We start from the raw sequence: 57,671 nt of genomic DNA on the forward strand, positions 1-57,671 counted from the left end.
CGACCGGCCAGCCGACCCTCGGGCAGATCTCGCTGCTCGGACAAGACAGCAACATCCTTCATGAAGGCCCCGAAAGGTGCAGCAGTGCAGCCGTACTGAGCGATGAGGTGCTGGCGAGCATCTCGAGCGACGGCGTCGTGCTCGTCGAACTTTCGACGCTCGTCGGGGGTGAACTCCACCGCGACCGTCATGACCCGCACCGGGGCCAGGACATTGTCCCGCCGCCCCCGCGCGAAGTCGCACCCGGCGATCGTCGTCTCGAAATACGGCCGGATGTAGGTATCGACGCCCTCGTCCTGACGTTCCAGGGTTGCGGTCAACCCCAACCGGTGATCGAAGCGATCGCTGAAGACTCGCGCGAACCCGTCGGTGCCGTATCGGTGCACCTCGTCCGCAACGAGCAGCGCTCCGGGCCGTGGCTGCGGGGCACCCCTCATGATCGCCGACTGGATGGTGCTGATCAGGATGCTGCTGTGCCGGAAGTCGTCCTTGTGGCCGTTCCCGCGCCTGCCCACGGAGACCGACGGGAGCAAATTCTTCACCTCGGTGAACCACTGCTCGAGAAGGTCGATCGTCGGAACCACCACGAGAACCTGCTGGTTCAAGCTCCGCGCGGCCAGCATCGCCGCAACTCCGACACGTGTCTTTCCAGTCCCGGTGACCGCTTCGACAATGCCTCGGGACCCTGCAGCACGCCACGCCTCGAACGCCTCCTTCTGCCAGGCACGCAACTCGGTCATGCGGCGTCCTCCGGTCGAACCCACTCGGCGACGCCGTCCCGTCGTTGACGGCGCACCAACTTCCCAGTCCGTTCGAGGTCTCCCAACATCTCCGTGGCAACGACGGGTGACAGTCCAGTGACCAGAGAGCACCGCCGGACCGTCAGAGGTTCGCCGGGGCGAGCCGCAGCAACCGCGACCACGCGGCCCGTTGCCAACGACGCCGGGGGCAGCGCGGCCAACTTTGCCTGCACGTCACGCGGAAGAGACTCGATTCCGGACGTAGGCACGGGTGTCACCGCCGGCGGTGACCCGGGCTTCTGCACTCGCTTGGGCATCGCGGCAGGCGAGGGCCGCAACGCCACGGGGGCTGATGCGGCCTTGGGCGGCGAGTACCGAGACGTGCCGTACCGCGAGTCGACTCGAATGGGCGCGGAGCCGTCGAAACGCGGCGGCCGCGTCTCGCCGGGTTCCATCTCGGCAGGCGGCATCGTGTCCGGCGCAGCTCGGGTGGTCACCGTCGGGGGCAGTGGGGCAACCTCGATGACTGCGGGGGTAGACGGCTCGATGACCGGCGGCGCCTCCGGTTCCTCGTCGTCCTCGACCGCCGTGAGCGCGACCGGATGCCAATCGCCTACCCGTCGCTCCTGGTCGATGCTGACCTCACCGGGGAGGATCCCCAGCGAATCGAGAGCCTCGACGACCGGCCCCAGCGCCGTGGCCGGGTCGGCCATGAGGTCGGACGCACGAACGCGCACGATGTTCCACCCGGCGCGGCGAAGGTCTGCCTCGCGATCGAAACGGAAAGCGATCGCATCAGCGGCCTGGTCTCGATCGTCGTCGCACTGCACGGCCAACCGCGTGCCCGCACCGGTGACCACCAGATCCAGTTCCAGGTCGTTGATCGCGACGGACGGATTGACGTGATACCCGAGGTCCCTCAACATGACGAACAACCGCTGGGCGGTCATCGAGACGAAGGCCGGGTGCGGCGAGCGCACTCGGGGAACATCGGGCATGGGCGGTACGGGGACGGCCGGCAACGCCTGTACGTAGGACAGCAACGATGCTCGTAGGTCGTTCGCCGACAGCTCGTCCAGGCGGATCGAGTGAAACAGCCACAGCTGATCTCGCGCACGGCTGGCCGCGACGTTGAAGCTGCGTTGCCAGCGGGCGCTGGTCAGCGCATTGGTGACCGAGGTCGCGGCGACGACCATGGATACGAACACCACATCACGCTCGTCGCCCTGGAAGTCTGCGGGCGTTCCGACACGCAGGCGCAGTTCCTCCCGCTGTTCCGCGGGGATGCGCTCGGCCAGGCGCGCTCTGATGTATTCCGCGTGAGCCTGGCTCTGCAGCACCACGACGCCGAAGGTGAGGCCCTCGTAGTCCTGATCTGCCACGCAGGTGCACAGCGCGTCGACCAGTGCGTGCGCCTCCGCCTCGTTGACGAGCGTGGTTCCGGTCCCGGCGGTGGCGGCGTCCGACACGTACGTCGACCGCAAGGGCTTGAGACGATCGGCACCGAACTGACGAACGGGAACCAGCGGTGTGTCGCGGTAGAACTGAGTGGACGACCACTCGATGATCTCCGGCATCGAGCGGAAGTGCTCTCGAAGCCGGACTCGCTGCGCGTAGCGGCTACGGAGCAGGGAAAACAGGCTCGAGCCGGGTCCGAAATTGTTCCGCACGTGGATCGGAAGATCCGTCAGGTAGCTGTCCAGCCGCGCGAGAACTCGCTCCTCGCTTTCTTGCGGAACGAGGTTCGGTGCGCACTGCCGGTCGTCCCCGACCACGATGACGCGCGGAGCGAGCCACAGAAGGAAGAGGCTGCTGGGCTCGGCCTGGCTGGCCTCGTCGACGATCACCACGTCGAAGCTGTTCTGTACCGGCGGGATGGTCGACAGCACTTCATTGATCGGCATGATCCACGCAGGCACAGCACTCTGGGCTTCACCCATGGCCGTTCGGGCGGCCGCCCGATACCGCTGAGATCGCTTGCTCCGCGCATCCCCGATGTGGGCGACACTGTCCTGGTAGGTCCGCAGAGCCTGAACCTCCCGAGTTGACATGCGCTGCAAGCATTCACGCCACGCAGACTCCGCCGCGAGCGCAGCGGTCAGTGACGTCACTTCGGCGTCGGCCGCGTCGAAGTCGTCGTCCGCGTTCGGGTCCGCCGGGCGCGTGAGCCGCCGTTCCACCTGCTGGCGCGCCCACCGCCATGCCCACGCCTCGTCGAACTGCGTGGCCAGAGCCGGCCAGTCGGTTGTGCGATCGTCGACCATCAGCGTGCGCAGGCTGGGCGCTCCGAGGTCCACCCTGTCGAGAAGACCATCGAGCTCGCACTGCTCACGCCACTCGTCTTGCGCTCGCTCGTACGCACGCACGGCGTCGTCGAACTCGACTCGATCGGCGAGGCGGAGTGCGTCGGACAGCTGCAGCGCCTCGGGACTGTCCGCACCGTTGGTGGCCGCGTCGAACTGCTCGGCGTGGCCGACAAGCTGCGCACGCACGCTGCTGCTCTCCCCTGCAGTGACGACGGCGGTGAGACCGTCGAGCGCCGAGCGAACGTCGTCGACCGAGCGCAGCGCGAGTCGACCGTCCATCGCGGAGCCGAACGATTCTATTGCAGCAGCGACCTTCTCGACATCCGCGAGACGCCGCGATTCCGCCTCCACCCTGTCCGAAGCACGCCGGTCGGTCGACACCGCCGACAAGTCGATTCCCAGGTCGGACAACACCGACCCCGCCTCGTCGAGAAGAAGACGGTGACGGACATGGTCGGCGACGGCGCGGTGCTCAGCGGCGGTCCGCGGTGTGCGGCCGTCGATCAGGACCTCGACACCCAACTGAGCCACCGCGGCGAGCTCTCGAGGCGTCCGGAGACGTCGCAATCCCCTCCCGTCGGCCAAAGCCCGAGCAGCCGAGTCGTACGCCTCGACGACGTTTTGTCGGACGTCGTCGATCACGACCACGGCTGAGCCGAGGCGCTGTTCGCACTCTCGCGCCGACTCCACGATCTGGTGGAGGTCACCCACGGCGGTTCGGACAGAACGCCGCCGGCCTGCCAGGTCCTCGTCGAGGATGCGGTGCAGATCAGCGTCGAGGGCCTGCGCCTGGCTCAGGATGCGACGTGCCAGCGCCGCGTGCTGACGCGCCTCGGTCGGACGGAGGTCAGCGAGAAGCGTCGGCTGCGACGCACGGCCGGCCCGGTCGAGGAGGCGTCGGATCGTCGCAGCGGGCGGGAGGACGTCGGCGAGTGGCGGCAGAGTCTGCGCACGGCGGTCACCCTGATGGTCTTCGCTGGCGACGAGCAGCGTGGCAAGAGAGCGAAACTCGTCGGACGTAATCGGTGGGCGTTCGTCGTGAATTGGACCGGGTATCCACCCGAGTACGTCCGCACGCTGTCCGAGTTCGTCCAGAATCTGGGCCAACGTTCCTGTGTAGTGGCCTCCGATCCGGTGCTGTTCCGCCTCGGCGAGGCGCGCGGACACAGCGCGCTCCTTCACGACGTGCCGGCGATGGTAAGCACCGTGACGGCGTCGAGTCAGATCGTCGATGCGGCGGTCCGCGGCAGCGGGTTCGTAGTTCTCCAGTCGATCGGCGATCACGGACACGCTGTGGTCGAGTTCGGCAGAACCGCCGCGGGCGAGGTCGGTCACCGAGACGCACAGGTCCTGCAGTTCTACGGGGAGCTTGTCCCGCAGAACACGGAGAGCTTGAGCCTTCTCGCTGGTCACGAGGACCCGCTTGCCCTGCGCCAGCATCGCGGACATCACATTGGCGATCGTGTGGGTCTTTCCCGTACCGGGGGGACCCTCGACGACGACTCCCGTGTCGAGGGCGAGCTTCTCCATGATGCTGCCCTGAGCTCGGTTGACCGCCAACGGGAGCAGCGTTTCCGTCGTCGAGTCGTTCGAGGTGGTCGACAGCCAGTCCAACCGATCGGTGGAACCGATGCTCTCGACCAATTGCTGCAACCCGAGTGGGACCGGTGCGCCGGCCTCCATCTCCGCAATCATGGCGTCGAAATAGGACACGAGGGCGAACCCCGAACGGCGCCGGAGCAGCAACGCGGGAGATTCCCGCACCGTGCCGCGGCGATTCGCCGGCGGCATGTCGAGAGCGCCGACGTATCGCACCCCAGTCGGCGTCGACTTCGCCCACTCACGCAGGACGACGGATGCGTCTGCGGACAGTGGAGTGGACACGGTCTCCCTGAGGGTGGACGCGACTCGGTCGGACGACTCCGCGTCGAAATGCTGCAAACCCGAGAGCACCTGTCTGTCCTCGAGTCGGGCGCTACTACCGAGCGTGGGACGAACGACGAGATCACCGGTCGCGTCGTCGCGCACGATCTCCACAGGCTGCGTCACCAGGTGGGTGTCGACGGGAACGCCGGCCACCGTGGTCGTCAGCAGGCCGGACGCGAGGACGACCTCGACCGTTTCGGGCTGGGTGAGGACCTCCTCACGCATGCGGTCGACGGAGAGGTACAGCGCGGCGAAGGGGCGATCTCGGACGTCATCCGCAGCCCACTCGGTCCAGGTCCGCAACCATCGGTCGGCCGCGTCGCGATGGTCGCGAGGAATCGTGTGGTCTATCGAGGGCCGGTGTCGCGCGTCGTCCCACGAACCATTGATGCACGAGCTCCACTCCGGCGACGGTGCAGGCGGCGTCTCGACGCTGACCCGAGGAACCCGGACGGCGGCCTGACCCGGCGCGGCGTCGCGGTCGATCTCGAGCTGACGGTCCGGGCGATACAACCACTCGAGCCGCGTGGTGGGTCCATATGCGCGGACGGGCTTGGAACGCGCCGCGACGGTCTCCCGCAGGAACTCCAGCAGCCGGCGCACTCGTGCGCGAACCTCTGCATCACCACTGTCGACCACTGCGCTCCTGTTCACCTCGCGTCGGGGCCAATCTAGCGGGAGACCCCGACAAACAGGTCACGAGGTTCGCCGGGTCCGCCGGTTGTGGTCGAAATCCGCAGTGAAGGTCGTCGCACACCTCTTCGCCTCGGTCTCGAACAAGAACGGCGTTAGGCCCGGGTTACACAAGAACGAAACTTCGGCCGCCGAACTCGTGAGCCACGGCAACGGCGGGACCGCCGTCGCCGACCAGCCGAACCGATCTTTGCAACGATTACGCTAGCTTCGTCGACTGATTGAAAACGGACAAAGCTGCGGACGAGTTGTGGCCGTTTGCCCTACCCTTCACACCATGATTCCCCTGCAACTTGGAAGCCATTGTGCACACGCGCTCCGCCCGAGCTTGGGTCGCTCGTCGTGAATGGGGTCGACGCGGCTGTCGAGATCAAACAGGAGCTCGAGCGCTTGAGCGAAGTTAGCGCAATCGCTCGCGAAGCTCCTCAATCCAAAGCCATCTACAGCTACCTCGCGCAGGGTCTGCGAGGCGCAGAGGCACGGGACTTTGAGGCCATGATTGCAGTATTGTTTGGCCGCTTGGGGATTTGGTGGTCCCCAAAAGCATACAATCGCCTTCCAATCATGACCCCGTGGTGTGTACGGGACCGCACGAGCCGGTACGATCAAGGCCCCGAAGCCTGGGGGGCGCCCAGGGCAGATGGGTATATGCGTGACGACAATTCCATCATCAAGAAGCTCCCTCTACCGGTCGATATCGGCGCCCCTGTGGGACACCCATACAACAAGAGAAAGCCGTGGCGGGGATTCACCGCTTGTCACATTTGGCACAAGCTGCCGGGGGGAACTCTTGCAGGCGCAGACCCTTGGCTCTATTCATTCGCACCCAACCTGGTCTGGCTGCCATCATGGCTGGCACCGCTGACCGATGGCCACGAATCTTACGCACAAGCACTACTGCAACGCACTAGTCTCGCGTTATTCCGTGATGCACCTGTCATACCATCACTGAAGCCGTGGACTGAACAGGCATGGGAGAGATTGCCAACAACGTCCACCGTGTCACCCCTCCCATTAACCCAGCTGGCATTTTTCGAACCCAATGACAAATTTTTCACCCGGCGCATCAATGCTTTGGACAAGGTTCTAATGGGGTGTGAATCCATATTTAGCTCCGGCCGCATTCCGTCAAAACTGATTTGCTCAAGATACACGACCGGACTCCCGCAAATTCAAACTAAAGCTTTGCACAAGTTTCATGACGCTATTTTTGAATACCGTGAAGCTGTAGTCGCTGCCGCGCCGTGATGAGAACAGTTGCACAATTCAATGAAGCAAATACGCGTGTCATCGAAAACGTCATCACTAGATTCCAGCGGTCAAACCAAGATCGAATCCGTCGCTTGCCGTCACTCAGAAGGCCATTGGGATTTGAGCAATCTAGTATTGCGATTTTTGTTGCCACGATGTAGGTCCTGGTTTGTAGCGCCGAGACACGCCAACCGGCACACAGAATAGTGAGGGTCAACGATTGAAAAAGATTATGATGAGCGGCCTGCAAGACCGCCCTCGTATGCAAACCATAGGCCAAGCCGAATAGAACCCGTCAGGTCCGTTCAGAATCCGCTCGCCTTCTCCACCAGGAGGTCATCACGCGTGCAGGTCCAGCCGTGGCGTCGGAGAGCCTCGAGGATCTCATCTTCGTCGGCCGCATCGAGGTGCAGGTACGAGCCGTTGTGGACGCTGTCTTCTACCCTGCCGAACTTCTCACGCACCGATGTCGGCACGTCCCGAAGCATGTCGCGGGCAGGCCACGCCGGCCAGTCGCCATCGGCATGGCCCGGAACGGCATCGAGATCGTAGGGCTCGTCGTCTGCAGGAACATCGGCCTCGCCCGCGTCGAATCGCTCGACGACGCCGGCCCAGGTGTCCGGGCTCAAATTTCGCTTTGCGTCACCCCAGGTCGCGAAATCCGATCGCAGAATGGACAGCTGTTCGGCTCGTTCCTTGAGTATCAAGATCAGCGCACCGTCGACATCACCATAGACATAATCGGTCATGCGACGAGCCTGTCACGGAACGGCGGTCCGCGGCAGGAAATCGGGCGCCAGCGGTGGGTGTACCCAATGCCGCGGCGAGTTCGGCCACGTTGTGCGGGCTCAAATCCTCAGTCGCGCAGCCAACTCTGCGCCACCGACGTCTCGGATGTAGTCCGGGTCCCCGCACACCACCAGTTGGTCTCGCGCCCTCGACAGTCCGACGTAGAGACGCTCCCGTGACCGATCCCGCCCTCCGGACTCGTTCACCGCGAGCACGACCGCTCGCCGTTCCAAGCCCTTGAACCCGAGAACGTGACCGTAGAACACCTGGTCGTGGTCCCAGAAGCTGTTCCAGTACGCGGCCTGCCCCTCTGCCTGCCGCGAAACCTGTTCGGGGTGCCGAGTACCGGTCGTCAGGAGCGCGACATCCTGCTCCCTCCACCCCGACTCCAACAACACGTCGATCTGGTCGTCCGCATGGTCCAGTGCATCTACCGCCGAGCACGCCACCATCGTTACCGCGGGTCCGTCCCCACCCAGCAAGCGCATGCGTTGTCCGGCGAGTGGACCGAAGCACGTCGCGATCTGTTTGGTGTTCCGGATGTTCTGATCGAGCACGATCGGCACGAGGTCCAGCGGCGGAGTGCCGTGCCGGTCGAACACGCGTTGCGCCTCGTCGCTGAAGAGGTAGATGGAGCCGTCCTCTGCACTCCGGAGGGATTCGACCACAGGACTCCACCACGCATCGGCGAAATCCTGCGCCTCGTCGACGACCACGGCGTCGAATTTATGGCCCGGGGCGAGAGCGGCGGCCAAGTCGGCCATCTGGGCGGGTAGGTCCTCCTCCCAGAATTTCACGCTCTCGGCGGTCCGGACCGACTCGTCGGGACCCGTCGCCGCGCCCCACTGCATGCCCAATGCGTGGAATTCACCGACGTACGCGGGTCGTTCCTTGCGCGGCCACGTCGCGGTCAGCCTCTTGAGATACGACGCCAGACCGTGCGAGTAACACAGGAGCGCGACACGCTTACCCTCCTTCTGCAGGCGACGGGTCTGCTCGAGCGCGAGGAACGTCTTCCCACTGCCGGCGCCGCCACGAATCTCGACACGCTTGAGAAGCCGGGTGGCCTGCAGGATGACCGACTGCTGCGCGGTCAACGTCTCCGCGGCGTCCTCGTTCGCGAGGGCTCGCGAAAGGACGTCCTTCTGCGGCAACCCCCGCCCACCGAGCACCGCCAGTAGTTGTTCGCCGGATCGCGGATCGAGAGTGCCGTCCGACTTGTGACGCAGGATGGCACGCAGCGAGTGCCCGAGCTGAGACAGCCCGGCCCGATCGACGACGCTCCACCGTGGGCAATCGGGGAGCGAGAAGTCCTGGTCCAGTTCGGTGTTCGGCAGGACGACGACATGGGTCCACGGGAACCCCTTGCCCAGCGTCCACCGTGGGTCGTCCTCCACGTAGGTCCGGAGCGCGTACTTCGCTTCTCGTACCTGTGCGACAGGGTCTATCGCGTGGTCCGTACCCTGCCGCGTCTGCACCCAGGTCGAGCCGTCGTGCGAGACCTGCCCGCCCTTGACCTCCACGCACACGACACCGAGACCGTCGAGGTGGACGACGAAATCGATTTCGTAATCCTTGTGGTGGTCGGTGATCCGCCGGTTCGACAGCACGATGTCGTGCTCGCCGAGCTGGTCGACGAGCGCTTCGTAGACGGTCCTCTCAGCACCGTTCACGAGCGAAGGGGGACCGGGAACATGGGGCATAGGACGAGGGTGCCATCTCACCGCGAGAACTGTCAGTGTTCAAACGATCCGGATGCGTGCGAAGACCGATATTCAACAGCTGGGCAGATTTATGCGTTCCTCGAACCATGGTCCGATTCGAGCCAGTAAGGGCCGGCAGATGCCAAAGATCCGATTGCGCCGACGGTACGTTTAACGACACGACCGATCAGTTCAACGTCGAGCGACAGAATTCTTCGGAATTACCTGCTTCGAGGCAGTTCTGCCAGTCGATTTGACCTTGAACCCACGGCGACGGTGTGCGGACTACCGTGTAATTGGGGTTTGCAATTTCGGCTCCGTTCGGGTAGACGCAGACGGGCCCATCGCAAATTGGCGTATTAGCATCAATTTCGCCTTGCAGCGCTTGATCATGGACTGACTGACAGTAGTCGGAGTACCCGGTCACCGTGCCATCCGACCAGTAAGTGACGATCGGCCCCAAACCCATCTGACAGTCAACGATTACCGATTCCTCGACGACACTGGGTAGCTCTGCAGATTCGGTTGTTTCCGTTGGCAGATACTCTGAGACGACAGGTTCAGCCGGCGCGTCGGGCATGACGGTGGTGGTGGGCTCGACGAGCACCGACTGGGTCGTCACGACGACCGAGGACGACGACCCGCTGAGAGCGTCGCTCGCGTCATCCTCGGACGAACAAGCCCCCACCAGCATCCCCACAAGTCCGAGTGTCAGCAGAACAGAAGTACGCGCCATGGCCATAGACAGTCCATCGCTCAGGAATCTACCGACTGTTACAAACGAGTTCAGCCAGCCTTGGATGCAGCGTTGGACGCCGGTACGACGGATGGCAACGTCGGTACGTTGGTGCGGCGCTGACTCAGGCGCGATTCAATACCTCGCGCAACGTCATCGCCCGCCGCCCCGTCACCCGCTCCACGTCGTCGCCCACCCGACTCAACTCGCCCGACGCGATGGCGGTGTACGTCGACACCCACGCGTCGTTCTGCCAGTCCGGCGCGTTCCACGTTGCACGCGACGCGTACGCCTCGTCGAGCGTCTCGTCGTGGAACGTCACCGCCCGCCCCCGCACCTCGGCGATCGCGGCGGCCACCTCGGCCACGGACAACGCCTCGGGTCCGGTGAGGTCGTAGGACCTGCCGGCGTGCGACGCGGGGTCGGTCAGCACCACCGCGGCCACCCGTGCCACGTCCGCTCGGGCCACCAGCGAGACCCGACCGTCGCCGGCCGGCCCACGAATCACACCGTCCTCGCCGGCGAAGTGCTCCATCACGTCGGCGTAGAAGTTGTCACGCAGAAACGTGTGGTCCACTCCCGAGGCCGCGATGTGCTGCTCGGTGTGAAAATGGTCCCGCGCCAACGTGAACGTCGCGTCCGGGGCCGCGCCGAAGAACGACGTGTAAACGACGTGCCGTACCCCTGCCGCGGCCGCGGCGTCGACGAACGTTCGGTGCTCGTCGAGTCGGGTTGCGCTCTCCGCCCCCGACACCATGAACAGCACGTCGACGCCACGCAGGGCCTCCGTCGACGCATCGGGATCGCCGTACGAACACTGCGCGACATCACTGTTCGGAATCGTCGGCGCCCGGCCAACGTCACGAACCAGCAAACGGAGTGGCGTCCCCGAGTCCGCGAGGAGCGCCGCGACCGCACCCCCGACCGCGCCGGTGGAACCCGTGACAGCAATGGTCGGCGTCATGGGCCGAGCGTACGGCGGCGCAGGCTCAGTAGGTTTGGTTCGCGTCCCGCGAGAGCACGAACGCGTTCGAGCTCACGAGGAGGCACGAGAAGCCCTCCTCCCTCGACACGCAGCTGGCGTCACCGACGGTGCGGATCCGGCCCTACGCCAACGGGTCCGCGTTACGCAGTCAGCCCGGAACCACGGCCTCCACCGGCGGCACGGCGACATAGTGCAGCGACCCGGTGGCAACGGTGAACAGCACCCGGCCCGGCTTGGTGGCGATCTCGACGATGTCGCCCGTCGCCACCGACGGTTGGAACGACGACCGCGTGTAGGTCACCACCCGCGACGTCGCCGTTCCCCGTTCGCCGGTGTCCAGGTTCTGCCAGTTCACCTGCATCTCGACGGCGCACGGCGCGGTGAAGAACGGGTAGAAAGTCGTTGTCACGATCGCCACGCCGGGACGGTAGTCGGGGGTCTGAATTCCGCTCGTCATCTGGCCCACGCACTGGACGCCGTTGAACTCACCCAGCGTGTAGGTGTGCCCCGGGATCATCGTGTACGGCCGGTACTCCTCCGCAGCGGCCGGACCCGCTGTGCCCACGGCGATCGCGGCGGCGGCCACTGCCACCGTCATGAGTCGTCCAGCGCTACTCCGCTTTTCGTTCACTCTCATCGCTCCCACCCCGATTGATGTCCGGCTGGTTTGTTTTCGGACGGTAGCAAGATGCCGGCACCGGCGCTCGGGTTACGACGAGACGGCATCGCTCAGGCGGCCGGCCATCGTCCGCATCGCGTCGACCAACTCGGGGGGTTCGACGTCGGACAAAGCGGCGTCGAACCGAAGCAGCGACGCCGCCACCCCGGCCCAGGACCACGCGCCGATCCGCACGCGGCACCGGTCGTCGTCCAAGCTCTCGACAACGCCGTCACCGACGAACGGCGCGACGGCCGACGCGGGCACGGCGACCGTCGCCTCCCCGGCACACGCCCACTCCCCGGATGCGGTCCCGCGGAAGTGACGACGGACGAACTCCCCCGCGGACCCACCGGGAACCTCCCGTGCCCTGAACGTCACGCCGGTGCGCATTTTCGGTCTCATGCGATCGACGCGGAACAGACGCCAGTCGACCCGGTCGAGATCGAAACCGACGACGTACCACCGTGCCCCGGCCCCGACGACGCCGTGGGGCTCGATCCGGCGGGTCGGCCCCAACGGTGTGACCTGTTCGTCGACAACGTAATCGAACCGCACCAACTCCCGCGCTCGTACCGCCTCGCCCATCACCCGGAGGACCTCTGTATCGACAGAGTCGACCGTCGTCGGCATCGACGCGAATTCGACGGCGTCGACGCGGCGTCGTACTCGGTCGGGCATGATCCGTCGCACCGTGGCCAGGGCGCGGTCCGCCGCGTCACCGACGTCGACACCCAACGCCGGGACCATCTGCAGCGCGACCGTCAACGCGATGACCTGATCGTCGTCGAGCAACAGGGGCGGTACCGCGTCACCGGCGTCGAGTCGGTATCCACCCTCGGATCCGCGCACCGCCGACACCGAGTACCCGAGCTCGCGGAGCCGGTCGACATCACGCCGAATGGTGCGCGGGGTGACGCCGAGGCGGTCGGCCAGCACGGTCCCCGACCACTCCCGACGGAGCTGCAGGAGCGAGAGCAACGCGAGCATCCGTGACGACGGTTCCGACATGCGTCCCACTATCGCGCACCACTAGGACAGGATCTGACCTATATCGCTGAGAACGTGGTCTGCAGCGGCCACCGAGGCCGGACCATTCGAACGAAGGATCCACCATGACCATCATCAGCGCACTGCACGTCAACCTCCGCGGCAACGCCCGCGAGGCGCTCGAGTTCTACCGGTCGGTGTTCGGCGGGGAGCTGACGGCCTTCCCGTACGGCGATACCGCGTCGGGCCAGGGCCCGAACCAGGCCGATCAGGTGGCGTGGGGCGAGGTGAGCACGCCCGACGGGTTCCGCATCATGGCGTACGACATCCAGGACTCGCTCGGGTATCACCCCGGCGAGAACGCGTTCTACAGCGCGCTGCGCAGCCCCGATGCCGACGTCATCACCGCGGCGTTCACCGGATTGTCCGCCGGGGCAACGGTCCTGGTACCGCTGGGCCCGGTCGGTTTCTCACCGCTGTACGGCAAGCTGGTCGACAAGTTCGGCATCGTGTGGATTCTGGACGTCATCCCGCAGTGGTGACCCCGGTGCACCCGGCTTCGACCGATCAGTCGTCGACCTCCACGCCGTACCGGACGGCCAACGCGCCCAAGCCGTCGTCGTAACCCTGTCCGACCGCACGGAGGCGCCAACCGGTCCCCCGGCGATACACCTCCGTGAGCAGCAGGGTCCGTTCCGAAGTCGCCGCATCGAGAACGGCTGTCGCGATCGATCTTTCGGAACCCGCGACCGACAGGGACACCGCACCGACGTCGCCGAACGTGTTCTCGCCGTCGACGGCGGCGGCGACCACGATGCGCTCGATGTCGTCGGGTACGAGCCCGAGGTCGAGACGCACTCCCTGCTCGCAATCGCCGTCGACCGTCAGAGCGACGGCACCATCGGAGGTTGCGGGGGCGTTGTAGAACACGAAGTCCTCGTCCTCGGACACCACTTCGTCGCGGGTGAGCAGGAACGCCACCACGTCGACCGGCAGTGTCGGACCCGACGCGTTCCATGAGGCGTCGATGGTGAATGCGGTCGTCGACGCGCCGAGGTCGATGACGGCCCCGCGTGAAAGCTGTGGCGCATCATGCGTCTCGGCCTCGCGCGGGGTCAGCGGTGCCGCGATGGGGACGTCCAGGTTCAAAGCACGGTCGACATCCTCGGCAGCGAGAACCGTCAGACCCCGCTCGACGACGCGTGGCATTCTGGGGTCCCCGTCACCGCCGTCGAGGATCAACACCGCCGAGACGCTCGCATGGAGATTGACGGCAGGCCGCGCGCCGAGCTGTACGAGACGCGAGCGCATCACGACGGCCTCACCGTGCGTACCGCCCATCACCAGGACGCGGCGGTCTGCCCACGGACCGACGACGGGCGTCGGCTTCGGTGGAGCGACGACCACCGGTGTCCGTTCCGCCTTCGGCGTTCCGGGCCGAATTGTGCTGATCAAATCGAGGATTCGCTCCTCGGAGACCACCGGGAGTCCGTGTTCACGGGCTCGACGCACCTTCACGCTGTCCGACGACGGATCCGAACTGACCACGACACTGGTGTAGCGACTGACCGAATTCATCACGTCGAGACCGGCCGCGGTGAGTTGTTCGGCGAGTCGGAGACGCGGAACACGGGTGTCGCCACTGATGACCACGCGCATGCCCTGCACCAGGCCGACCGCTGGGTCCAACGGGCCGGGGTTCCTCCACGGGCTTGGAGTGCGCGGAATGGCGTCCGGATAGATCGTCATGCGTTCTGTACAGGCGACCACGGGCAGCGGTAGATCGAGCGAGCGAGCCAATCGCGCACTGTGCGTGAAGATCTGCGCGAGCACGCGAGCGTCGTCGTACGCGTCGTGGGCCCGAGACTGCCGAATCTTCCACCGCCGCGCCAGCGTGGACAGCGTGTGATTCTCGAGATCGGGCTGCAACCGACGGGACAGGGCGAGGGTGCACAACCGGTGTTCCGTCGGCATTGTCACCTTGGCACGGAGGTGTTCACGGTGGAGGAACCCATGATCGAAACTGGCGTTGTGCGCCACCATGGTGCGGCCGGCGAGCAGGGTCATCAGGTGCGGCGCCACCTCGTCGAAACGCGGCGCTCCACGCAGACGCTCCCTCGTCAGACCGTGGATGTGGACAGGACCGGGATCGCACCCCGGGTCGATCAGGGTGGACAGTTCCTGACCAACTCTGCCGTCGTCGTCCAGCGTGATCGCTGCAACGCTGAGGACACGGTCCCGGTGTGCCTTCAGGCCGGACGTCTCGACGTCGACCACCACCCAACGATCGGCGCTGGCCGCCGGCGTTCTGAACATCACGCGACCACTCTCGCACGGAAACGGACCGAACCTTCGGGTTCGGCTGAACCTGCGTCAGTAGAACTGCTCGCTGGAACAGCGCAGTCGATTCATGCGCGATCTCGGCCGCGCTGTGGACCGCTCAGCACTTCGCGTGTCGGAGATCGGGCCGAGGCGTCAATCCTTGACCAACCCGCCGTCGACAACGAGGTTCTGACCGGTCACCGCCCGCGCCCACGGTGAGGCGAAGAACAGGACGGCGTCGGCGAACTCGGCCGGCGTCGTCACCCGGCGCAGCGGGGTGCTCTCGGCGATCATGTCGAACACGGCAGAGGGGGTGGCGGCGCTGGCGTCCGTCGTTCGGAGAAGGCCGCCGGACACCATGTTCACGGTGATGCCGTCCGGACCGAGATCAGCGGACAACGTGCGCGTGAGTGCCAGCAGGGCCGCCTTCGCAGCCGTGTAATCGTGGTACGGGACGACGGGGTTCTGCACGAGATTCGTTCCTACGGTGACGATTCGGCCGAATCCGGCCTCTCTCATACCTGCCAGCACGGCCTTGGTCGTGTTGAGCGCGCCGGCGACCGAACCCCTGAACTGCTGGTCGAACGCATCCCACTTGATGGTCTCCACCGAGGCGCGGGCATCGCCGTCGAACACGAAGTCGACGAGCGCGTTGTTGACGACGGTCGTGACCGGCGAGTCGAAATGCTCCCGTCCCGCCTCGACCATGTCGACGACGTCGTTGTCGACGGTGACGTCGGCCCGCACGGCGAACGTCCGGTCAGCCCCGAACTCGCTGACCAACGCCTGTGCCGACTCCGCGCTGCGACGGTAGTTGACGACAACGCGGGCGCCCTCGGCCAGGAACGCCCGACTGATCGACGCACCCAGGCCGCGAGCGCCACCGGTCACGAGCACCACCTGATCAGCGATCGCTGTCGCCATCTCGACATCCCTCCGCCGGCATGACCCGGTCAGGTTCGACGGGTGTGTTCTCAGCCGGCCGCCCGGCACCCCGTGTCGAGTCCATGCAACCACGGCGCGCGCGGAGAGAGCGGCGGGCTCTCCTCAGCGTTGTCGCAGCCCGTCGCCGTCGACGCACCGCGACCCGGTCGGCCGCAGCACCGCACTCATGAAGTAGTGGTTGACGGACGGGCGCATGGGTCAGCTACACCGTCGGTTGCGCCCGGGCGATGCCAGCTCCCGGACGACGTCGTCGAGCCTGTCGGCGACGACGTCTGGTTGCGCGAACGCCGGCGTCAGCACGCCCTCCTCGCGGGAACACCACCCGGTGCGCAGGCCGACTCGGCTGGCGCCGTGCAGATCCCAACCGTGCACGGCGATCATGGCCATCGACGACGCCGGCACCCCGGCCCGCTCGACGGCCAACCGGTAGGGCGCGGGCGACGGCTTCCAAGCGCGGACGTCGTCGATCGACAGGACCTGCTCCACCCGGTCGCGGATGCCGGCCCGGTCGAGGAATCCCACGGTCGACGACGCCGCGCCGTTGGACAGCGCGAACACCCGCGCCCCGCTTTCGAGCGCGGCGTCAACGGCGGGCACGGCGTCTGGGTGGGGTCGAGTCTCGGAGAAGCCGCCCAGGATCCACTCGACATCGTCGTCGGACAGCGCCCCCCGGGTGTGGCTGCGCAGCGCGGACGCAGCGACGTCGAGGAAGGGGCGGTGGTCCCCCGCCAACGTGAGAGCCATGGCGTCGCGGAGCATGTGGCGGAACCACGGGTCGAGCGAGCCGGCGGGGAGTCCGCGGGCCTGCATGCGGTCCTCCACGGGCTGGAGATCGGCGAGGGTTCCGACCACGTCGAAGACGAAGACCTCGGGTGCGGCTGGAATGGTCATACTCGCGGCTACCCGACTGCGAGCTGTTGGAAAAGCGACGGCACGCTGGCACCCGCTCAAACAGATGCCGACGCCGTTCTCCCTCGTGTGATGATGCGTCCGTGGCCGAGGTCAAGACCCAGCCGACCGATGCCAGTGTTGCCGACTTCCTTGCTGCGGCGACCCCTGCTCGCCGACGGGATGACGGCCTGCGGCTGGCCGACCTGTTCCGCGAGGTGACCGGCACCGACCCGGTCATGTGGGGACCGTCGATGGTCGGGTACGGCAGCTACCGCTACGCCTCACCGGCGAACCCGCGGACGCGTGGCATCTGGCCGCGGGTTGCGTTCTCGCCACGAAAGGCGCAGCTTTGGCTCTACGGGCTGAAGGACCTTCCCGACGGGGCTGCTCTACTCCCGTCGCTGGGTACGTACACCGAAGGAGCGGGCTGCGTGTACGTCAAGTCGCTCGACCGGATCGACCTCGACGTGTTGCGGCAGCTCGTCATGATCGCGTGGGCACGCCCGGACGATTACTGAACTCGCGATACCCAAGCCTGCGAACGCAAGCTCAACGACTCCTGTTCGAACCCGAGATACGAACCACTCACTCCATGCTTGCGTCAGCAAGCTTAAGCCTTGAATGACAGAGATCGACGCCGTACATTCCTTCCAACGCTTCCGAACGCAAGCACAGGGGGACCCATGGCGACACCCCGTCGATCGCGACGCCCGGACAACCCATCGCTCGCGCGCTCGTTCGTAGCCCGACGTCTCCAGCTCGGGTTGACTCAATCTGAGCTCGCCCTGCTGGCCGGGGTCGGCCGGTCGACCGTTCAGGCCGTGGAGGGTGGCAAGGACTCCGCCCAGATCGACGGCGTCCAAGCCATTGCCGACGCGTTGGGGTGCGACCTGGTCCTCATGACGCGCGCCGGCACGGTCGTCGACGGCCGGAACCCATGACCGCGCAGGTCGACCTCCGGCACGTTGCCAGCGCCGACGTCTACAAAGGTGGCGTTCTTGCCGGCACCTTGGCCCGATCGGGTGACGACGTCGTGTTCTCGTACGACGACGCCTACCGAGACAACCCGAAATGGACGCCGTCGCATGGACCATCCCGAAAACGATCACCCAGCTGAGTGCGGGTGCAGGCAGTGTGCCCCCGTTCTTCGCCGACCTTCTCCCCGAGGGGATTCGCCTGTCCGGCATCGTCGCCGGAATGAAAACGTCCGAGGACGATCACCTCACCATCCTCCTCGCGGTCGGTTCCGACACCATCGGCGACGTTCGGGTCGTACCGCAATCGACCGGTCTGACCACGCGGAGCGGCACCATCGACCCCAATGACCGTGTCCCCGACCTTCGCGCCCTCTTCGACAGATTGTCCGGGCCCGAGTCCGTCACCGTCGATCGAGCAAGCCTGCCGGGGGTGCAGGGCAAAGTGTCGGCTCAGATGCACACGTCCCCCGTGTCGACCACACGCGGTGCAGCGATCCTGAAACTCGCTCCTCCCAACAGATTTCCGCGTTTGGTGGAGAACGAACACTTCTTCATGGCGGTCGCCGAGACGTGCGGGTTGACCGTTCCGCGGACACTGATGATCACCGACGACCGCGGAGTCACAGGCCTGCTCGTCCAACGATTCGACCGGGACGGGGATTCCGCGCTGGCGCAGGAAGACGCATGCCAGATCAACGCCCTGTATCCCTCGGCGAAGTATCGAATGAAGAGCGAGACCGTGTTCGACTCGTTGCCGTCCATCGTCGAGCGCGGCGGCGGTTCCGCTCGGGCGGCCACGCTCGACTTACTGAGGCTGACCGTCTACTCGTACGCCATCGGAAACGGTGATCTGCACGGAAAGAACTACTCCGTTCGCCGACACCCTCGCGGGCACTGGGAAGTCGCTCCTGCCTACGACCTGCTGTGCACGCAGACTTACATGGGGTGGGACGACCCGATGGCTCTCACCTTCTACGGGCGCAACAACCGTTGGAATCGCCGGCACGTCCTGGACGGTGCGGCCCGGCACCTCATCCCGACCAAAGCAGCAGGGAGAGTTCTCGACGACGTCGTACACGGGGTCCGTGCCGCTGTGGACGGCCTCGGCGCGATCGGCTTCGACGACAAGACAGCAGCACGGATGGCCCGTGTCGTACGTCAGCGGTGCGACGACCTGAGTTCCTGACCGGACATCGCGGGCAAGGCACGATCAGGTCACTACCTAGGGGCCTTTCAGCAGCGTCGCGACCGCCGCACAGAGGTGCCGCACCTCGGCAACGGTCGGCGACAGCTCGAAAGCGTGGTGATGACACACGCTACTGAGCCGGTTCCAGGCCAGAGCGGCAGCGTCGGCACGATCCTGCGAGTCGAGCGAGCGCAGAATGACGAGCTTCGACCGCATCGTCGCGTCGGGAACTGCGAGGCCCAGTTCCGCGCACCGCGTGGACACCAGTTCCTCCAATGCCTGGCGCGCCAACACCGCCGCCAGACGGGCCGAGTGCGGCGTCGCCACGTCGCTGCTGTCGAGGAGTCGCTCGGCGTGGGCAAGAGACAGGGCCGGCTGTGTGGTCACGGGTTCAGGATTCCCTTGACCATGCTGCGCAGGTCCCTGACCGCCATGTCATCCACGACGACGTCTGTGCCATGTGTTCCTGCGTTCGCGATGCGCAACGTGGGGTGACGCTCCGTCCGCCACGACAGCCACCCACTGAGGTCACGCTCAGCGTCCCCGTGTGCGGCCAAGGCGAGACGCTTACGGGTCGAGCCGGCCTGGCTCCACTGCTTCTCGGTCTCCACGCGGCCCGCGCCGGTCCTGTACTGCTCCGCGTAGAACACCTGTTGCGCAGCCGATTCCAAGGCCAACCGGAAGAGCCCGGGACAGGCACGACGCTTGACGACATCCGGCACCTTCTCGTCTCGAACCAGAGCGAACACGTCGTCGACGTAGCGCGTCGAGGGGTTCGACGCCTCGCTCACTGTGACCGCCGAACCCGTAGCTCTGGTCACTTCGATCAGGCGGGCGTCGACGGCGAGTTGCCGAATCGCCGTCGCCAACCGGTCGTCGTGCGAGAAGACCACGACCTGCCTCGTCGCGGCGAGCCTCGACAGCACCCGGACGAACCCGTCGACCTTCGCCGGGTCCATGGCCTGGATGGGGTCGTCGAGCACGATGAAGCGGAACGGACTGGTGGGCGTGGTCGCCCGCGGAATGAACAGGGCGAGCGCCAGAGCATGCAGTTCACCCTGACTCATCACGGCCAGCGCCTCGGACGGCGTGCCGTCGACCGAGCCGGTGAGCACGGCTTTTCGGCGGGTGTTGCTGCCCTGCAGGCTGATCGATCCGATGTCGACGTTGCTCTCCTGGCGCAGCACGGACCAGATCTCGCGCGCTTGCGCTGCGATGGGTTCGAGGCGTCGATTGCGCAACTCCGCGGCGTGGGAGGTGATCCACTTCTTCGCGGCGTCGAGGTTGTCCACGTCGGCGTCCCGCGTCCGGGCGTCGGCTTCGAGCGTGACCCACGCCCCGATACGACCGGCGACCGGAGCCCACTGGTCCTCACGTGCGATCAGAGCCGCAGCCGCGGCGGCGCGCACCGCGTGACCCGCCTCCACCACAGCCGGCACGGTCGACCTGAGGTGACTCGGAAGTTCTGCGGCGTCCGTCGGCACGGCGCGCGCTGCACCGACCGCGGCTCGATACGCATTCACCACGACCGGGTCGAGCCCGTCGTCCACCACGTCGACGAGCTGGTCGATCAGAGCGCGAGCCGACCGACGGGCGTCGTCGAGGTCTCGTCGGCGCCGTTGGTAGTCGGCCATCGCCTCGTTCTCGTCGGACAACGCGGTCCGCGTGCGCACTGCCCAGGCCTGGTCGAGTTCCCCGACACCACACACCGGGCAGGGACCGTCGCCGGATTCGTCGTGCAGCGCGAGCGCGGCCTCGACGACGTCGAGACGCCGTGCGACGGCAGCCGACAGGTCGTCGGCACCGTCGACGGCGGCAGTGACGGCCGCCTGCAGCATCGTCGCGACCGACTCCGCTTGCGCCGACTCGGGGACGGACAGCTCCGCCATCGCCCGAAGACCCGAAAGCGATTGTGCCCCGGCGTTGTCGGAACCGCTGGCCAGGGCGAGCAGCGCGTCGAGGTCCGGGGCTCGCTTCTTCAGCAGGGTGGCCGCCGACCGGGCGCGATCGTCGTCGATGTCCGCGACCAGCGCCCTGAGTTCACGCAGGCCGGCGGACGCCTCGGACCGTGGCACCTTCGCCGCCTTGAGTGCTGCGGCGAGGCGCTTCTCGGCGTCCGTGATCTCCTCGAGGCCGAGGAGGGTGGCCAGCGCGTCGTACAACGCGGAGGGGCTGTCCTCGACCAAGCCCCCGATCTCGTCGTAGGACAGGATGGGCCGGTGCAGTTCGACCGCGGCGTTCCACCCGAGGCCGTCGGTTCCGCTGCGCCGCTTGCTTTTTCCCTGCTGCGTCCAGGTGACCGAATCGATGAGCTGCGCGTCGTCGGCCCAGTCCACCCCGACGACGGTGGGCTCGGCCCCCTCGACGGTGAGACCGACCCGAACTTCGCACGGGGTTGCCTGGTGCAAGTTCCGCCAGGAATCCCGCCACAGCTTGGCCTTGTTCTCCCAGCGATAGCTCTTCCCCGTGACGGCGTACTCGAGCGCTTCGGCGAAGCTGGACTTCCCGGAGCCGTTGCGCCCGCTGACGACCGTGATTCCCGGCGCCGGATGCAGGTTCAAGACGGCTTTCGGCCCGATCCCACGGAAACCCGCGACACTGATCGAGGTCAGGAAGGCCCCCACCGGCTCCGCTGTCTCGACGTCCGACGGGGTTCTCGGTTGCGGCATGGATGTTCCGTCGAGAAGCCCGGTCAGGGCGTCGTCGCCATCCAGGGCCGCCATCACCAGATACTTGGCAGCGTCCGCCAGATCGGTGTCGGCGTCGATGGCCTTGAGCACATCGTCCGTCAACGGCCTGTCCACCACGGGTTCGGTCACCGACACCCCTCCACAATCCGGTTCGAGTTCCGGACCACCGTGACACAGAGGTGCGACAGGCACAGCGATTCCGGCCCGACGGGCTGAGGCCCTACCTCCTCGCCGGCGCCGTCACCCCACGCTGGTCGAGGATCGGCCGCACCCCCTCCGCGAAGTGGTACGCCTCTTCGAGGTGGGGGTAGCCGGACAGGATGAACTCGTCGAACCCGGCGTCGTGGTACTCGCCGATGAGGTTCGCGACCTCCTCGTGCGAACCCACCAGCGCGGTCCCCGCCCCGCCGCGGATGAGGCCGACCCCCGCCCACAGGTTCGGGTAGATCTCGAGCGAGTCCTTGCTGCCGCCGTGCAGGGCGGCCATGCGACGTTGCCCCTCGGACTGCGACGACGCGTGCAGCTGGTGAGCCTTGTCGACGGCGTCGTCGGGCAGCTCGTCAAGCAGACGCTGCGCGACGGCCCACGCCTCCTCGGAGGTGTCGCGGCTGATGGTGTGCAGCCGAATGCCGTAGGTGAGCTTGCGACCCTCGGCGTCGGCGAGGGCACGCACCCGCTCGATCTTCGCCTTCGCGGCGGCGGGCGGCTCGCCCCACGTCAGGTAGGTCTGCACCCGCTTGGCGGCGACGGTCAGGGCGGGGTCCGACGACCCGCCGAACCAGAACTCCGGCAACGGATCCGGCGCCTCGGACACCCGCGCGTCCTCGACGCGGTAGAACTCGCCGTCGTGGTCGACGGACTCCTCCGTCCAGATGCGGTGCACGCGGTCGAGGAACTCGTCGGTGCGGGCGTAGCGACGGTCGTGGTCCACCCAGTCGCCGAACCGCCGCTGCTCCGCGTCGTCACCACCGGTGACGATGTTGAACAGCACCCGCCCCTCCGAAAAGCGTTGCAGCGTCGCGGCTTGCTGCGCGGCGAGCGTCGGCGGAGTCAGGCCCGGGCGGAACGCGACGAGAAACTTCAGCCGTCGCGTCGCCTGCAGCAGCGCCGCCGTCGTGAGCCACGCGTCCTCGCACCAGGTGCCCGTCGGCGTCAGCACCCCCTCGTAGTCGAGGCGGTCGGCCGCCTGCGCCACCTCGGTGAGGTAGCGGAGCGAGGGCCGTCGGAATCCGGCCGGCTCGACGCGATGGGACGACGCATGCGACGCCCCGACGATCGAGCGGCCGTCACCGGCGGTGGGAAGGAACCAGAAGATGCGTGCGGTCACGAGTGAGAACTCCTGCGATCAGTTGGAGGTGGTCGCCTGAGCGACCGCGTCTTTGTAGCGGGTGTCGACGAAGTCCGCGAACCGGTTGCCACCCGGGATGGCGCCACCGTCGACGAACGCGTCGTACAAGGTCTGCTCGGACTCGACCACGCTGTCGTCGAGTGCGATGGCGGGACGCTGGCTGCGGCCCTGCGCCAGTTCGCCGGCCTTCGGGTCGATGCCGACGGCCGCGGAGTAGGCCGCAGCCCACTCGGCCGGGTTGGCGTCGGCCCACGCCGATGCCTTGGCGAGGCGAACGACGAGGTCCTGCAACGCCGTATTGGTCGCGGCGTCGTCCAGCGCCTGCTGGGAGGCGATGCCGAAGCCGTAGCCGTTGGCGACGCCCTCGGCGGTGGTCAGAGTCTTGGATCCGTTCTGCACCTGCGCGAGCGCGGTGTAGGGGTCCCAGATGGCCTATGCGTCGACGTCCCCGGACGAGAACGCCGTCGATGCGTCGGCCGGCTGCAGGAAGACGAGCTGCACGTCGTCCAGGGTCAGACCGGCCTTCTGCAGCTGCAGCAGGACGTGGCCGTGGGCGGACGAGCCCTTGCCGACGGCGATCTTCTTGCCCTTCAGATCTGCGAACGTCGTCGCGGTCGAGGTGGGCGGCACCAGAATTTGATCGCCGCTGGCGTCGTTGGTGTAGGCCGAGACGACCTTGATGCGGGCATTCGCGGCCACGCCGAACACAGGCGGCGTGTTGCCGGTGACGGCGAAGTCGATCTGCCCGGCGGTGGCCGCTTCGACCTGCGGAGGGCCGGACGTGAAGGTGGAGAACTTGACGGCGTAGGGCGTCCCCTCCAACTCACCGGACGCACGCAGCAGCGCCTCCGTACCGCCCTTCTGGTCGCCGACATCGAGTGTGACGGTGGAGAGTTGGTCGTTCGAGACCAGGGCGGGCGCGTCCGACGACGCGGTGGCGCTTTCCCGCGAAACGCACCCGGCGAGACCGGCCACGCTCAGGGCCAGAACCGCGACGGCAGCGACTGTCCGCGTGGAACGCGCACGGAGGGACGACGACATGGAGAGGGCTACTTTCGGAATCGGTGAACAGGAACGATCAGTGCACGCCGAGCGCACCGAGGAGGCGGCTGCGGATGCGGGAGAACGCGGCGGTCCCGCGGTCGCGGGGACGATCGAGCGAGACGGGGACGGAGTCGATGACGGCGCCGTCCTCGAGGACGAGCACGCGGTCGGCGAGCGCGACGGCTTCGTCGACGTCGTGCGTCACCAGCAGAATGCCGAAGCGGTGTCGAGACCACAGGTCGAGCAGCAGGGACTGCATCGACAACCGAGTCAACGCATCGAGGGCGCCGAACGGCTCGTCTAGCAGGAGCAGTTCGGGCTCGCCGACGAGAGCGCGGGCCAACGCGGCGCGCTGCGCCTGCCCGCCGGACAGGGTGAGCGGCCAGGCGTTCAGCTTGTCCCCGAGTCCGACCTCGGCGAGGGTGGCGTCGGCAGCGGCCAACGCCGGCTCCCCCGTCACCCCGGCGGTGTTCAGACCGTAGGAGACGTTCCGGCGCAGACTCTTCCACGGGAACAGTCGCGGTTCCTGAAAGGCGACGGCAGGATGACCGGTGACGTCGCGTCGACCGGTGTGGTCGGTGGACAGTCCGGCGAGCACCCGCAGGATCGTCGACTTGCCGGAGCCCGATCGGCCCACCAGCGCGACGATCTCGCCGCGACCGACCTCGAGGTCCACCGAGCGCAGCACGTGAGAGTCGCCGTACCACTTGTCGATTCCGGCCAGCGTCGCCACGGACGTGGTGATCGTCATGCTCATGCCTCCGACCGGTAGCGCAGCGAGCGCTTCTCGAGGATGCGGACGATGCCGTCCGTCGCGATACCCATCAGCGCGTAGACCACGAGACCGAAGATGATGACGTCGATACGCAGGAAGTCGCGGGCGTTGTTGATGATGTACCCGAGTCCGGACTCGGCGTTGATCTGCTCGGCGACGATGAGCGAGAGCCACGCGATCGCGAGGGACTGACGTAGGCCGACCAGCAACTGCGGGGCGATGCTCGGCGCGATGATGACGGTGAACCGCTGCCACCACGAGAAGCCCAGCACCACAGCGGTGTCGAGGAACTTGCGGTCGATCTGCCGGATTGCCGAGAACGTGTTGAGGTACAGCGGGAACGCCACACCGAGGGCGACGAGCAGGATCTTGGGTGTCTCCCCGATGCCGAACCACAGGATGAACAGCGGGATGAGTCCGAGGTGCGGCAGCGCGCGCAGCATCTGCAGCGGCGGGTCGACGGTGGCCTCCGCGAACCGGGAGAGCCCGACAATCGTGCCGAGCAGGACACCGATCACCCCACCGAGCAGAAGTCCCTGCACCACAAGGTTTCGGAGACGGCCAGTGCCTGACCCAGCTCGCCGCTGGTGGTCAACTGCCAGCCGGCGTCGAGAATGAGCGACGGCGCCGGCAGCACCCGCTCGGACAGCACCCCGGCGGCGCTCGCCACCTGCCAGAGCAGCAGGATCGCCACCGGCGACAGCGCACGCAGCACGGTCCACCGGCGGCGCTGCCACCAGGACGGTGCGCGGGTCGGTTCCGACGCCGCGGTCCCGCGTACGGTTCCGGTGGGAACCGCGTAGGACGTGACAACCATGGGGCGTGCCTTCCGATCGACCGAACACCGACACCGGTGACGATCGGCGCACTAGGGACGAAAGACCACAGTTGCGATCGCGGTGAATCCATCTCGGCCGGATCGGGGCGTGCCGAGGCGCACACAGGTTCACCGGATCGGCGGGATCCCGTGGATCGGGGGGTCGAGTGTGCAGCCAGGCAGGGGAACGGGCCTCAGCGCATCGACCGCCCGGCGGACCCGAGCATCTGCGTCGCCTCCACGACCCGTGCGGCCATGGCGTGCTCTGCGTGCTTGCCCCAGGAGCGGGGGTCGTAGGCCTTCTTGTTGCCGTAGGCGCCGTCGACCTTCAGCACCTGGTCGTACTTGCTCAGCATGTGGCCGGCGATGGACCGCGTGAAGGCGTACTGGGTGTCGGTGTCGATGTTCATCTTCACGACGCCGGCCCGCACGGCCGCCGCGATGTCCTCGGCCGACGATCCGGACCCACCGTGGAACACCAGGTCGAACGGCTTGTCCCGGCCGGTTTCACCGCCGACGACGGTCTGGATCTCGTCGAGCAACTCGGGCCGCAGGTGCACCGACTCCGGGTTGTAGACGCCGTGCACGTTGCCGAACGTCAGCGCGGTCAGGTACCGACCTCGCTCCCCCGCCCCCAGCGCGGCGACGGTGGCGCGGGCGTCGTCGACGGTGGAGTACAGCTTCTCGTCGATTTCGTGGCTCACCCCGTCCTCCTCGCCACCGATGACGCCGACCTCGATCTCGAGCAGGGTGTTCGCCTCGACCGAGCGGTCCAGCAATTCCCGTGCGATGGAGAGGTTCTCGTCGAGCGGCACGGCGGACCCGTCCCACATGTGCGACTGGTACAGCGGGTCGAGGCCGCGACTGCGTCGCTCGACGGAGTCGGCGAGGAGCGGGCGCACCCAGTCGTCGAGGTTCTCGGCGGGGCAATGGTCGGTGTGCAGCGCCACGGTCACCGGATAGTGCGCCGCCACCTCGTGGGCGTAGAGCGCCAACGCCTTCGACCCGGCGAACCGGTTCTGCACGCGGTTGCCCGACAGGTAGAGCGCCGTCCCCACCGAGACCTGGATGATGCCGTCGCTCTCCGCGTCGGCGAAGCCCTGCAGCGCCGCATTCAGCGTCTGCGAGCTGGTGACGTTGATGGACGGGTACGCGAACCCGTTCTCCTTGGCGCGGTCGAGCATGGCGACGTACTGGTCCGGTGTCGCGATCGGCATGGTGAATCCTGTTCTGGTCGAAAGTGAGTCAGCACCCGCACGAGTTGCGGTGATGAAAGCTGGTGGGCACCTGCACGCGGCGCGCCGGCCCGCCGTACCCGTCGATCCGTTCGAGCAGCATGTCCACGGCGGCGCGGCCCATGGTGCCGACGTCCTGCCCCGCGGCGGTCAGGCGCGGCTCGAACAGGTCCGACCATTCGAAGTCGTCGTAGCTGACCAGCGCGACGTCGGACGGGATGTCGAGTCCCAGTGCCCGTGCGGCTTTCACGGTGCCGATGGTCATCGAGTTGTTGAGGCTGACGATCGCGGTGGGCCGATCGGGCGCGGACAACAGCTCGCGCACAGCCTGTTCCGCGGCGTCGACCCGGGAATGCCCGTCGAGCACGTAGCGAGGATCGACGTCGACCCCACGATCGGCCATCGCGCGGAGGAACCCGTCGGCCCGCTCGGTGGAGGAGGTGATGCCGGCCAGACCGCGCACCACCGCGATACGGCGGTGACCGAGATCGAGCAGGTGATCGGTCAGCCGTGCGGCGGACTCGACGTTCTCGGGAGCGACCTGGTCACAGGGAATCTCGACGCCACGGTCGATGAGGACGAACGGCGTTCCGTTGGCCTGGATCGTCGGAATGGTCTTCCGTTCCGCGTCGGCCGACGGTGCGACGATGATCCCGTCGACCTGTCGGTCGAGCAGCGAGTCCACGACGCGTCGTTCCGCCGCCGGGTCGTCGTGCGAATCCCCCAGGAACATCACCAGTCCGGCGGCCGAGAGACGCTCCTCGATCGCGTGGACCAGGCTGCCGAAGTACGGGTTGGTGAGTGCGGAGATCGACAGGCCGATGGTGTGCGTGCGCCCCGCCGCGAGAGACCGCGCGACGACGTTGCGACGGTAGCCGGTCTGGGCGATCGCGGACTCGACGCGTTCGCGCGTGGTCGCGTTGACCTTGCGAGTCTCGTTGAGCACGTGCGACACCGTCGACACCGACACCCCGGCGAGGCGCGCGACGTCGCCCATGGTGGCCATGTCAGGCCGCCCCGGTCGACGTCGAGTTCGCGGCGATCATGGCAAGCGCAGAACGCGATCGGCGTGCACCGCGGTGGAGGTGATGAGCTCGGCGTTGCGCTCGTCGGACCCGAGCGTCCAGAACGACGCCTCCTGTGGCGTCTTGCCGTAGGACAGATGACGACGGAGGAGGCGATCGTGCCGAATATCGGTGTCCGGGGCGAGGAACCAGACCTCGTCGACGTGACGACGGGCGCGCGGCCACGCGTCGACGTCGAGGAGAAGGTAGTTGCCTTCGGTGACCACCAGGGGCACGTCGCCGCGCACCGGCACGGCCGAGCCGATGGACTCCTCGAGGTCCCGGTCGAAGCGCGGCGCGTAGACCAGCGGTGCGTCCGTCGGCTGCGCGCGGAGGGTCTCGATCAACCGGGCGTAGCCGTCGTCGTCGAACGTGTCGTGGGCGCCCTTGCGGTCCCGACGCCCGAGGTCGATCAGCACCTCGTTGGCCAGATGGAAGCCGTCCATGGGGACGAGGACGGCGCGGTCGGGACCGAGGGCCGCCACGAGTTCGGCGGCCACCGTGGACTTGCCCGCGCCCGGTGCACCTGTGAGGCCGAGGATGCGGCGCTGCCCCGGCACCGCCAGCGCACTCGCCCACGCGACGAGCTCGTCGAACGAGGCGTCCTGCACGTCCTGGCCGCTCATGACGGTCACCGCTTTCGAATGTCGAGGGAGGGAACGTGCTCGATCCAGGACCGCGGTCCCACCACCGAGCACCGTAGAGCAGCCACGCGCGCCGAGCGCGCGAGACGGTCGGTGAGGTTGCTCTCACCGTCCGTCGAGAACCAGGCGTACGCACCGTGGAAGACGTCGCCCGCACCGAGCGTGTCGACGGCGGTGACGGCAGGCACGTCGACCGACCCGGATTCCGTCCCCACCCGCCACCGGATGGGGTCGCCGCCGTGGGTGGTGACGACCGTCGGGACGCCGTCGTCGATCAGCGACGATGCGGTCGAGTCGGAGTCGTCGGCACCGGGGGTACGAAAGTCGGCCGAACACACCATGTCCGACGCCCACGGGACGAGGTCCGCCATGACCGGCTTCCACCGTCCGGCGTCGACGACGACGCGAACACCGTTCCGCGACGCCGATTCGGCGGCGGCGCGGGCGATGCGGGGATGGTGGCCGTCGACGAGGACGACGTCGGCACCCGCGAGGACACCGTCGAGATCCGCCGGCGGCGTCGCCTCGGACGCCACTGCGTCGAGCGACACGACGGACCGATCCCCCGTCGTCTCGACCACGGACACCGCCGAGACGGGCACGGGTCGCACCGTGCCCGCCGCGGCGTCGTGCACCTCGACCCCGTGGCGCGCCAGGTCGGCACGCACCAGGTCGGCCACCGGCTCGTCGCCGAGCGCCGTGACGAGCACGGCGTGCCCACCCAGCGCGGCGAACGTGACTGCCGCGTTGGCAGCCGGTCCACCGGCCGCGACGAACTGCGCACTCGACGTGATCTTCTGGTTCACCGCGGGCGGTGCCGCGATGCGATGGATCACGTCGAGCGTCGCGAGCCCGACGAAAACGCCGCGGGGAGGTGTCACTACAGGCCGGCGCGTTCCGAGTCGGTGGGTTCGGTGGCACCGGTCATGAGTGCCACCACCTCGGACATGCTGCGCTGCGTCGGATCCACCACGCCGGCGCGCTTGCCGAGGCGGTGGATGTGGATGCGATCGGCCACCTCGAACACGTGCGGCATGTCGTGGCTGATGAGCACCACGGGGATGCCGCGGTCGCGGATCGACCGGATCAGGTCGATGACCATCCCCGACTCCCGCACGCCGAGGGCCGCCGTCGGCTCGTCCATGATGATGACGCCGCGGCCGAACGCCGCCGCTCGTGCCACCGCCACACCCTGACGCTGGCCACCCGAGAGGGTCTCCACCGCCTGGTTCACCGACTTGATGCCGATCTTCAGATCAGCCAGATGCTGCGACGCCTCCTGCCGCATCCGCGGCATGTCGAGACGACGGAACACACTGCCCATGACACCTCTTCGCTTGATCTCGCGTCCGAGGTACAGGTTGGATGCGATGTCGAGCGCAGGGATGACGGCGAGGTCCTGGTACACGGTTTCGATACCGGCGGCCCGCGCGTCACGCGTGTTCTTGAACGACTGCACCGCGCCGTTCATGAGGATCTCGCCCGAGTCCGGGATCACCGCACCGGCGAGAGCCTTGATGAGACTGGACTTTCCGGCACCGTTGTCGCCGATGACGGCCAGGACCTCGCCGGCACGGAGCTCGAAGTCCGCACCGTTGATGGCGGTGACGTTGCCGTACCGCTTGACGAGGCCGCGCGCCTCGAGGACGGGCGCGCCCGCCGCTGTGCTCCCGGACGCGTTGCCGGGGTTCTCCACCGTCGTCACTGAGACCTCCTGCGGGCGAACTGATCCACGGCCACCGCGACGATCACGAGGATGCCGGTGGCGATGTTCTGGTAGAGGCTGTCGACGCCGGCCTGGGTGAGACCGTTGCGCAGCACACCGACGATCAGGGTGCCGACCAGCGTGCCGATGACGCCGCCGCGACCACCGAAGAGGCTGGTCCCGCCGATGACGACCGCGGTGATCGTCTCGAGGTTGGCGTTCTGGTACGCGTTCGGATCGGCATTCGGGATGCGTCCCAACGCCGCCCACGCGGCGATGGCCGCGATGACGCCGGTGACGATGTAGACGGAGAACAGCACGCGCCCGGACTTGATACCGGAGAGGTTGGACGCCTGCGGGTTACCGCCCACCGCGTAGATGTGCTTGCCCCACGAGGTCTGGGACAGGGCGTACCACATCACCAGGTAGACCAGCAGCATCGCGACCACGCCGTACGTCGTCGAGAAGGAGCCGATCTTGAACGAGGTGCCGAGGAACGTCAGCGGGCCCTGCTCCACCCGGTAGGTCTCCGACCCCGCGAGCAGGCGGGTCGCCGCCTGGATCGCGGTGAAGGTACCGAGCGTGACGATGAACGGCGGTAGCCGCAGCACCGTCACCAGACCACCGTTGATCGCGCCGAACGCGAGGCACACGGCCAGCGTCGACCCGAGCGCGACCATCGGCCCGTTCGCCCCCGCCGTCTGCGCCATCACGATGGTGCCGAAGACGGCGACCGCACCGATCGACAGATCGATGCCGGACGTCAGGATGATCAATGTCTGTCCGACGGCGAGGATTCCGACGACGACCGACTGCTGCAGGATCAGCGAGACGTTCTGCGGGTTGAGGAACGAGTCCGAAATCGCGCTGAACACGATGACGGCCAGTACCAGGGCCACCATGGGGCCGAGGAGCGGTTCACGGAGGATGTTGCCCACCGTGAACCGGCTCGACACCGGTGGCTTCTCCGTCGCCGGGGCAGCGGCGGTGTTGGCGGTGCTCATGTGACCGATCAGCCCCAGCAGTTCTCTTCGCCCCAGGCGGTGTCCTGGGACTCGAGGCCGGAGACGGGCTTGTCGGTGATGAGGACCGAACCGGTGTCGTTGAAGCCGCTGGGCTTGGTGCCGTCCTGCGCGAACTTCACGACGGCCTGCACGCCCTGCTCGGCCATCTTGGCCGGGAACTGCATGACGGTGGCGCCGATCTTGCCGGCCTTGACGTCGGCGACGCCGGTGCAGCTGCCGTCGATGGATCCGATGGTGACCTGGTCGGCCTTACCGGCGGCCTGGATGGCCTGGTAGGCGCCGGCCGCGGCGGGCTCGTTGATCGTGTAGAGCGCGTTGGTCTGCGGTGCGCGCTGGATCAGATTCTCCATGGCGGTCTGCGCCTTGGTCTGATCGCCGTTGGTGTTCTCCTGGCCGACGATCTGCGGCGCGCCTTCGGCGAGGCCCATGCCCTCGAGGAAGCCCTCGTGGCGGAAGGAGTCCACGGTGCCGCCGGCGGTGCCGTCGAGCATGACCAGCTGCGGAGCGGTGCTGCCCAGGGCCGCCTTGACCCACTGACCCTGGCTGACGCCGGCCGCGCGGTTGTCGGTGGCGAAGGTGGCGTCGACCGCGTCCTCGGGGTCGGTCGCGGTGTCGAGCGCGATCACGACGACGCCCGCATCACGCGCGTTCTGGATGGCGTCGAGCACGCCGGTGGACGAGTTCGGCGTGATGAGAATGCCTTTCACGCCCTGGCCGACCATGTTCTCGATCGCGGAGACCTGGCCTTCGTTGTCGCCGTCGAACGCGCCGGCGAGCGCGACGAGCTCGGCGCCGTCCTTGTCGGCCTGCGCCTGAGCGGCCTCGCGCAGCTTGACGAAGTACGGGTTGGAATCGGTCTTGGTGATCAGACCGACCTTGACGCTGTCCGAGTCGGAGCTGCTGCAGGCCGTGAGGCCGAGCGCCAACGAACCGGCCATCAGTACCGCGCCCACGGTGAGCGTGGTCCTGCTGCGAGTTTCGAACATGTGGACTCCCTTGTCCGACGGGCGCGACGCCGACCGCATCGCGTGACCAGGGGAGCGTAAGACGGGCGCAAGCGTTTGCGTAAGCGTTTGCGCGAAGATGTCCGATTCGAGTTTCCGTGGACTTTGCTGCGTGGTGGCACACAGGACACCTCGATGGGCGGGATCCCGGCGACCGAAGCGACGTGTGTACGCGGAAGCAGGTCAGGTGGGCCGCGGCACGGGCGGGCCACGGCACCGGCCCCGGAAACAGCAATGCGCCCCGAGCGACGGATCGCTCGGGGCGCACTGGGGGCGTTGAACTCAGGCGACAGGCACCCGCACGTCCGGAGCACCGAGACGCGCCGCGTCCGCGGTCTCGTCGTCCGGCTGCATCTGCGATTCCCGTTCCGCCGCAACGCGCTTGCGGTAGTGCTCGATCTCGTCGGCCACGTGCTGCTCGTCCCACCCGAGGATGGGGGCGACCAGCGCGGCGACCTCGGACGCCGCGGCCTCACCACGGTCGTCGAGCTCGATGGACACGCGAATACGACGGGTGAGGATGTCGTCGAGATGCTGAGCACCCTCATGGCTCGCGGCGTAGACGGCCTCGGCCTTGAGGTACGCCGGCGCCGTCTCGAGGGGCTGCCCCAGCTCGGGCCGCTCGTCGATCAACGCCAGCACCTCGTGGACCAGAGAGCCGTAGCGACCGAGCAGATGCTCCATCCGACCCACCCGGATCCCGGCGCGCTGGGCGGCGAGTTCGCGGGAGTTCCACAGCCCGTAGTACCCCTCGGCACCGAGCAGCGGGATCTTCTCGGTGACGCACTCGGGCACCCGACGCTCCAGACCGTGGACCGCGGAATCGACTGCGTCCTTGGCCATCACGCGGTAGGTGGTGTACTTGCCGCCCGCGATGACCGTGAGGCCTCGGACCGGACTGGACACCGCGTGCTCGCGCGAGAGAGTGCTGGTGGAGTCCGACTCGCCATAGAGCAGCGGACGCAATCCGGCGTAGACGCCGACGACGTCCTCGTGGTCCAGCGGATCCTGCAGGAGCCGGTTGACCTCGGTGAGGATGTAGTCGATGTCGCTCTTGCTCGCCGCGGGGTGGGCGAGGTCGAGCTTCCAGTCGGTGTCGGTGGTGCCGATGATCCAGTGGCTGCCCCACGGAATCACGAACAGCAGCGACTTCGACGTGCGAGTGATGATGCCCGCCGCCGCGTTGATCCGGTTGCGCGGCACGACCAGGTGGACGCCCTTGGACGCACGCACCTGGAATTGCCCACGGCCGCCGAGCATCTCCTGGATCTCGTCGGTCCAGACCCCGGCCGCGTTGATGACGTGCTTGGCCGCGATCTCGAACGACTCCCCCGTCTCGAGGTCCGTGGCGACGACGCCGATCACGCGGTCGCCGTCGCGCAGGAAGCCGGTGACGCGAGTGCTGTTGACACACAACGCCCCGTACGCCGCCGCAGTCCGCGCGATCATCATGGTGTGCCGGGCGTCGTCGACCTGGCCCTCGTAGAACTTGATGGCGCCGCGCAGCGCGGAGCGCTTCCCGGAGGGAAAGGCCTCCAGCGTCTTCTTCTTGCCCAGGTGGCGATGGTGCGACGGCACACCGCGACCCGCGCCCATGACGTCGTACACCCCGATGCCGAGCCCCGCGTACGGGCGGTCGATCACCTTGAGCAGCGGGTAGAGGAACGGCACCGGGCGCGCGAGGTGCGGGCACAGATCGTTGAGGACCAGCGACCGCTCCTTGAGCGCCTCGAACACCAACGAGAAGTTGAACTGCTCGAGGTAGCGCAGGCCGCCGTGGAAGAGCTTGGACGACCGGCTCGAGGTGCCCGCGGCGTAGTCCCGCGCCTCGACGAGACCGACCTTCAATCCGCGGGTGACGGCGTCGAGCGCCGCCCCGGTCCCGACGACACCGCCGCCGATGACCAGGACGTCCATCTCCTCGGAGGCGAGGCGGCGCAACGCCTCACGACGCGCGTCGGGACTCAGTGCTGTGCTGGTGGTTGTCATTCGTCATCGACCCAATCAAGTGTTCGTGTCACGGCTTTCTTCCACCCGGCGTAGAGCTTGGCTCGCTCCGCGTCGTCCATGGACGGTGTCCATGTCTTGTCCTCGGCCCAGTTCTCACGGATCTCGTCCTCACCGGCCCAGAATCCGACGGCCAGTCCGGCGGCGTAGGCGGCGCCGAGGGCGGTGGTCTCCGCGACCACCGGTCGCACCACGTCGACGCCCAGAATGTCCGACTGGAACTGCATCAGAAGCTCGTTCACCACCATACCGCCGTCGACCTTGAGCACCTCGAGGTCGACGCCCGAGTCGGCGTTCATGGCCTCGATGACCTCGCGTGTCTGGTACGCAGTGGCTTCCAACACAGCTCGCGCCAGATGCCCCTTGTTGACGAAGCGGGTGAGCCCGACGATGGCGCCACGCGCGTCGGACCGCCAGTGCGGCGCGAAGAGTCCGGAGAACGCCGGCACGAAGTAGGCGCCGCCGTTGTCGTCGACCGACTTCGCGTCCTTCTCGATGTCGGCGGCCGTGGCGATCATGCCGAGGTTGTCGCGCAGCCACTGCACGAGCGAGCCGGTGACGGCGATCGATCCCTCGAGCGCGTAGACCGTCGGCTGGTCGCCGATCTTGTAGCAGACGGTGGTGAGCAGACCGTTCTTGCTCATCACCTTGTCGGTACCGGTGTTGAGGAGCACGAAATTGCCGGTGCCGTAGGTGTTCTTGGCCTCACCCGGCGACAGGCAGGCCTGGCCGAAGGTGGCGGCCTGCTGGTCGCCGAGGATGCCGGCGATGGGCACGCCGCGCAGGGATCCGCGCTCGCGCACGTTGCCGTACACCTCGGAGGAACTCTTGATCTCGGGCAGCATCGACATCGGGATACCCATGTCGGCGCAGATTCCCTCGTCCCAGGACAGGGTCTCGAGATCCATGAGCAGCGTGCGCGAGGCGTTGGTGGGATCGGTGTAGTGCAGACCGCCGTCGGTGCCGCCGGTCATGTTCCACAGCACCCAGGTGTCCATGGTGCCGAAGCAGAGATCGCCTGCCTCGGCCTTCTCGCGCGCTCCGTCGACGTTGTCGAGGATCCACATGACCTTGGGCCCGGAGAAGTACGTGGCCAACGGGAGTCCGGTCGTCGCCGTGTACTTGGTGGCGTCGCCGCCGCCGAGCTTGGTGACGATGCGATCGGTGCGCGTGTCCTGCCAGACGATGGCGTTGTACACGGGCTCGCCGGTCTTCCGGTCCCACACCAGCGCCGTCTCGCGCTGGTTGGTGATGCCGACCGACGCGATGTCCGTCGGCGTCAGGTCTGCCTTGGCGAGCGCGCCGGCGGTGACGGTGCGGACGTTCTCCCAGATTTCCACGGCGTCGTGCTCGACCCACCCGGCCTGCGGGAAGATCTGCCGGTGTTCCTTCTGGTCGACGGACACGACGGTGCCCGCGTGGTCGAAGATCATGCACCGGGTCGACGTGGTGCCCTGGTCGATCGCGGCGACGTAGCGCTGCTCGGTCATCGGTTCTCCATCTCGGCAGGGGTAACGGGGTGAACGGTGGTCATGCGGTCTTGTCGCTCTCGGGAAGACGTCCGGGCTCGAGTGCGCCCTCGTCGTCGGCGGGCGGGAGGTGCTTGCCGACCAGACGGTCGTAGAGGAACACCCCGATGGGCCCGCCGATCAGCGGTCCCACGATGGGGACCCAGAAGTAGAGGCTGCCGTACTGATCGCGCCATGCCCCACCGTATCCCGTGATGTACGACGCGAGGCGGGGTCCGAGATCGCGGGCCGGGTTGATCGCGTACCCGGCGTTGGTGCCCCACGCGAAGCCGATGGCGACGACGATCAGGCCGATCACGAACGGGGCGATGTTCGCCATCGGCGGGCTGTTGCGCTTGTCGGTGACGGCGACGATGAGGAACAGCAGGATCGCCGTGCCGATGATCTGGTCGATCAGCGCGGACTGCAGGCTCACCGGCAGGGTTCCGTTGCCGGGCAAGGTGGAGAAGATCGTCTGCGTGGCCGACGTGTGCTCGGGATCGATCGCGGTGATCATGTCGTTGTAGTTCCACCGCACGATCAGCGCGGCGACGAACGCGCCGAGCATCTGCGCGGCGACGTACGGTCCGACCTTGGCCCACGAGAAGTCGCGGAACAGGGCGAACGACACCGTCACCGCGGGATTGAGGTGGGCACCCGTCGCGCGTCCGGCGACGTAGATGCCGAACATGACGCCGAGGCCCCAGGCCCAGGCGATGGAGTCGTGGTCACCGAGGCTGCCCGCCTCGCCGCCCGAGACCACCTGGGCCACGACGCCCACGCCGAACAGAATGAGAATCATCGTTCCGGCGAACTCGGCCGCCATCTCCGCACCCAGGCCCCACTTGGCCCGCTTTTCCGTCATCGTCGTCCCTCCGCATTTGTGATGCGCGCCATAGAAGCGCTCGGTGAGGTCAGACTAGATCCAGGTGCACGTCGGCACACAACGTCTGCACATATGTGCAAATCGGACTACGGTGGGCGCCGTGGCCATCGAACTCGCCCCGTCGCCCACCACCGATCCGCGCACGTCCGACGCCGTGCGGGCCGCGCGGCTCTACTACTTCCAGGATCTGACGATGGCGGCCATCGGCCGCGAGCTGGGCGTCTCCCGCTCGACGGTCTCGCGCCTCATCACCTTCGCCCGCGAATCCGGGCTGGTGGAGATCAAGATCAGCACGGCCCTCGGCCAGGGGCCGAGCCTCGAGCGGGCGTTCGCCGACCGCTACGGCGTGCGGGCCCACGTGGTGCCCGTGCCCGAGTCGGTGAGCGACGTCGACCGCCTCGACCGCGTCGCGATGTTCGCGGGGCGCCTGCTCACGACGTTCGTCACCTCGGACATGGTGGTCGGGGTCGCGTGGGGAACGACGGTCAGCGCGGTGAGCCGACACGTCGCACCCAAGCGCACCCACAACTCGCACGTGGTCCAGTTGAACGGCGCGGCGAACACCCGCACCACCGGCGTCTCCTACGCGACGGACATCGTCCGGACCATCGGCGACGCGTACGGCGCTGTGCCGCAGGGCTTTCCGGTGCCCGCACTGTTCGACTACCCCGAGACACGGCGGCTGCTGTGGCGGGAGCGCTCGATCAAGCGCGTCCTCGATCTGCGAGATCGCATGCAGCTGGCGCTGTTCGGCATCGGCGTGCACGGAGGTGCAGTGCCCAGCCACGTCTACAGCGCCGGGTATCTCGAGAAGTCGGATCTCGCGGAACTCGACCGGGACGGCGTGGTGGGCGACATCGCCACCGTCTTCTTCCGGTCCGACGGCAGTTACGACCGCATCGCGCTCAACGACCGGGCGAGCGGGCCGACGCTCGACGCTTTGAAAGGCGTTCCCCGACGGCTCTGCGTCGTCGCCGGCGAGGACAAACTGCGCGCCCTGCACGCCGCCCTCGCCGGCGGTCTGATCACGGACCTCGTGATCGACGACCTCAGCGCCGCAACCCTTCTCGCCCGCTCGACCTGACCCGACCCCGTCGCGGTCAGGCCTTCTTCGTCGTCCCCGGCAGGAACCCCGCCGCGATCACGGCCTTGACGTAGGGACGCGCGGAGGTCAGCAGGCCCTCGGCGTCCGGGACGTCGCGCCAGATCGACGACGCCAGGCGATCGGTGCGTTCCTCGATGCGGCGGTCGAGCTCGACTCCGTTGTCGGAGAGGGCTTCCGCGTCCGGCTGCAGGAGCCCGCGGGTGCGCAGTCCGTCGATCGCCGCGCCCCACTGCTCGTCGGACCACCCCCGCGTGATCTGCGTGATGCGGCGCCCGAGCGTCCGGCGCCCCGCCGGATCCGGGTGCTCCGCCTCGTGGAAGACCACGGCCTCGGTCGGATCCAGCTCCGCGTCGACCAGGGCGGCCAGGTGACCGTCGCCCCGCCACTCCCGCAGGACCGCGATCGCGTGCCACAGCGCGAGGTGCGGGGCATCCGGGTGACTCGACGCGTGCCAGGCGGCGGAGAGTGGCCGGCCGGCGAAGTCGGCCCGGTCCCCGATCTCGTGCAACCGGCGAGCGAGATCCGCGAGCTGCGGATCTCCGGCCCGCTCCCCCAGCGCGTCCGCCAGCACGGTGTCCAGCGCGGCCCACCGGCGGTCCGACACTCGCTCCAACCCGACCTCCACCGCCGCCGGCCACGCCGTCGCGACCAGAGCGGGCGAGAAGTTGTAGAACGTCGACGCCACGACGGCCGGCGCGCACGGACCCAGCGGCGCACCGCGGGCGCCCACGTAGAACGCGTGTCCGTCGAGCCCGGTGTCGGCATAGGCGTTCGGAAGATCGGGATTGAAGTAGGCGGCCACGTGATACGGCTCGAGCGTCGAGTAGGCCAGGCGGGCGAGGGTGGACGTCATACGTCCGACGGTAGTGGTCACGGCATCACGCCGTGGCGGCATCACGGCATCACGCCGTGGCGGCATCACCGCGTCACGCCGTGGCGGCATCACCGCGTCACGCCGTGGCGGCATCACCGCGTCACGCCGTGGCGGCATCACCGCGTCACGCCGTGACGACGTCTCGCCGATCGAGAACACGGACGGCGATCGCCGTGACCACACCACCGAGCACCACCGTCGCTGCGAGGACCGCGGCGACGGAACCGGCGGTGAGCGCGCCGGAATCGCCGAACGCGCCCGACGCGAGCTGGCTGGCCCGCGTCGCGAGCGCGTAGGGCAGGACGGCGATGGCCGCGTGCACCTTCGCCGTCATCAGCACCACGGCGAGGCCCGCGCCGACCAGCGCGACCCCGATGGGCGCCGCGAACGAGCGCATGACCATCGACAGCAGGGACTGCAGCGCGGCCAGGGGGACCACCGCCGCGGCCGTCACCGCCGCCACCGCGAGGTACCGCGGAGGAAGGGCGCCGTCCAGACCGAAGAACGCCGCGCCGAGCACCCACACGGCAGCGAGTTGCACGGCCAGCATGGCGATTCCGAGCCCCGCAACAACGGCAGTCTTGGCCACCACGATGCGCGCCGAGGACACCGGACCGGACATCAACGCGGTCCAGTTGCCGCCGCGATGCTCCGGCCGCCAGACGAGCGACGCCAGCACGGCGACCCCCGGGGCCAGCGGGAACAGACCGAAGAACACGGCGGTACCCAGCCACAGCGTGTCCCATCCCTCGGCCAGTCCGGTGCCGGACGCCGCAGTGTCGGACAGAACAGTGTTGACGACCCCCAGCGCGGACATGACGAGAGGAAGGACCACCACGACGGCCCACACCTGAGAACGCTTCAGCTTGAGCACTTCTGCGGACAGCATGCTCAGACCTCCTGTCGATCGAGTCGCCGGGTCGCCACGACGACGCCGGCGGTGGCCAGCAATGCCGACGCGACGACGCTGACGTAGGACGGCTGCAGGGTCACCACCGATTCGCCCGCGTAGTCGGCGGCGGCGATCAGCGACCAGTACCCCCACGGCGTCAGATGTGCTGCCCACCCCGGCAATCCGGACGAGCAGATCGCGACCACCGTGCCGACGATGCCCACACCCAGCGGGATCAGCTGATTGTCGACGCGGGCCGAGATCAGCACCTGCACGGCCAGGACCACCAGGGAGACCACGATCGCGGCCACGGTGTAGCCGAGCCACAGAGACACCGGGAAGGGGCCCGTGGCCCCCAGTGCCCGGGTCAGGAGCGCCACGACGACGGACGCGCCGCCGGTGCCGACGGCGACCGCCGCGGCGAGCACCCCCAGCTTGGCGCGGCAGAGCCGGCCCGGTGCGACTCCCGTGGTGCGGCCCAGCAGCCATCCTCCGCCCTGGTGCTCGATGTCGACGGCACGGCTGGCGAGGATCGCCAGGATCACCGGGGACGCGACGGGAACGGCCAACGACAGCCCCGCCAAGGGCAGAGCAGCCGTGAGGTCACCGTCGGTGGACGCTCCCGCGAGCGTGCCGACGAGGGTGAGCCCCACGATGCCGACGGCGAGCAGCGCGGTCACGAGGCCGATCCGGAGATGCCGGCACTTCGCGATCTCGTTGCGCAGCAACGTCGCCGGGCCCGGTTCGAGGCGGACGGAGCTTACGGTGCGTGTCTCGGTGGTCACGGTCGACCTCCGCTCGTCAGGGACATGAAGACGTCCTCGAGGGACTGCTCGTCGCGCCGGACACCGAACACGCCCGCGCCGGCGCCGACGAGGTCCTCCACCACCCGCGCCGTCGTGCGATCGTCGATGCCCGACACCCGCACGGTGTGACCGTCCACCCGAGCCGGAAGATCCTTCCGCAGAACGGGTCCGACGCGGGAGGGATCGACCGTGTCGATGAGGACGTCGGGGGTGACGGCGCTGGTGAGGTCGGTCCGCGAGCCCTGGAAGATCATTCGGCCGCCGCTGAGGATGCCGAGGACGTCGGCGGTCTTGTCGATCTCGCCCAGCAGGTGACTCGAGACCATCACGGTGACGCCGGTCGACGCCAGGTGGCGGAGCAGTCCGCGGATCTCCTCGATGCCGGCGGGATCGAGACCGTTGGTGGGCTCGTCGAGAATCAGCAGTCGGGGTTCGCGGGCCAGTGCCATGGCGATACCGAGGCGCTGCTTCATTCCCAGGGAGTAGTGCCGCACCTTCTTGTCCATCTGGTCCTGCAGGCGAACGGTGCGCACGGCGCGCTCGACCTGATCGTTCCGCAGGCCAAGACTGCGCTGCACGATCCGAAGGTTCTCCGCCCCGGTGAGATGGCCGTAGCCGGGCGGCGCCTCGATGAGCGACCCCACGCCCGCGAGCAGGTCGCGACGGGTCTCCCGCGTCATGGGGCGACCGAACAGCTCGATGCGGCCACTGGTCGGGGCGATCAGGGACAGCAGCATCTTCATGGTCGTCGACTTGCCCGAGCCGTTGGGTCCGAGGAAGCCGTAGACGCAGCCCTCGGGAATCCGCAGGTGCAGGTCGTCGACCACGGTCGTGGAGCCGTACCGTTTGCCGAGTGCCTGTGTGCTGACGATGTCCATGCCGCCACTCTGCTCGGCGGCGGCGCCGAAATCGTCAGCCCGAGGATGGAACTTCGGGGGTATACCTGAGTAGGAGGTCGGACCTCAGGACCGATCCATCAGACCGTTCTCGTACGCCGCGATGACCGCCTGCGTGCGGTCGCGGAGGCCGAGTTTCGCCAGGATGCGGCCGACGTGCGCCTTGACCGTCACCTCCGAGACCTCCAGGGCCGCGCCGATCTCGGCGTTGGACAAACCCGACGCGATCGCCCGGAGAACCTCGAGCTCGCGGGGGGTGAGGTCGGCCAGTTCTCCGCCGGTCGCGGGCGGGGGTACGCCGCGGGTGAAGTGGCCCACCAACCGCCGCGTGGTCGACGGAGCGACCACCGCGTCACCGTCCCGCACGTGTCCCAGGGCGGCGACCAACTCGTCGACCGGGCCGTCCTTGAGAAGGAAGCCGCTGGCTCCGTTGCGCAGGGCGTCGAACGCGTACTCGTCGAGATCGAAGGTGGTCAGGATCAACACCTTCGGCGCGCCCGGGTGCCGACACAGTTCACGGGTGGCCGCCACCCCGTCCATCACCGGCATCCGCACGTCCATCACGACGACGTCGGGACTCGTCTCCCGCACCACCTCGAGCGCCGCGCGCCCGTCCGCGGCCTCGCCGACCACCTCGACGCCGCGGGCCTCGAGCACCATGCGCAGGCCCGTGCGCACCAGGTCCTGATCGTCGACCAGCACCACCCGAATGCTCATGTGGACACCGGGATCCACGCGTGGACGACGAACCCGTGGTCGGCCGGTTCGGCGGTCAGCCTGCCGCCCACCGCCCCGACGCGCTCACGCATTCCGATCACCCCCAGTCCACCGGTGGCGGTGTCACCGCCCCGCCCGTCGTCGGTCACGGACACGGCGACTCCGTCGTCGGTCCACCGCATGCACACCTCGACCGTCTCGACGGGCCCGGCGTGCTTCCGGACGTTGGTCAGTGCTTCCTGGACCACACGGTAGATCACGAGTTCCGTTCCCGCCGTGGGACTGCGCGGCGTCCCTTCCACGCGCAACGTGACGGGAACCCCGACCGTCCGCGACAGGTCCAGCAGGTCCCCCAGGCCGGCAAGGGTCGGCTGCGGATCCGACGCCTCGTCCTCCGACCGGAGAACCGACAGCATGGACCGCATCTCCGTCATCGCGTGGCGGCCGGTGTCGCGCACCGACAGCATCGCGCTGCGGGCGCGGTCCGGGTCGGTGTCCGCCATCGACGCCGCCCCCTCGGACAGCAGAACGATGGCGCTCAGACCGTGGGAGACGACGTCGTGCAACTCGCGGGCGATCCGCGCCCGCTCGTCGAGAACGGCAATGCGCGTGCCGGTTTCGCGCTCACGCTCGGCCTGCAGCGCGCGCTCCTCCAGGCTCTCGACGTACAGGCGGCGGGTCCGCGTCAGGGTGCCGAGCAACCAGGCGACGAGCACCGCCGCGACGAACACCCCGATGTCGCCCGGCGAGAGGCCGTCGGCGTCGCGGGCGGGCACCGTGACCGCGAGGGTCCATCCCGCGGCGACGGCGGCCGCGGGGACCGAGACGGTCCACGGGCGCGCCGTGGCCACCGCGAACAGCGTCAGCGCCACCATGACGTCGGCGACCAACAGTCCCAGCCCGACCAGCGGCTGCACGAAGGCGGCCGTCATCACGAGGCCGAAGGCGAGGACGGGCCGGCGCCGGGAGATCAGGTACGGAACGCAGAGCCCGACCGGAACGAGCAGCGCCGCAGGGGAAGCCGTGCCCTGGATCGGCAGGTTGTAGGCGAAGACGATCACGGCGACGGCGACGTCCAGCCTGCGCCGCACCGCCGCAGACATCCGGGAGGGAGTCGGTAGCGCCATCGTGGTCACCGTAACTCAGGTCGAGGGCCGCTGCGCCTCGTCGCTGCGGACCGCCCGGGGCATGTCCACCCGGTGCGGGCCGTCCGCCCCGTCGACGAGAATGGATGCGGCGGAACTGCGATCGGGCGGGAGGAGCCGGACCGTGACCGCGTCCACCGCGGGATTCTCCAGCGCGGCGACGACGGCGTCGACGATCGCGTCGTCGACCGTCTCGGTGTTCTCGTGTCCACGGTCGTCGAGCAGCAGGACGTCCACCCCGCGGCTGCGTGCGGCGCGCACGGCGCTGCTGACGTCGACCAGCCCCCGCGCCCGGAAGGAGTCGCGGAGCTGGCTCTCCAGGAGTCGGCAGGCGAGCCGCTCGTCGTCGGCCAGCGGCTCCCCCGAGGCGATGCGGGTGAGCAGCGGGCGCGCCAACTCGTCGAGCCGGGTCAGCTGGACGTCCCGCTCGTGCAGCGACGCGGCGGCGGCCGCTTCCTCCGCGGCCCGGACGGTGGTCTGCGCGCGGAGTTCGAAGATGTCCGCGACGGGTGTCCGGATCGCCAGGGCGAAGAAGGACCCCATGAGAACCAGTGCGATACTGGGCAACACGAGCGGACCGGCGATCGTCCACCCCTGGCCGGTGTCGGTGGCCCACGCGAGGGTGACCACGACGACCACGGCGTACTCGGCCCACCCCCACCACGGCCGACCGCGAACGCACAGGAACGTCACGACGCCGGCGCAGACCCCGATGGGCCAGGTCTGCAGGGGGTTGTCGAGGGGAACGGGAAGCGACCACAGCACGAGCGCACACGACGCCGGCCCCGCGAGACCGATGGCGAGGGTCGCGGGGAGCGGGAGCGGGTCGCCGTGCACCCGTACGAGGGCGACGACGCAGGCCGCGTGCACCGCGAGGGCCAGCACCGGTGCACCGATCGGCTCGACGCCGCCGAGCGCGCCGAGTGCCGCGACGGCGACTCCGATCAGGTGGAGGGCCACCACGATCGCCGCGGCGCGTGTGCGCATGCCGAGCAGCGTGGTCACGTCCGCGTCGCGACCGTCGAGCCGATCGGGGGCGAGCGACCGGATCACCGACGCCACCACAGATCCACCCGCGTGCCCTCGCCCGGCGCGGACCGCACCTCGACCGATCCGCCGGGCAGTCGTGACATGCGGTCGACGATGCTCACCCGCACCCCGAGCCGGTGGGCAGGAACGCCGTCGGTGTCGAACCCGACGCCGTCGTCGCGCACCACGACGTGCACCTCGTCCGTCGCCACCGTCACCTCCACCTCGCGGCGCGCGCTCCCCGCGTGACGCACGCTGTTGCGCAGCGCTTCCGCGAGCGCGGCGCCGACGGTCCTGATCGCCTCGGCCGGATACGAATCGGCCGCGGTGTCGGGAGCGTGCACCGCCATCGGGATCGACCCGTCGACCGCTGCGGCCGCGGCGCGCAGATGCGCGAGGACGTCGTCACGATCGAAGTCGTCCGTCGAGCCGGCGTCGTCACGCAGCGCGTCGAGTTCGGCGAGGGTCGACGCCGCCTGGCGCACGACGCCGTCGCCGGCGTCCGCACGCGACGCCGCGAGCAGGGTGGACATCACGCCGTCGTGAATCAGTCCGTCGAATCGCCGACGTTCGACGGACCGCGCGTCCAGCGCCGCCGATCTCGCGGCCTGCGCGTAGGACGACGCGCGGGTCCGGTCGAGCAGGCGTCCGGTGCGGGCCGCCATGACCGCCGCGCCGACGAAGATGATGCCGAAACCGAAGCCGTACACCACATCCGGGATCAGCGGGCTGCGGTCGACGGGTTCGCGCACGGTGTAGTTGGCGGTCTGCGCTCCCACGGTGACCACCGCGAGGTAGAGGAAGACGCGCGCGGGCGTCGTCGTGATCGCGGCCCCCAGGGCGGCGAGGGCGGGGAAGTACGAGAACCACACCGATTCGGACTCGCGGAACGGTGTGCCCGTCCACCCGAGCGGCCACGTCGCCAACCCGATCAGGTAGCCCACCACGCACGCGGCGGCCAGCACCGTGATCGCCCTGATCGGCCCGACGAACGCCACCACCGCCAGGGCGAGCCCGGGACCGAAGAACACGACCAGCGCCACGGGCGTCCACCACGGCCGGGTGATGGTGGTCGTCTGGACGATCACCGGAATCGACACCAGCAGGTAGAAGACGTACCCCGCGCCGATGAATCGGCCGAACATGCGCATGATCCGGTCGGCGGCGCTGGTGTCCGCCCCCGCGGTCACGTCCTGCGTCGACGTGGGAAGGGCAGCCACCCGTCCTCCAACGCTCTCTTGTACAGATCGGACTTGGTTCGGGTGGGGCGGCCGGCGGCGGCGTACTTGGTGCGGATGCGGTCCAGATAGTCGTTGACCGTGTCGACGGAGATCTTCATCTGCGAGGCGACTCGCGAGGCGGTCTCCCCCGATGCGTACAGCTCGAGGACCCGGCGACTCTGCGGACTGAGATCGACCAGGTCGATGTCGGGGTCACCGTCGATGGCGGCGGCCCAGTCCGTCGTCGCGACGAGTTCCCCGCGCGCCGCGCTCACGATGGCGGCGACGATGTCCTCGGACTCCAGCGACTTGCAGATCACGCCGACCACGCCGGCGCGGGCCGCCTCCCGCACCGCGTGCGGATCCTCCCCGGAGGTCAGCACCAGCACCGGAACGCCGTGCCGACGGACGGCCTCGACGTTGGCGGTCGGTGACGACCCGTCGCGAAGACGGAGGTCGAGCACCACCAGATCCAACGACGGCGCGTCGCGGAACAACGTCGCGACCGTGGGGGCGTGCACCACCGACTCGACCTCGTCGCATCGGATCAGACGAGCCTGGACACCGTCGATGAAGAATTGATGGTCGTCGACCATGCCGATACGTGCTGCCACCCCACCCCCCGGACACCGATAGCGTCAGAATAACCCGACCGCGTCCATTTCGTAGTGGTCGGTTCACTTTCCATTCTCGCGCCGGTACCGGACCACCTCGTCGCGTGTCGCCTCCATTCCCGTCACGAGTTCGAGGAACGACGTACTCAATGGGCTCGGGCCGAGACGAAGGCCTCGGGGCGCGCGGAAATCGGGCACCACACCGCGCGACCACAATCGTGGAGTGATGTCTCGGAAGCCGGGGTGGTCGAGGGTGACGTGACCACCGCGTCGGGAGGGGTCCTCGGGAGAGGCGATCTCGACACCCAGCGGTCGCAACTCGTCACGCGCGTACTCGAGTGCGAGGGCGGTGAGGGCGACGGACTTCCGGCGGACGGCCTCCATCCCGACCTCGTCGATCATCTGCAGGGTGTCCTGCATCGCGATCATCGCCAGGATCGGCGGCGTGCCGCTCAGCACCCGGCGCACGCCGTCCGCGGGAACGTACCCCTGCTCCATCGCGAACGAGTCGGCCCGACCGGCCCAGCCGTGGATCGGGTGGTCGAACCCGTCGTGGTGCTCGCGGCGCACGTAGGCGAACGCCGGCGAGCCGGGCCCGCCGTTCAGGTACTTGTAGGTGCAGCCGGTGGCGAGGTCGACTCCCCACTCGTCGAGGTGGAGCGGCACCGACCCCACCGAGTGCGAGAGGTCGAGCAGCAGGAGTGCACCTCGGGCGTGCGCCGTCTCCGCCGCCGCGGCGGCGTCGAGGAGGAAGCCGGAGCGGTAGGCGACGTGGCTGAGCACGACGACGGCGGTCCGGTCGGTCACGGCGGCGGCGAGGTGCTCGGTCTCGACGCCCCCGCGCGGGTCGGAGTCGATCCAGCGCACGGTGAGCCCGCGATCCTGCGCGATGGACTCGACGACGTACCGGTCCGTGGGGAAGTTGTCGCGATCGACGACGATCTCGGTGCGCCCCGGGCGGAGGGCCAGAGCCCCTCGGATCAGCTTGTACAGCAGGACGGTGGTCGAGTCGGCGACGACGGTCTGTCCCGCGGCCGCACCGAGCACGACGCGACCGACGGTGTCGCCCTGCGTGATCGGCAGGTCCCACCACTGCTCGTCCCACCCGCGGATGAGCCGCCCGCCCCACGCGTCGGCCAGGAAGCGGGTGACGCGGTCGATGCTCGCCGCGGTGGGTCGGCCCAGCGAGTTGCCGTCGAGGTACGAGACGACGGGGTCGGTCGAATCGGTGTGGAAGCGGTCGCGATAGGGACGCAGGGGGTCGGTCGCGTCGGCCTCGGTCGCTCGGGTCACGTGGTCCACGCGGGCTCCCTCGATGCGGTGGTCTTCGGTGATGTCACCCGGTCACGTCGAGCGTAGGACGTAGCGTGAGGTCCATGGCCGACACCCGAATCGACGTTCTCCTGCATCCCGACGCCGTCCTCGACGTCCGCACGGCGACGGACCTCGCGCAGCGGGCGCTCGACGCCCGCGGCGTGGCCGGGGACGTCGTGGTGACCGACGACGTGTCGGTGGCGGTGGGCGACGCGGTGGTACTCGCGTCGCCGGGTGGCGCGGTCGATCTCGGAGGCGACGGGCGGTGCGTCGTGCGGGTGGACCTCGGGCTCACCGAGGCGGACCGGTCGCCGAACCTGTTCGCGCACATCCGCCGTCGCGGGTTGGACGGGCTGCGGTATGCCGTCGACCGCGTCTACCACCACCGACTGCATCCGGCCGAGGTGGTGCGCTACGGCGAGCACTGGGAGCAGCGGGTGGACGTCCGCCGGTGCGGACGGGCGGGAGCCCCGGCCGCGGCCCTGGTGCACGGCGGGTACTGGCGCGAGGCCTACGAGCTGGACTCCCTCGACGCGATCGCGATCGACCTGCTCTCGCACGGGTTCGACACCTGGAACATCGAGTACCGCCGACCCGCGGTGCACGGGTGGGCGACGACGACCGCCGACGTCGAGGCGGCGATGGGTGTGATCGACGCGGACACGGTGGTGGCCCTGGGGCATTCGGCCGGTGGTCAGCTGGCCTTGCGCTGGGCCGCCGACCACTCCCCGGCTGTGGTGGTGAGCCTGGCCGGGGTTCTCGACCTCGACGTCGCCCGTACCCGGTTGCTCGGGAACGGCGCGGCCGACGTCATCGACGAGGCCGACGGGGCGGCCTCGCCACGCGCGCGTCTGCCCCTCGGGGTGCCCACCGTCGTCGCGTGCGCGACGGAGGACGATCCGAACCTGAACGACATCGGACGCGATTACGTCGACGCCGCCCGGACGGCCGGGGACGAGGTCGACCACGTCGAGGGGCCCGGTGGGCACTTCGCGGTGGTCGACCCCGATGCCGAGGTGTGGGCGGACGTGGTCCGAGCAGTGCAGGATCGGCTGCGGTAGAACTACTTTCGACTGGGCGGCTGCAGCAGCTTCATGGCGCCGCGCAGCACGGGCTCGGGCACCTTGTCCTTCGCCTCCATGGCCCTGTTGAGGACCTTGGTGCGCGTTTCGGTGCCGCGGCCGAACGCCTTGTTGATCGGCCCGCCGTCGGGATCCATGTCGACGTGCAGCGGAGCGCCGCCGTCCTGCTGCGCGATCGCGTTGCTGATGACGACGCGCTGGATCTCGCTGGTGCCCTCGAAGATGGTGTACAGCTTGGCGTCTCGGTACCACTTCTCCACCGGATGGTCGGTGATGTATCCCCACCCACCCATGGTCTGAATGGCGCGCTCGGTGGCGGCCACGGCCACCTCCGTCGCGGCCAGCTTGGACATCGAGCCCTCGCCGCGCTCGAAGTGGATCTTGTTGGCCGCCATCCAACTTGCCCGCCACGTCAGCAAGCGCGCGGCGTCGATACGCATCGCGAGATCCGCGAGCGGGAACGCGATGCCCTGATTGTCGATGATGGGTGAACCGAACGCCTCGCGCTCGTTGGCGTAGTGCGTCGCGTACTCGAGGGAGGCGCGGGCGATGCCCAGTGCCTGCGCGGCGACCATCGGCCGCGTCTGCTCGAGCGCACCCAGCGTGGCGGACCGGCCGCGGATGCCCGTCTTCTCCGCTTCCCGTGCCTTGGCCAACTTGTGCTCGAGCTTGTCCGCGCCGCCCAGCAGGTTGGCCTTGGGGATCCGAACACCGTCGAACTTCAGCTCCGCCGTGTGCGACGCCCGGCAGCCGAGCTTGTCCAGCTTCCGGACGAGCTCGAGGCCCTTGGTGCCGCCGGGAACGATGAACAGTGCCTGCCCCTTGTGACCGAGTTCCGGGTCGACGTTGGCGTTGACCACGTGGACATCGGCGATGCCACCGTTGCCGATCCACATCTTGTGGCCGTCGATGACCCAGTCGTCGCCGTCCTGCCGGGCCGTCGTGCGCAGGTTCCGCACGTCGCTCCCGCCCTCCGGTTCGGAGATGGCGAGGGCGGCCAGCTTGATGTCGTCGGGCGTACCGAAGCATTGCGGCGCCCATTCGAGCATCTGCTCGGGCGTCGCGGCCTGGCCGATCGCCGACAGCGCGAGGGCCGGCATGACCACCGCGAGGCCGATGCCGGCGCAGCCCCAGAAGAGCTCCTCCATGAACACCGGCAACGACAGTCCCGTCGGATCACCGATGAGGTCGCGGTAGAACAGCGGCGAGTAGAACCCCGCGCGCGCGGCCTCCTGCAGGACAGGCCACGGGAACTCCTGCTGCTGGTCGTAGTGCTGCGCGACGGGCCGGACGACGTTCTTCGCGAAGTCGTGTGTGCGCGCCGCCAGATCGTGCTGGGCCTGGGTGAGCGTCAGATCGAAAGCCACGGTGTCCCCCCATGAGACGTCGGTTTGCTCGGGTGGTACCCCCTGTCACCGTCTGTTACACACATCACATGGGGTCTGGGGGGAACCGCCCGAGGGCCGGGGGCGTCCAACGAGTCGTGAGAACGGTCGGGGTGGGGTTGGCGTGCGCGGTCGTCGCCGGGTGCGGTGGGGGTGTCGTGGGGACGCCGGTGGCGGAGTTGTGGGATCCGTGCAGCCTTTCGGCGGAGGCGTTGACGAGAGTCGGTGTGCAACCCAGGGCCGCAGAGCCGCAGCAAGTGCAGAACGGATCCAACACCTGGCGATTTTGCTCGTACACCCGCGACTGGGCGGTCCTTACCGTCATAGCAACAACGACACCATTCGAATCGGTCTCCGAAGATCCCAGAGCACTCGACATCCGATCGGTGGACCTGAACGGAGAACCAGGCATTCAATTCGTTTTGCCAGAACCGTCACCGCTGCCTTCGTGTTACGTGAGCGCAGCACTTCCGGTGGGCTCCGTCCAGTTTCGAGTCGCAGAATCGGGAATTTCGCCGCCCACAGCGGGGGTCTGCGATACGGCCGTCGAAGTCGCACGCGGCCTCTACCCAGAGACCGAGAGGTGAGTACGTGACCGAGGTGCGCTTAACCCCCGCGGCGGCCGAGGCGTGTGAACGGGCATGCCTCGCTTTTGCCGCTTCTGCGACACAGATCAGGAGCGACGTACTGGTCACTGGATCCATTGGAGGCTTCGGCACCCTCCCCTCCGGCATCGCGCTGAAACAGAAGTACACGGAGCTCACCTCGGGCGGGTCGGGCTCGCTCACCTCGACGCTGCAGGGCCACATCGACGTCGCCACCAAGCTGGCCGACACGTTCCGCCGCATGGGTGACCAGTACGTCGAGACGGACGAAGCGGTTGCGGCAGCGCTGCACCTGTCGGACACAGGCGGTCGGTGAATGGCGGTCACGCACCTACGGACGGCCGGCGTCGTTGGCGTCGCCGCGTTAATCGTCGCCGCGTGCGGTGGGGGCGTCACGGGAACGCCGGTCGCGGAGTTGTGGGATCCGTGCAGTCTTCCTACAGATGTGTTGCTCGATGCGGGCGCGGACCCGGAGCCTCTCAACGCCACCACACAACGGCAAGGCGAAAACGAATGGAAGTTCTGCACCTTCAAGTTGGAGCGGGCGATGCTGACGGTCTTCGCGACCACGACTCCCTTCGATGACGTAGCCGCCGACGCGCGCGCGACCGAACGGCAACCCACCTCGATCGCAGGCGAGCCGGCAATCCAGTTCTTGCTTCCGGAGATCTACCGAACGCCATCATGCTTCGTTTCCGCTGGTCGCCCATACGGAACGGTTCAATACGTCGTTTCGGAGAACCTCATGGACAAAACGCCGGTCAGCGAAGTCTGTGCCAGAACTCGTGAAATCGCCGGGGCGTTCCTCGGCTACTCCAGATGGTGAGGCAGTCGTGTCGAATCAGCTGAACGTGTCGCCCGAGGCCGCAAACCGTTGCGCTGCGACTTGCGACGCGTTCAGCGAGGAGCTGAATGCAATCCGCGCCTACGTAGCGGGGCGCGGAAATGTATCCGGCTTCGGCACCCTCCCCTCCGGCGTCGCGCTGAACGCGAAGTACACGGAGCTCACGTCGGGCGGACCCGGCTCGCTCACGGCGATGTTGCAGGGCCACATCGAGATTGCCACCAAGCTGGCCGACACCTTTCGCCGAATGGGCGAGCAGTACGTCGAGACGGACGAAGCTGTTGCGGCCACGCTGCACCCGTCGTACGCGGGCGGTCGATAGTGGCAACCACGCGCTCACGGGCGGCCGGCGCGATCGGCGTCGCCGCGGTTCTCCTCGCCGCGTGCGGTGGGGGCGTCGAGGGAACGCCGGTCGCAGAGTTGTGGGATCCGTGCAGCATCCGCGCCGAGGCACTCGCCGAAGCCGGTCTCGACCCGAACGGATCGATACCGGGCGAACGGATCGAAGGCAGCCGCCGGGTGGCAGCATTCTGTACTTATGTCGACAGGCGGTTCGACTTCACGGCGTACAGCTTCGCTCAGCCCGTCGAAGTGAGAGTACCCAGTTCGGTTCTGGGCGATCGCGTGGTCGTTGCCGATCATGCCGCGGTTCGCTACCGCGCCACTTCGCCGGCCGGCCTACCGACGTGCGCAATCGCGTTGGAGGCCTGGAGCGGCTCGGCGGAATTCGAGGTTCGTGCCGGTCCGGGGCGGGAGCCGATCGACGATCTTTGCGCCCCCCTGGATCAAATTGTTCGCCTTCTCCTCCCGACTGTGCCGTTCTGAAAGAGAAGCACCTCATGAATGAGATAAGACTGTCGCCCGGTGCCGCAGAGCACTGCGCTCGAGCATGCGCAAAGTTTGCGCACAGCGTTCGACAGGCTCATGCCGAAGTCGACTCGCGAGGGGAAATCTCCGGCTTCGGCACACTCCCCTCCGGCATCGCGCTGAACCAGAAGTACACGGAGCTCACCTCGGGCGGGTCGGGTTCGCTCACCTCGACGCTGCAGGGCCACATCGACGTCGTCACGAAGCTGGCCGACACGTTCCGCCGCATGGGCGAGCAGTATGCGGCGACCGACGAGGCCGTCGCCGCATCGCTGCGATCGACGGAACCTCGCTGATCAGCGCAGGGCGTCGAGGTTGGTGCGCAACAACATGACGTTGTAGTCCGACCAGCGGGACGCCGTGAAGTACAGGTCGCGACCCAACGAGCTCGGGTGGATGTACGGCGCGTACACCCCGCCGATGGTCTCGCCCCGGCCGAGCAACGTGCGCGGTGCGCTCCACGGCCCCTGCGGTTCCGTGGCGGTACGGGCCACGATGGAGCCCTGCGTCTCGTCGCCGTAGAGCATCACGTACTTCTGCAGATACTCGTTCCACGCGACGCTCATCTCCGACACGGGCTCCTGGACCACCTTGATCGAGTCCTCGACCCGTGGCGACCAGGGCGCCTCCGGCTTCCCCGTCGAGTACTCGTACTTGGTGAGGTCCAGGATGTCCGCCGGACGGACGCGCGCCAGAAATGCCGCGCCGAAACGGCCGTTCGGAGTCCCGAACTGGTAGAGCCAGCCGTCGTTCCCCCTCGCGTAGGCATTCATCTGGAATCGGCCGTTGGCCTCGTTGACCTGTGCGACACCGGGGATGGTGACCCCCTTGTTCACTCTGATGGTCAGCGGGTCGGTGGTCCACGTCTGACCGTTGTCCCGCGAGGTGGCGATGGCCGAGAAATTGGTGACCCACCGGCCGGGTGCGCCCCACGACTGCACCGACATGTAGTTCAGGTACTGCACCCCGTCGATGGCGATGGCCGCCGTCGGAATGGTGGTTGCCTCGATCTCGGGCAGACCGAGCGTCGGGACGATCTGGCGCGCGAACCGCGGCGCGTCGGGCGTCACGACGGAACCCGACGCGGTGTTGCCCGGCACGGCATCGGGAATGGAAATCCCGTCGCCGAGTGCGGTGTCACCGGATCGCAGCAGGACGTTGTTGCGCCATTGCCCGCCGCCCACGGAGCAGTTACCGAACGTGTCGCCGAAGGCGTAGAGCACCTGGCCGGCGCCGTTGTCCCAGGCGATGCCGAGATCGGTTCCGGAGATGCCGAAGCGGTCGTAGGTGCTGTTCGCGCTGGCTGGCCCTGTCACCCAGTCGACGGATTGCGTGTTGGACGACCGGATGGGCGCCAACGGGCCCTGCGGACCACGGGGATTGGTGCCCCCGCCGCCCGAGCTGCCGAACATCGAGGATCCCGGTCCCATGCGGCCACCGCACGGCTCGGCCGACGCGACGGACGTCGTCGCCGCGCTCAAACCGCTGACGGCGAGAGCCAGGATCGCCCCGTGAACGGCTGATCGACCGATAGCGCGCATGCCCAGAACCCACCCGTCGTGGTGTTACTCATGTGAATGTTGTGACGAGTGTTACTGAGGAGGCAGCGGTACGCAACCGCAGCGTGGAGCGAATCTTGAACTACATCAGTGTGATTCGAGCTGCCGAGCATGCATCGCGTCGAGCAGCAGCAGGGCCGCACCTTGCACGACGACGGCCGCACCGTGGCCCCAGGACCGATCGCGGGTGAGCCGACCGCCGAACGACGGCCGGTGGTACATGAGGTGGGCACCGCCCGCGACGTAGCCGACGTCGAGGGCGGTGTTGATCCAGAGAGTGCGGCGCAGCGACGGGCTGGTCACCGGCTTGGAGCGGGTGGCCCCGATGCCGGCGATGGCCAGATCGATCGCGCCCCACCCGGCACTCTGCAGGCCGAACGCGCGAACGCGTTCCGAGCTCGACACGGCGAGTGCGAGTCCGCCGACCACACTGCCCCCTCCCCACCAGGCGAGACGGCGTCCGAGGGTGTCAGCGATGGTCTGGGCAGAGGTCATGTGACCAGTGTGCCGGGTGGATGCTCCAGGGCGGTCCGACGGCAACGGTGCGCAGCGCACCTCGGTCCGCGCACGTTGCAACCTGCGCGGACCGGCGTGCGCTGCGCACCGCACACCCGGGCCACCGGGGGCGGGGCCACCGCGGCCGGGGGCGGGGGTCAGACCGCCCCGACCTCCCGGAGCCGAGCGATCTCCTCGGCGGAGTAGCCGGACTCGGCGAGAATCTCGTCCGTGTCCGCCCCGTGCGCGCGTCCGGTGTGCCGGATGCTGCCGGGGCTCTCCCCCATGCGCCACATGACGTTCTGCATGCGCACGGGTCCCAGGTCCTCGTCCTCGACGGTGGTGACCATCTCGATGGCGGTGACCTGAGGATCGTCGAGCAGTTCCGACGGTTTGTAGACCGGGGCGACCGCGGCGCCCGCGTCCTCGAACGCCGCGATCACCTCGTCCCGAGTGCGCTCCCCGATCCACCCGCCGACGTAGTCGTCGAGCAGGTCGGCGTGCGCGGCCCGTTGGCGGCCGGTGGCGAACCACGGCTCGTCGAGCACCTCGGGGTGCCCGACGAGGCGCAGCACGCGCTCGGCGATGGAGTTCGCACTGGTGGAGATGGCCAACCAGTGACCGTCCTTGGTGCGGTAGAGATTGCGGGGTGCGTTGTTGCTGGACCGGTTGCCGGTGCGCTCCTGATCGATGCCGAGCTGGTCGGCGTAGATCACGCCCGGCCCGACCGCGGTCATGATGGGGCTGAGCAGGTCGAGGTCGATCTCCTGACCGCGACCGGTCTTGTGCCGGTGCACCAGCGCCATCGACACCGCGGACGATCCGGCGATGCCCGCGAGGGAATCGGCCAGACCGAAGGCGGGCAGGGTGGGCGGACCGTCGGCTTCACCGGTGAGGTGGGCGAACCCGCTCATCGACTCCACCAGGGTGCCGAACGCGGGCCGCGTCGAGTACGGCCCGGTCTGGCCGAAACCGGTGACCCGCAACAGAATCAGGCCGGGGTTGAGGGCCGACAGCACGTCGTACCCCAGCCCCCACCGCTCGAACGTGCCCGGCCGGAAGTTCTCGACCACCACGTCGACGTCGGCGACGAGCCGCTTGAACACCTCGGCGCCGTCCGGGTTGCCGAGGTTCAGGGTCAGCCCACGCTTGTTGCGGCTGACCATGGTCCACCACAGCGGGTGCCCGTCCTTGTCCAGGCCGTGGCCGCGCATTCCGTCCGGCTTGGTGGGGTGCTCGATCTTGACGACGTCGGCACCGAAGTCCCCGAGGATCTGCGCGACCAGCGGCCCGGCCAGGATGGTCGAGACGTCGAGGACGCGGATCCCCTCGAGCGGACCCGTCACTTGTAGGGCCGGTGCAGGTAGCGGCCGGCCGGTGCGCCGGAGACGGCGCCGTCGGCCAGGACCCGCTGTCCGCGGACGAAGGTGTCGGTCACCTTGGCGCCGAGCTCGAAGCCCTCGAACGGCGTGTACTCCTGGGTGGACTCGGAATCCTCCGGACGCACGGTCCAGGTGTGGTCGGGATCGACGAGCGCGAGGTCGGCGTCCATGCCCACGGCGATCGAGCCCTTGCCCGGAAGTCCGTACCGCTCCGCCGGATTGAGCGAGGTGAGCTCGGCGATACGACGCCAGCTCAGACCGCGCTTGCGACCCTCGCTGACCAGACCGGGCAGCAGGTACTCGGCGCCGCCGAAGCCGGACTTGGCCGCGAAGATGTCGCCACGGTCCTCCGCGAACTTCTTCTCGTCCTTGCAGCAGGCGTGATCACTGACGACCCAGTCCACGTCGCCGGCGATGAGGTGCTCCCACAGGGCCTCGACGTCCTCGCGCGGACGCAGCGGCGGGTTGACCTTGCCGCCGAGACCGTAGGCCGTGTCGATGTCCGCGAGCAGGTGCCCGATGGTGACCTCGCGCCGGAAGTTCACGTGCGGGAACGCTTTCGCCATCCGCATCGCGGCGGTGAGCGCCTTACGCGAGGACAGGTGGAGCAGGTTGATGTTCGGCAGCTGCGTCTCGTCGGCGAGGAACGACGCGATGGTGACGGCGAGGCCCTCCGAGTGCGGCGGGCGCGACGCGCTGTAGGCGGCGAGGCCGGTGAGCGTGCCCTCCTCCTCCACCATCTTGGTGTAGGCGCTCATGATCTCGGCGGTCTCGCAGTGCAGCGAGAGGGAGATGTGGTCCGCCATCTCCGGAAGCTGTTCGCGGGCAGCCTGAATGCCGCGCATGACGAACTCGAAGTGCGCCAGGTCGTACCGCTCGCCCTCGGGGGTCATGAGGAACTCGCTCTGGTCGGTGGACCGACCGTGCAGACCGTGGCTGCCGTAGAACATGAAGATCTTGAACGACGTCACACCGTGATCGGTGATGAGCGAGGGGATCTCGCCGATGTGCTCCTTCGACATCGGTGCGAGGTGGTACGCGTAGTCGACGTACGGACGGCCCTCGGTGGCCTCGAGCACCGTGGGGAAGACGTCCGCGTAGGACCCACCGGTGTTCATGTAGTACTGGCCGGTGCGCATGTAGGACAGCGAGGTGGTGACACCGCCCTGCACGCAGGCCCGCGACTCGGTCTCCGCGTCCTCGCCCAGCGGGTTGTAGATGCCCCAGTGCTGGTGTGCGTCGACCACTCCGGGGAAGGCGACCTTGCCCGCAGCATCGATGACGGTGTCGGCCCCCGACGGATCGATACCGGCAGCGATCTGCGTGAACTTGCCGTCCTCGATCAACAGATCGAGGAACTCGCCCTCCTCGGGGTGGTCCGCACCGGGACGAACGACGCGGGCGTTGGTGATGAGCAGTGTCGTCATGACGAGGTCCTTTGCATATCGAGAGAATCGGCCGCAGCGTCCGCGGCCAGGAAGGACAATCCGAGGGCGGGCAACAAGCCGTTGCCCGCGAGGTAACCCGAGGCGCCGTGACCGGAGATGCCCATGGCGGCACCGCCGGCGGCGAAGAGACCGTCGATGGGCGAACCGTCGGTGCGCAGAACGCGCGCCCGGCCGTCGACCACCAGACCACCCTGGGTGTGGAAGAGCGCCGGCACGATGGCGACGGCCGCGTACGGTCCGGTCATCTCGTGCTCGAACGACGTGCGCCCGAACGGATCCGAGCTCTCCCCGCGAGCGTAGCGGCCGACCGCGGCCAACTCGTCGACGACCGCGTCGACCGGCAGCCCGGTGGCGGCAGCGAGGCCGACGGCGTCGTCGGCCCAGACCGCGGCGCCCGACTCGACGGTCTGCCGGAAGTCCGTGAACGCCAGGCACCGATCGTGGATCTCCCGGTCGATGATCAGCCAGCCCTCCGACCCCGGCCGGGCCGCGAGGTGCGCGGCGTACTCCGAGTAGCCGGTGGTCTCGTCACCGAACCGGTG

At 68.1% G+C, this 57,671-nt stretch carries 54 protein-coding genes, 2 pseudogenes and 1 riboswitch (2 of these 57 cut by a window edge); of the genes and pseudogenes, 13 read left to right on the top strand and 43 right to left on the bottom strand.

The window, feature by feature from the left end; translation table 11 throughout:
* Both HQ603_RS07225 and HQ603_RS07230 read right to left on the bottom strand, forming a co-directional pair.
* A protein-coding gene (locus HQ603_RS07225) for a DEAD/DEAH box helicase (RefSeq protein WP_222683863.1) crosses the window boundary here: on the bottom strand, positions 1–740 show its start. 895 nt of this gene lie to the left of the window's left edge; only the first 740 of its 1,635 coding nucleotides appear in the window; its start codon is at positions 738–740; its stop codon lies beyond the left edge, outside the window.
* A complete protein-coding gene (locus HQ603_RS07230) occupies positions 737–5,575 on the bottom strand; it encodes an AAA domain-containing protein (protein WP_222683864.1) in 4,839 nt (1,612 codons plus the stop codon). The genes HQ603_RS07225 and HQ603_RS07230 overlap by 4 nt, the downstream gene beginning before the upstream one ends.
* Before the next feature lie 738 nt (positions 5,576–6,313).
* Between HQ603_RS07230 and HQ603_RS07235 the strand changes: the two genes are divergently transcribed.
* Positions 6,314–6,913 (top strand): hypothetical protein, encoded by a 600-nt coding sequence (locus HQ603_RS07235; protein ID WP_222683865.1) that lies wholly within the window; start codon positions 6,314–6,316, stop codon positions 6,911–6,913.
* 308 nt (positions 6,914–7,221) lie between these two features.
* On the opposite strand, the gene HQ603_RS07240 is transcribed toward HQ603_RS07235, so the two are convergent.
* The 6 genes from HQ603_RS07240 to HQ603_RS07265 form a co-directional block, all read right to left on the bottom strand.
* Complete coding sequence (locus tag HQ603_RS07240; protein WP_222683866.1) at positions 7,222–7,665, bottom strand: hypothetical protein; 444 nt, start codon at positions 7,663–7,665, stop codon at positions 7,222–7,224.
* Between the two features lie 99 nt (positions 7,666–7,764).
* Complete coding sequence (locus tag HQ603_RS07245) at positions 7,765–9,408, bottom strand: nuclease-related domain-containing DEAD/DEAH box helicase (RefSeq protein WP_222683867.1); 1,644 nt, start codon at positions 9,406–9,408, stop codon at positions 7,765–7,767.
* 187 nt (positions 9,409–9,595) lie between these two features.
* Positions 9,596–10,150 (bottom strand): hypothetical protein, encoded by a 555-nt coding sequence (locus HQ603_RS07250; RefSeq protein ID WP_222683868.1) that lies wholly within the window; start codon positions 10,148–10,150, stop codon positions 9,596–9,598.
* 118 nt (positions 10,151–10,268) lie between these two features.
* Positions 10,269–11,108: an SDR family oxidoreductase gene (locus HQ603_RS07255; protein ID WP_222683869.1), complete on the bottom strand. Its 840-nt coding sequence runs from the start codon at positions 11,106–11,108 to the stop codon at positions 10,269–10,271.
* A gap of 169 nt (positions 11,109–11,277) precedes the next feature.
* Complete coding sequence (locus HQ603_RS07260) at positions 11,278–11,727, bottom strand: hypothetical protein (RefSeq protein ID WP_222683870.1); 450 nt, start codon at positions 11,725–11,727, stop codon at positions 11,278–11,280.
* 111 nt (positions 11,728–11,838) lie between these two features.
* Complete coding sequence (locus HQ603_RS07265; RefSeq protein WP_222683871.1) at positions 11,839–12,798, bottom strand: helix-turn-helix transcriptional regulator; 960 nt, start codon at positions 12,796–12,798, stop codon at positions 11,839–11,841.
* A 104-nt stretch (positions 12,799–12,902) separates the two neighbouring features.
* Between HQ603_RS07265 and HQ603_RS07270 the strand changes: the two genes are divergently transcribed.
* Positions 12,903–13,319 (top strand): VOC family protein, encoded by a 417-nt coding sequence (locus tag HQ603_RS07270; protein ID WP_222683872.1) that lies wholly within the window; start codon positions 12,903–12,905, stop codon positions 13,317–13,319.
* 25 nt (positions 13,320–13,344) lie between these two features.
* Here the strand turns inward: HQ603_RS07270 and HQ603_RS07275 are convergent, their stop codons facing one another.
* The 3 genes from HQ603_RS07275 to HQ603_RS07285 all read right to left on the bottom strand — a co-directional run bounded on the left by HQ603_RS07275 (position 13,345) and on the right by HQ603_RS07285 (position 16,935).
* The gene (locus HQ603_RS07275; protein ID WP_222683982.1) at positions 13,345–15,093 is read right to left on the bottom strand and encodes a TerD family protein; all 1,749 of its coding nucleotides are present in this window, start codon (positions 15,091–15,093) and stop codon (positions 13,345–13,347) included.
* 159 nt (positions 15,094–15,252) lie between these two features.
* A complete protein-coding gene (locus HQ603_RS07280; RefSeq protein WP_222683873.1) occupies positions 15,253–16,023 on the bottom strand; it encodes a 3-oxoacyl-ACP reductase in 771 nt (256 codons plus the stop codon).
* Positions 16,014–16,106: riboswitch (TPP riboswitch) on the bottom strand. It overlaps the preceding gene by 10 nt.
* 136 nt (positions 16,107–16,242) lie before the next feature.
* Entirely contained in the window at positions 16,243–16,935 is a 693-nt protein-coding gene (locus HQ603_RS07285) for a haloacid dehalogenase type II (protein ID WP_222683874.1), read from the bottom strand.
* A gap of 101 nt (positions 16,936–17,036) precedes the next feature.
* Here HQ603_RS07285 and HQ603_RS07290 point away from each other — a divergent pair, with 101 nt between their 5' ends.
* The 3 genes from HQ603_RS07290 to HQ603_RS07300 all read left to right on the top strand — a co-directional run bounded on the left by HQ603_RS07290 (position 17,037) and on the right by HQ603_RS07300 (position 19,098).
* Entirely contained in the window at positions 17,037–17,453 is a 417-nt protein-coding gene (locus HQ603_RS07290; RefSeq protein ID WP_222683875.1) for a DUF1801 domain-containing protein, read from the top strand.
* A 165-nt stretch (positions 17,454–17,618) separates the two neighbouring features.
* Positions 17,619–17,876, top strand: coding sequence for a helix-turn-helix domain-containing protein (locus HQ603_RS07295; RefSeq protein ID WP_222683876.1), 258 nt, complete (start codon positions 17,619–17,621; stop codon positions 17,874–17,876).
* A 130-nt stretch (positions 17,877–18,006) separates the two neighbouring features.
* Entirely contained in the window at positions 18,007–19,098 is a 1,092-nt protein-coding gene (locus HQ603_RS07300) for a type II toxin-antitoxin system HipA family toxin (RefSeq protein ID WP_261773502.1), read from the top strand.
* Between the two features lie 36 nt (positions 19,099–19,134).
* On the opposite strand, the gene HQ603_RS07305 is transcribed toward HQ603_RS07300, so the two are convergent.
* The 16 genes and pseudogenes from HQ603_RS07305 to HQ603_RS07380 form a co-directional block, all read right to left on the bottom strand.
* Positions 19,135–19,485 (bottom strand): hypothetical protein, encoded by a 351-nt coding sequence (locus HQ603_RS07305; RefSeq protein ID WP_308126399.1) that lies wholly within the window; start codon positions 19,483–19,485, stop codon positions 19,135–19,137.
* Positions 19,482–21,917 (bottom strand): AAA family ATPase, encoded by a 2,436-nt coding sequence (locus tag HQ603_RS07310; RefSeq protein ID WP_222683877.1) that lies wholly within the window; start codon positions 21,915–21,917, stop codon positions 19,482–19,484. The genes HQ603_RS07305 and HQ603_RS07310 overlap by 4 nt, the downstream gene beginning before the upstream one ends.
* Positions 21,918–22,008: 91 nt before the next feature.
* Positions 22,009–23,115 (bottom strand): LLM class flavin-dependent oxidoreductase, encoded by a 1,107-nt coding sequence (locus HQ603_RS07315; protein WP_222683878.1) that lies wholly within the window; start codon positions 23,113–23,115, stop codon positions 22,009–22,011.
* An 18-nt stretch (positions 23,116–23,133) separates the two neighbouring features.
* Positions 23,134–24,177 (bottom strand): annotated as a pseudogene (locus HQ603_RS07320) (ABC transporter substrate-binding protein).
* Positions 24,178–24,214: 37 nt separating this feature from the next.
* On the bottom strand, positions 24,215–24,931 hold the full coding sequence (locus tag HQ603_RS07325; RefSeq protein WP_222683984.1) for an ABC transporter ATP-binding protein: 717 nt from the start codon (positions 24,929–24,931) through the stop codon (positions 24,215–24,217).
* A gap of 2 nt (positions 24,932–24,933) precedes the next feature.
* A pseudogene (locus HQ603_RS07330) lies at positions 24,934–25,772 on the bottom strand (ABC transporter permease).
* A gap of 194 nt (positions 25,773–25,966) precedes the next feature.
* Entirely contained in the window at positions 25,967–26,989 is a 1,023-nt protein-coding gene (gene fbaA / locus HQ603_RS07335; protein WP_222683879.1) for a class II fructose-bisphosphate aldolase, read from the bottom strand.
* 28 nt (positions 26,990–27,017) lie between these two features.
* Entirely contained in the window at positions 27,018–28,013 is a 996-nt protein-coding gene (locus HQ603_RS07340; RefSeq protein ID WP_222683880.1) for a LacI family DNA-binding transcriptional regulator, read from the bottom strand.
* A gap of 36 nt (positions 28,014–28,049) precedes the next feature.
* Positions 28,050–28,697, bottom strand: a complete 648-nt coding sequence (locus HQ603_RS07345; RefSeq protein WP_222683881.1) for a nucleoside/nucleotide kinase family protein — start codon at positions 28,695–28,697, stop codon at positions 28,050–28,052.
* Positions 28,698–28,702: 5 nt separating this feature from the next.
* Positions 28,703–29,551 (bottom strand): PfkB family carbohydrate kinase, encoded by an 849-nt coding sequence (locus HQ603_RS07350; protein WP_308126400.1) that lies wholly within the window; start codon positions 29,549–29,551, stop codon positions 28,703–28,705.
* A 44-nt stretch (positions 29,552–29,595) separates the two neighbouring features.
* Entirely contained in the window at positions 29,596–30,420 is an 825-nt protein-coding gene (locus HQ603_RS07355; RefSeq protein ID WP_371831017.1) for an ATP-binding cassette domain-containing protein, read from the bottom strand.
* Positions 30,417–31,424 (bottom strand): ABC transporter permease, encoded by a 1,008-nt coding sequence (locus tag HQ603_RS07360; protein ID WP_068147627.1) that lies wholly within the window; start codon positions 31,422–31,424, stop codon positions 30,417–30,419. Before HQ603_RS07360 ends, HQ603_RS07355 begins: the two co-directional genes overlap by 4 nt.
* 8 nt (positions 31,425–31,432) lie before the next feature.
* Entirely contained in the window at positions 31,433–32,431 is a 999-nt protein-coding gene (locus HQ603_RS07365) for a substrate-binding domain-containing protein (protein ID WP_222683883.1), read from the bottom strand.
* 300 nt (positions 32,432–32,731) lie between these two features.
* Positions 32,732–34,438, bottom strand: coding sequence for a glycerol-3-phosphate dehydrogenase/oxidase (locus tag HQ603_RS07370; RefSeq protein ID WP_222683884.1), 1,707 nt, complete (start codon positions 34,436–34,438; stop codon positions 32,732–32,734).
* Positions 34,435–35,946 (bottom strand): glycerol kinase GlpK, encoded by a 1,512-nt coding sequence (gene glpK / locus HQ603_RS07375; protein WP_222683885.1) that lies wholly within the window; start codon positions 35,944–35,946, stop codon positions 34,435–34,437. The genes HQ603_RS07370 and glpK overlap by 4 nt, the downstream gene beginning before the upstream one ends.
* A 40-nt stretch (positions 35,947–35,986) precedes the next feature.
* On the bottom strand, positions 35,987–36,829 hold the full coding sequence (locus HQ603_RS07380) for an MIP/aquaporin family protein (RefSeq protein WP_222683886.1): 843 nt from the start codon (positions 36,827–36,829) through the stop codon (positions 35,987–35,989).
* A gap of 121 nt (positions 36,830–36,950) precedes the next feature.
* On the opposite strand from HQ603_RS07380, the gene HQ603_RS07385 reads away from it, so the two are divergent.
* On the top strand, positions 36,951–37,934 hold the full coding sequence (locus HQ603_RS07385) for a sugar-binding transcriptional regulator (RefSeq protein ID WP_308126401.1): 984 nt from the start codon (positions 36,951–36,953) through the stop codon (positions 37,932–37,934).
* 16 nt (positions 37,935–37,950) lie between these two features.
* Here the strand turns inward: HQ603_RS07385 and HQ603_RS07390 are convergent, their stop codons facing one another.
* The 10 genes from HQ603_RS07390 to HQ603_RS07435 form a co-directional block, all read right to left on the bottom strand.
* Positions 37,951–38,808 carry an SCO6745 family protein gene (locus tag HQ603_RS07390; protein ID WP_222683887.1) on the bottom strand — a complete coding sequence of 286 codons (858 nt, stop codon included), beginning with the start codon at positions 38,806–38,808 and terminating at the stop codon, positions 37,951–37,953.
* 145 nt (positions 38,809–38,953) lie between these two features.
* Positions 38,954–39,718: an ABC transporter permease gene (locus HQ603_RS07395; RefSeq protein WP_261773503.1), complete on the bottom strand. Its 765-nt coding sequence runs from the start codon at positions 39,716–39,718 to the stop codon at positions 38,954–38,956.
* A gap of 2 nt (positions 39,719–39,720) precedes the next feature.
* Entirely contained in the window at positions 39,721–40,506 is a 786-nt protein-coding gene (locus HQ603_RS07400) for an ABC transporter permease (RefSeq protein WP_308126402.1), read from the bottom strand.
* Positions 40,503–41,405, bottom strand: a complete 903-nt coding sequence (locus tag HQ603_RS07405) for an ATP-binding cassette domain-containing protein (protein WP_222677563.1) — start codon at positions 41,403–41,405, stop codon at positions 40,503–40,505. The genes HQ603_RS07400 and HQ603_RS07405 overlap by 4 nt, the downstream gene beginning before the upstream one ends.
* Positions 41,406–41,489: 84 nt before the next feature.
* Positions 41,490–42,140, bottom strand: a complete 651-nt coding sequence (locus HQ603_RS07410) for a response regulator transcription factor (RefSeq protein ID WP_222683888.1) — start codon at positions 42,138–42,140, stop codon at positions 41,490–41,492.
* Complete coding sequence (locus HQ603_RS07415; RefSeq protein WP_222683889.1) at positions 42,137–43,267, bottom strand: sensor histidine kinase; 1,131 nt, start codon at positions 43,265–43,267, stop codon at positions 42,137–42,139. The genes HQ603_RS07410 and HQ603_RS07415 overlap by 4 nt, the downstream gene beginning before the upstream one ends.
* A gap of 15 nt (positions 43,268–43,282) precedes the next feature.
* Positions 43,283–44,347 carry a hypothetical protein gene (locus HQ603_RS07420; RefSeq protein WP_222683890.1) on the bottom strand — a complete coding sequence of 355 codons (1,065 nt, stop codon included), beginning with the start codon at positions 44,345–44,347 and terminating at the stop codon, positions 43,283–43,285.
* Positions 44,335–45,534 carry a sensor histidine kinase gene (locus tag HQ603_RS19095; protein ID WP_222683891.1) on the bottom strand — a complete coding sequence of 400 codons (1,200 nt, stop codon included), beginning with the start codon at positions 45,532–45,534 and terminating at the stop codon, positions 44,335–44,337. Before HQ603_RS19095 ends, HQ603_RS07420 begins: the two co-directional genes overlap by 13 nt.
* Positions 45,501–46,148, bottom strand: coding sequence for a response regulator (locus HQ603_RS07430; RefSeq protein WP_308126403.1), 648 nt, complete (start codon positions 46,146–46,148; stop codon positions 45,501–45,503). Before HQ603_RS07430 ends, HQ603_RS19095 begins: the two co-directional genes overlap by 34 nt.
* A 63-nt stretch (positions 46,149–46,211) precedes the next feature.
* Entirely contained in the window at positions 46,212–47,450 is a 1,239-nt protein-coding gene (locus HQ603_RS07435) for a kynureninase (protein ID WP_371831021.1), read from the bottom strand.
* A 74-nt stretch (positions 47,451–47,524) separates the two neighbouring features.
* Between HQ603_RS07435 and HQ603_RS07440 the strand changes: the two genes are divergently transcribed.
* Positions 47,525–48,523 (top strand): alpha/beta hydrolase, encoded by a 999-nt coding sequence (locus HQ603_RS07440; RefSeq protein WP_222683892.1) that lies wholly within the window; start codon positions 47,525–47,527, stop codon positions 48,521–48,523.
* Between the two features lie 2 nt (positions 48,524–48,525).
* Here the strand turns inward: HQ603_RS07440 and HQ603_RS07445 are convergent, their stop codons facing one another.
* Complete coding sequence (locus HQ603_RS07445) at positions 48,526–49,911, bottom strand: acyl-CoA dehydrogenase family protein (protein WP_222683893.1); 1,386 nt, start codon at positions 49,909–49,911, stop codon at positions 48,526–48,528.
* Between the two features lie 68 nt (positions 49,912–49,979).
* Between HQ603_RS07445 and HQ603_RS19215 the strand changes: the two genes are divergently transcribed.
* From HQ603_RS19215 to HQ603_RS07470, 6 genes are read left to right on the top strand one after another with little or no spacing between them, the layout of a single operon-like run.
* Entirely contained in the window at positions 49,980–50,516 is a 537-nt protein-coding gene (locus HQ603_RS19215) for a DUF3558 family protein (protein WP_371831022.1), read from the top strand.
* Positions 50,517–50,520: 4 nt separating this feature from the next.
* Positions 50,521–50,850 (top strand): hypothetical protein, encoded by a 330-nt coding sequence (locus HQ603_RS07450; protein WP_222683894.1) that lies wholly within the window; start codon positions 50,521–50,523, stop codon positions 50,848–50,850.
* On the top strand, positions 50,851–51,360 hold the full coding sequence (locus HQ603_RS07455; protein ID WP_222683895.1) for a DUF3558 family protein: 510 nt from the start codon (positions 50,851–50,853) through the stop codon (positions 51,358–51,360).
* A gap of 7 nt (positions 51,361–51,367) precedes the next feature.
* The gene (locus HQ603_RS07460; protein WP_222683896.1) at positions 51,368–51,700 is read left to right on the top strand and encodes a hypothetical protein; all 333 of its coding nucleotides are present in this window, start codon (positions 51,368–51,370) and stop codon (positions 51,698–51,700) included.
* Positions 51,700–52,203 carry a DUF3558 domain-containing protein gene (locus tag HQ603_RS07465; protein WP_222683897.1) on the top strand — a complete coding sequence of 168 codons (504 nt, stop codon included), beginning with the start codon at positions 51,700–51,702 and terminating at the stop codon, positions 52,201–52,203. The genes HQ603_RS07460 and HQ603_RS07465 overlap by 1 nt, the downstream gene beginning before the upstream one ends.
* Positions 52,204–52,217: 14 nt before the next feature.
* Positions 52,218–52,541 (top strand): hypothetical protein, encoded by a 324-nt coding sequence (locus tag HQ603_RS07470; protein WP_222683898.1) that lies wholly within the window; start codon positions 52,218–52,220, stop codon positions 52,539–52,541.
* On the opposite strand, the gene HQ603_RS07475 is transcribed toward HQ603_RS07470, so the two are convergent.
* The 5 genes from HQ603_RS07475 to HQ603_RS07495 all read right to left on the bottom strand — a co-directional run.
* Complete coding sequence (locus HQ603_RS07475) at positions 52,542–53,786, bottom strand: DUF4185 domain-containing protein (RefSeq protein ID WP_222683899.1); 1,245 nt, start codon at positions 53,784–53,786, stop codon at positions 52,542–52,544.
* Between the two features lie 105 nt (positions 53,787–53,891).
* Entirely contained in the window at positions 53,892–54,299 is a 408-nt protein-coding gene (locus HQ603_RS07480; RefSeq protein ID WP_222683900.1) for a DUF6992 family protein, read from the bottom strand.
* A gap of 158 nt (positions 54,300–54,457) precedes the next feature.
* Positions 54,458–55,645, bottom strand: a complete 1,188-nt coding sequence (locus HQ603_RS07485; RefSeq protein WP_222683901.1) for a CaiB/BaiF CoA transferase family protein — start codon at positions 55,643–55,645, stop codon at positions 54,458–54,460.
* Positions 55,642–57,108 (bottom strand): dihydroorotase, encoded by a 1,467-nt coding sequence (locus HQ603_RS07490; protein WP_167323626.1) that lies wholly within the window; start codon positions 57,106–57,108, stop codon positions 55,642–55,644. The genes HQ603_RS07485 and HQ603_RS07490 overlap by 4 nt, the downstream gene beginning before the upstream one ends.
* On the bottom strand, positions 57,105–57,671 hold the 3' end of the coding sequence (locus HQ603_RS07495) for an FAD-dependent oxidoreductase (protein WP_222683902.1). 819 nt of this gene lie beyond the right edge of the window; the window shows 567 of its 1,386 coding nt (coding positions 820–1,386); the start codon falls outside the window, past its right edge; its stop codon occupies positions 57,105–57,107. Before HQ603_RS07495 ends, HQ603_RS07490 begins: the two co-directional genes overlap by 4 nt.

The organism is Rhodococcoides corynebacterioides (assembly GCF_019834675.1).
Lineage (GTDB): Bacteria > Actinomycetota > Actinomycetes > Mycobacteriales > Mycobacteriaceae > Rhodococcoides > Rhodococcoides corynebacterioides_A.

What these genes read in the sequence shown, in the direction of transcription:
- HQ603_RS07235 (WP_222683865.1), top strand. Translation starts at nt 6,314, where the DNA reads ATGCGTGACGACAATTCCATCATCAAGAAGCTCCCTCTACCGGTCGAT.
- HQ603_RS07240 (WP_222683866.1), bottom strand. Translation starts at nt 7,665, where the DNA reads ATGACCGATTATGTCTATGGTGATGTCGACGGTGCGCTGATCTTGATA.
- HQ603_RS07245 (WP_222683867.1), bottom strand. Translation starts at nt 9,408, where the DNA reads ATGCCCCATGTTCCCGGTCCCCCTTCGCTCGTGAACGGTGCTGAGAGG.
- HQ603_RS07250 (WP_222683868.1), bottom strand. Translation starts at nt 10,150, where the DNA reads ATGGCCATGGCGCGTACTTCTGTTCTGCTGACACTCGGACTTGTGGGG.
- HQ603_RS07255 (WP_222683869.1), bottom strand. Translation starts at nt 11,108, where the DNA reads ATGACGCCGACCATTGCTGTCACGGGTTCCACCGGCGCGGTCGGGGGT.
- HQ603_RS07260 (WP_222683870.1), bottom strand. Translation starts at nt 11,727, where the DNA reads ATGACGGTGGCAGTGGCCGCCGCCGCGATCGCCGTGGGCACAGCGGGT.
- HQ603_RS07265 (WP_222683871.1), bottom strand. Translation starts at nt 12,798, where the DNA reads ATGTCGGAACCGTCGTCACGGATGCTCGCGTTGCTCTCGCTCCTGCAG.
- HQ603_RS07270 (WP_222683872.1), top strand. Translation starts at nt 12,903, where the DNA reads ATGACCATCATCAGCGCACTGCACGTCAACCTCCGCGGCAACGCCCGC.
- HQ603_RS07275 (WP_222683982.1), bottom strand. Translation starts at nt 15,093, where the DNA reads ATGTTCAGAACGCCGGCGGCCAGCGCCGATCGTTGGGTGGTGGTCGAC.
- HQ603_RS07280 (WP_222683873.1), bottom strand. Translation starts at nt 16,023, where the DNA reads ATGGCGACAGCGATCGCTGATCAGGTGGTGCTCGTGACCGGTGGCGCT.
- HQ603_RS07285 (WP_222683874.1), bottom strand. Translation starts at nt 16,935, where the DNA reads ATGACCATTCCAGCCGCACCCGAGGTCTTCGTCTTCGACGTGGTCGGA.
- HQ603_RS07295 (WP_222683876.1), top strand. Translation starts at nt 17,619, where the DNA reads ATGGCGACACCCCGTCGATCGCGACGCCCGGACAACCCATCGCTCGCG.
- HQ603_RS07300 (WP_261773502.1), top strand. Translation starts at nt 18,007, where the DNA reads ATGGACGCCGTCGCATGGACCATCCCGAAAACGATCACCCAGCTGAGT.
- HQ603_RS07325 (WP_222683984.1), bottom strand. Translation starts at nt 24,931, where the DNA reads ATGACGATCACCACGTCCGTGGCGACGCTGGCCGGAATCGACAAGTGG.
- fbaA (WP_222683879.1), bottom strand. Translation starts at nt 26,989, where the DNA reads ATGCCGATCGCGACACCGGACCAGTACGTCGCCATGCTCGACCGCGCC.
- HQ603_RS07340 (WP_222683880.1), bottom strand. Translation starts at nt 28,013, where the DNA reads ATGGCCACCATGGGCGACGTCGCGCGCCTCGCCGGGGTGTCGGTGTCG.
- HQ603_RS07345 (WP_222683881.1), bottom strand. Translation starts at nt 28,697, where the DNA reads ATGAGCGGCCAGGACGTGCAGGACGCCTCGTTCGACGAGCTCGTCGCG.
- HQ603_RS07360 (WP_068147627.1), bottom strand. Translation starts at nt 31,424, where the DNA reads ATGAGCACCGCCAACACCGCCGCTGCCCCGGCGACGGAGAAGCCACCG.
- HQ603_RS07365 (WP_222683883.1), bottom strand. Translation starts at nt 32,431, where the DNA reads ATGTTCGAAACTCGCAGCAGGACCACGCTCACCGTGGGCGCGGTACTG.
- HQ603_RS07370 (WP_222683884.1), bottom strand. Translation starts at nt 34,438, where the DNA reads ATGACAACCACCAGCACAGCACTGAGTCCCGACGCGCGTCGTGAGGCG.
- glpK (WP_222683885.1), bottom strand. Translation starts at nt 35,946, where the DNA reads ATGACCGAGCAGCGCTACGTCGCCGCGATCGACCAGGGCACCACGTCG.
- HQ603_RS07380 (WP_222683886.1), bottom strand. Translation starts at nt 36,829, where the DNA reads ATGACGGAAAAGCGGGCCAAGTGGGGCCTGGGTGCGGAGATGGCGGCC.
- HQ603_RS07390 (WP_222683887.1), bottom strand. Translation starts at nt 38,808, where the DNA reads ATGACGTCCACCCTCGCCCGCCTGGCCTACTCGACGCTCGAGCCGTAT.
- HQ603_RS07395 (WP_261773503.1), bottom strand. Translation starts at nt 39,718, where the DNA reads ATGCTGTCCGCAGAAGTGCTCAAGCTGAAGCGTTCTCAGGTGTGGGCC.
- HQ603_RS07405 (WP_222677563.1), bottom strand. Translation starts at nt 41,405, where the DNA reads ATGGACATCGTCAGCACACAGGCACTCGGCAAACGGTACGGCTCCACG.
- HQ603_RS07410 (WP_222683888.1), bottom strand. Translation starts at nt 42,140, where the DNA reads ATGAGCATTCGGGTGGTGCTGGTCGACGATCAGGACCTGGTGCGCACG.
- HQ603_RS07415 (WP_222683889.1), bottom strand. Translation starts at nt 43,267, where the DNA reads ATGGCGCTACCGACTCCCTCCCGGATGTCTGCGGCGGTGCGGCGCAGG.
- HQ603_RS07440 (WP_222683892.1), top strand. Translation starts at nt 47,525, where the DNA reads ATGGCCGACACCCGAATCGACGTTCTCCTGCATCCCGACGCCGTCCTC.
- HQ603_RS19215 (WP_371831022.1), top strand. Translation starts at nt 49,980, where the DNA reads ATGGGGTCTGGGGGGAACCGCCCGAGGGCCGGGGGCGTCCAACGAGTC.
- HQ603_RS07455 (WP_222683895.1), top strand. Translation starts at nt 50,851, where the DNA reads ATGGCGGTCACGCACCTACGGACGGCCGGCGTCGTTGGCGTCGCCGCG.
- HQ603_RS07470 (WP_222683898.1), top strand. Translation starts at nt 52,218, where the DNA reads ATGAATGAGATAAGACTGTCGCCCGGTGCCGCAGAGCACTGCGCTCGA.
- HQ603_RS07475 (WP_222683899.1), bottom strand. Translation starts at nt 53,786, where the DNA reads ATGCGCGCTATCGGTCGATCAGCCGTTCACGGGGCGATCCTGGCTCTC.
- HQ603_RS07480 (WP_222683900.1), bottom strand. Translation starts at nt 54,299, where the DNA reads ATGACCTCTGCCCAGACCATCGCTGACACCCTCGGACGCCGTCTCGCC.
- HQ603_RS07490 (WP_167323626.1), bottom strand. Translation starts at nt 57,108, where the DNA reads ATGACGACACTGCTCATCACCAACGCCCGCGTCGTTCGTCCCGGTGCG.